We start from the raw sequence: 57,671 nt of genomic DNA, 5'->3' as shown, positions 1-57,671 counted from the left end.
CTGCGCGATCGTATTCAGGCACCACAGATACCGAGTCCACATCGGTCTGCTCGTAACGCAGCCCCGTGTTGATCTCGTAAGGCATTCCGCGCATTTCGGAGGTGAAGTTGTACTGTGCATACACGGAGGTGGACGTCTCGGTGGTGGCACGATCGGTGTCAGACGCGTAGTCGGTGGAGGCGCAGAAGGCAGTTCCACAATCGCCTACACGGTTGGCCGTGCCCGCGTCGGTAGCGTTGTTCGCGTACAGGTCTTCGGCGATCGCACGCACCGCGTCAAAATCCCAGTCGTAATAGATATCCAGGGGCTCCAGCCCGCCGATCTCGGAAAAATCTCCCCAGGACTCATCAAACTTGTCGGAGATACTTTTGGCCGTAAACAGTTCGTCCGGCAGATCCGATGCGGGGCCCGCACCACCCCAGTTATTGCGCTGTACAAATACGGACTGGGAGCGATTGCTCACTTCCTGACGGGCGATACCGAAGTCGATATCACTGGATTCGCTGATTTCGAAGTTACCACCAAAGCGGAACTGGTCCACCTCGGAATAATCTTTGGAATTGGTGAATACTGAACCGGTAACAATGATATCGGAGGCATTCAAACCGTTGGCGGAGTCCACATAGATCGCCGGGATCTCGCCGGTAAAGTCCACGCTGCTGGCCTCGCGCACCATGGCGGCGACGGTCAGCACATTGCTGGTACCCCAGGGGCTGTCCGGAGTGCGCTCGGCTTCCGAGTGCTGGCCGTCGAAGAACAGGTTCAGCCGGTCACCAACCTGCCATTCCAGGTTGATCCCGAGCATATTCCCTTCGTGGATCTCGGCGGTGCTGCCGCCACCCATGGCCACATCACTGGGCGCCCCGTAGTATTCGGAGTAGATGATCGGCGTGGAGATGGGGCCGTCACTCCATACACCCCGCTGATCGCCCTGCCAGGCGTGATATACGGAAATATCATTGAACTGCTTGGCGATCTTGTTCTGGTAGTAGTTGTAATCCAGGGTTGCGGTCACATCGTCAGTGGGCGCCCACTGCAGCACCAGCTGACCATTGGTGCGCTTGCGCTGCTGCTCTTCAAACTTGAAGGCCGCGTTCTGCGCAACAGAATAGATGTCGCCCTCACCGGGACGGTTTACCTGATTCTCCAGCGGGACCGCGCCCCAGGCATCATTCACGCCGTCCCAGTTGTTGTCCATCTGGCCTTCAACACTGATCCAGCCACCGGGAACCAGCGCCTGTTGGCTGCCGCTCTCGCGCTCCTGCACGGAACCGGAAATGGCCACACCGAATTTGCCATCGGCAAAGGTGTCGGAATAGAAACCGCTGTATTCAGGCGTCATGCTGGCATCGTCGGAGGACTCATCCAGCACCCCTTTTACCCCAAAACGTAGGGTGCGCTCCGGGGTATTGAAAGGACGCGCGGTCAGCAGGTTGATGGTGGCGCCCATGCCACCGGAGGGCAGTGTTGCGTCGCTGGTCTTTGAGACCTCGACACCGGTCACCATATCGGAGGCGATATTCTGGAAATCAAAGGAGCGGCCACCGGTGGTGCGCGCCACCTGACGGCCATTCAGGGTTACCAGGTTGAAATCCGGCCCCAGGCCACGCACCGTAACCTTGCTGCCTTCACCATTCACCCGGTCGATAGAGACACCGGAAATCCGCTGCATGGATTCCGCCAGATTGGTATCGGGGAACTTGCCGATATCCTCTGCGGAAATCGCATCGACGATACCTTTGGCATCGCGCTTCACGTCCATGGATTTTTCAAGGCTGCCGCGGATGCCCAGCACCACCACCTCTTCCAGGGCGGATTCCGCTTCGGTTTGAGCCAGGGCGCCGCCGCTTACGCCCGCGAGGGTGGCGATGGCCACCGCAATGGAATTCTTCTTGAATCCGGTCATTCTGTTCATGGAGTTGTCTCCCCCATCGTCACGTCATTTTATTTATTGGTTTCGCCAGAGTAGGGACCGCGTGAGACCGCAACAGGATAACCCGATCTGGCGTGAGGCTATACTCCTGCGCCGCGCCAGAATGCGTCGTCCCACCTTGGGGATTTGGCCAAAAATGGACTTTCCCACCTTGGTTTCGGCAAAGCGGGAACGAAAAAACACATATAAATCAACAGCTTAAATGGAAAGCGCCAGGCCGCACCGGATTGGGACATTTTCCGGACCATTACGGGGCGAGACGGCTCAAAGCAGGGGCCTGGGGAGCCCGCAAGCCACTGACCGGTTGTGTGATCACGGATAAGGGTGCATCTGCAGCGTCAGCCTTTCACCGCCCCGGCGGCGAGCCCGGAAACCAGAAAGCGCTGCAGGGAAAGAAACAGCAACATGACCGGCAGCGAAACCACAATGGAACCCGCCGCAAAGTACCCCCACTCCGAGGCGTAGTCACTCACGAAGAAGCGCAGGCCCACGGGTACCGTATACAGGGATTCATCGTCCATGAAAATGGAGGCCAGGATAAATTCGTTCCAGGCAGTCATGAACGCGAATAGCCCGGTAACCGCTATGGCCGGTCGCGCCAGCGGCAGGATAATACGAGTGAAGATGGTCCAGTGGCTGGCCCCGTCGAGCAGTGCCGACTCTTCAATCTCGTAGGGCAGAGTGTCGAAGTAGCCCTTTAACATCCACACGCAGAACGGCAGCGCGGTGATGGAGTACACCAGTATCAATCCCAGCCAGGAGTTCCCGAGCCCCAACCACTGCACCACGATCACGTACAGAGGAATCAGCATCAGCACTGCGGGAAACATCTGCGAGATCAAAAACAGCAACATGCCCCGCTGGCGGCCGGCAAACCGGAAGCGGGAAAACGCATAGGCGGCCGTACAGCTCAGGGAAAGACCGACAACGGTGGTGGCAATGGCGACCACCAGGCTATTGCCGAGCCATTGCAGAAACGGCTGCTCGGAAAGCACCGCGCGAAAATTCGCCAGGGACCACTGTTCCGGTAATGGAACCAGAGCCATTAACTGCCGGGCGATGCCGGCATCCTCCGGCAGGCGGACCAGGGTCAGAGACTGCTGGCCGGAGAAGGCGAGGCTGACAACCCACAACATGGGATAGAGAACGATCAGCGAAGCCAGTGTCAGCAAGACGAAACGCCAGCTAAAAATATCCTGTGCAATCCTTTTCGGCACCCGCCTGCAAGCCAACCAAGCCCGGTGCCAAACCGGTTCGCCTGCAAGCAGGCTCCTGCGGGGGGGAGTCCCACCGGGAAAAGTCATCGGGCCACCTCCAGGGTGCGACTGACACGGGTCTGCCACAGGGTATAACCGAACAGCAACGCCAGAATTACCATGGAATAGGCGGCGGCGTAGGCATACTGGTACTTCTCGAACCCGATACGAAACGCCTTGGTGATCAGAATATCGTTGGCGCCGGCGGGCGCACCGTCACTGACCAGGTAGATGACGTTAAACATATTAAAGGTCCACACCACCGACAGAATCACCGCCGGGATCAGCACAGGTTTCAGCAGCGGCAGGGTAATCCGGCGGAACTGAAACCAGCGCCCGGCCCCTTCCACCCGGGCCACCTCGTACAGCTCCCGCGGAATCGACTGCAACCCGCCGAGGATCACCACCATCATGAACGGGATACTCAACCATACATTGGTTATCAGGCCGGTCACAAAGCTGGTACCGATAGAGTCAAACCAGGCCACCGGCGCCAGCCCGAGGATCTGCAACCCCTGGTTGAACACCCCAAACTGCGGATGGAACATGCCTTTCCACACCAGCGCGGTAATGTAATTGGGAATGGCCCAGGGCAGGATAAGGATCAGGCGGAACCAACTGCGCCCGACGATTGGCCGGTCGAGCGCCAGTGCCAGTACCATCGCCAGCCCCACCGCCAGAATCACGTTGCTGGCAGTCCAGATAATGGTCACCAGCAGGGTCCAATAGAAGTTGTCGAAATCCAGGCTGCGCTCGGCCCCCTGACCTCGCCACAGGTGAAAATCCCCAAGGATTGCCGCGTAGTTATCCAGCCCCACAAACCGCGACCACAGAGGCGCATGCTCGTTGAAGACGGTGGTATCGGTAAACGACAACAACAGCCCATAGCCAAGTGGAAACAACACCAGTAGCAGCATGCCCAACATGGCCGGCAGGATATACAGATACGCGGTGCGGTTGGCCTGCCAACCCACCATCAGCCGACGTCGACAACGGTGCCAGCCCCAGGCCGCGAGCACCACCAGCACAACGGGAATCACCCACAACCAGAGCGGCATCTGTGCCGGGGTTTCCCCTCGCCGGCGGGATCGCTCCAGGCGCGTCAGGTCCGCACTCAGTTGCCGCTGAAGCTGCTGCATCTCCGCTTCCGGCTGCGCCACGCCCTTGACGACTTTTTTCAGCGCATTTTCCAGAGGCACCCACAGCAGCGTCATCGCCGGCAGATTGGGAATAGGCACCGCGTGTTCCAATTGCTGGCGAAATGCCATGGCTACATGATTTGTCGCGACACTAGGGTGTTCAAACGCACTGATATTTGCCGGCAGCTGGCCACCTTCCGTGGCCATGATTTCCGCGGAGGCGCGGCTGGTGAGAAATTCCATCAGCGCCACGGCCTGTTCCGGGTGTTGTGACCAGGGTGACAGGAACAGTCCCTCCACCGCCACCCAGGGTGACAGGGGTTTACCGCTCTCGCTGTTGACCGGCAACGGCGCTACCCGGTAATTCACCTGCGGCGCGATTTCTCCGAGCATCCAGGGGCCACTGATCACCATCGCCGCACGCCCCTGATTGAACAGGTCTGTCACCAGAGTACTGCTGGGATCCTCCGGCAATATCCGGTCCTGGCGCGCCCAGCGCGCGAGCATCTGCAGAGAAGCAACATTCGCCGGACTATCCAGATCCAGATTGCCACCGCGATCGAATGGACCCTGCCCGAAGCTGTTCATCAGGGCGCCGTGAAAAAAGGGTTCGGTATAGCTGTACGCGAGACCGAAGCGCCCGGCAGCGCGGTCGGTGTGCCGCAATGCCTCCGCCACCATGCCGTTGGTGGTCGCGGGCGGTGACTGCACCAGGTCGGTATTCATGATCAGCGCCGGGCTCTTGAACGCAAACGGGAGGCCGTAGAGATCGCCGGTAAAAGTCATCGCATCCAGCAGGTTTGCCGGGAAGCGCCGCAGTAACCGCTCGCTCACGTAGCGATCGATGGGCGCAATGGTGTGCCCGGAGCTGGCCCACCCGCCGAGACGATCGTGGGCAAAGACAAACAGGTCCGGGCCCTGCCCCCGGGGCAGGGCCGCGGACAGCTTATCCGCGAAGCCGCCAAAGGGGACCGCCAGGGCTTTCACCTGCACCGCGCTCTGGCTGCGGTTGTAGTCGCGAATGCGCTGCTCAAACGCAGTGCGCTCGGCACCGCGGTAGCTGTGCCAGAGAGTCAGGCTATCCGCAGCCCTGGCGCTACCGGAAAGGCAAATCAGCAGGCACAACACTGCCTGCACGAGCCTGCCCAGCAGCCCCACCAGCCCGGTAGCTGTGCGCCTGCGCAACGGGCTCCCGCAGGATATTGAGGCCATGATCACATCCGCACTCCGGCGCGGGCAGTATCACTGCGAATGCGCTGTTGCGTCTGTGCATCGAACAGATACACCGCCGCGGGATCAAACGCGAGTTCCAGTGCGTCACCGAGAGTGAATGCCCGCAAACCCGGCAGCCGTGCTATGACCTGGTCCCCGCCCTTGCGCAGGTGTACCAACATCTCCGCCCCCAGGCTCTCAACCAGCTCGATCTCGCCGGAAAGCCGTGGCCAGTGGGCCGGCGCGCTGGCGGCGTAGACCAGCTTTTCCGGGCGCAGGCCGAGCAGCAGCGCGCGGCCCACTCCCTGCAGGTGCGGGCGCGGCAGTGTGAGCAGGTCGCAACACAGCTGGACACCGTCGTTGGCAACCGCAACCAGGTTCATCGGCGGCGAACCCATAAAACCCGCCACAAAGGTGTTGTCCGGGTCGTTATACAGTTCCAGCGGCGTCCCCACCTGCATCAGCTCCCCTTTATCGAGAATCGCGATGCGGGTGCCCAGGGTCATGGCCTCCACCTGGTCGTGGGTGACGTAGACCGACGTAGTGCCCAACTGGCGGTGCAGACGGTGAATGACTCCGCGCATTTGCACTCTCAGCTCCGCATCGAGATTGGACAGTGGCTCATCGAACAGAAATACCTGGGGGTCGCGCACCATGGCACGCCCCAGGGCCACCCGCTGATTCTGCCCCCCGGACAACTGGCCGGGCTTGCGCGCGAGCAGATCCGACAGCCCCAGTGTCTCGGCGGCATCCCGCACCCGACGATCAATGCCCAGCTTGGGGAAATTGCGCACCCGCAGACCAAATGCCATGTTTTCATACACGGACATATGCGGGTAAAGGGCGTAATTCTGGAACACCATGGCGATGTCCCGGTCCTTGGGGGGCAGGTCGTTAACCCGGTGCCCCCCAATATACAGATCGCCGCCACTGATGGATTCGAGCCCCGCAATCATCCGCAGGGTAGTGGATTTGCCACAGCCGGACGGGCCTACCAGTACCATAAATTCGCCATCGCGGATCTCCAGATCCAGGCCGGGCACGGTCGCGGGACCATCGTCGTAGTACTTGCTGACGCCTCTGAACTCAATATTGGCCAAGGGGACGGGTCTCTCTTATCGTCGATATTCAGTTTTTATTATTGTCGTTCTGCGGTTGGCAGGATTCTCAACCACAGGCCGGATTGTGCCCCAGAATTGTTACCGCCGCCTCCCCCCGCCCCATTTAGATTGGCCTAACCAACCCTGATCGCCTGCAGATCCACACACAAAAACAAGAACCCGCCGCTATACCCGGCCGTCTTGCTGCGGTGCTCCCTGACGCCACTCCCGACCGCCAAGGTGTAATGCGGCGACGAAACCCGGAGATCCCGTCCTCTCCACACAGCGAGCTGAAACATTTGTACTAAATTGATCTGGCGCAGATGTACCGCGTAGTAGTCGATAAGTATTTATAAGGACTCAGAGATATGCGCCAGGCCTCGCTTGCGGCTTTTATTGCAACCTTTGGCGTCACCCTCGTGACTTTGTCCGCCTGCTCGGTAAAACCGACCGCCATGGACGACGCCACCATTGATCAACGCGCCAGTGGTGACTGGCAAACCGCCTTCGGCAATCAGCAGCCCGTCACCGGCCCCATCGATCTGAATGAAGCCATTGCGCGGGCCATCGCCTACAACATGGACAATCGTCTCAAGCTGATGGAGGCGGTGGTCGCCAACCGCAACCTGCGCCTGTCGCGCTGGGACATGCTGCCGGAAATTGCCGCCAGTGCCGGTTACAACCACCGCAACAAACAGCACTTCGCCAGCAGTGAAGACGTAAACGGCAACCAGTCGCTCGCCCAGTCCACCTCTCTGGATAAGACCTACAGCACAGCCGGACTTGAATTGTCGTGGAACGTGCTCGACTTCGGTATCAACTACCTCTCCGCCAAGCAGGCCGCCGATGGGGTGATGATTGCGATCGAGCGCCAGCGCAAGCTGATGCACAACGTGATCATGGACGTGGAATACGCCTTCTGGATGGCCGCCGCCGCCCAGCGTGCCCAGGCACAACTGCCCGGGCTGATCGAACAGACCCGGCGCGCGCTGGAAAAATCCCGCGAGAGCGCCGAGCGCGGATTGCGCCAGACCGAGGCCAGCCTGGCCTACCGTCGCGACCTGCTGGACCTGATGCAACAGCTGCTGGCGCTGGAAGGGGATATGCACAACGCGAAGATGGAACTCGCCTCGCTGATGGGGCTGCCCCCCGGCACTCAGTTTCAGGTCAGCGCCAAATCCATCGATGTGCTGCGCAGCCCCTTTGCGGAAATGAGTGTGTTGGAGCTGGAGCAGTACAGCCTGCGCAACCGCCCGGAGCTGCTGGAAGAGGATTACCGCGAGCGCATCGCCGCAACGGAAATCCGCAAAGCCTGCCTACAGTTATTGCCCGGCCTTGAACTGCGCACCGGCTATTTCTACGACGACAACAGTTACCTGCTGTACAACGACTGGGCCGAAAGCAGCCTGCGCCTGACCTGGGATTTACTCGGCACCGTGGTCGCCGGGCGCGACCTGATCGGATACGCCCGCGATAACGAACGCCTCGGTGATGTACGCCGCGCCGCATTGACCGTTGCGGTGCTCACTCAGGTGGACCTCGCCTACAGCCATGTAAAACGCGCACAACTCAATCACGGCTATGCGGTGGAACTGGCGGATATCGACCGCCAGATGGCGAGTCAGTCCCGCGCGCGCTGGCAGTCCAGCCAGGGCACCGAACTGGAAAGTATCCACGCCTCTACCCAGGCTCTGCTTTCCAGCGTACAGAAAGATGTGAGCTACGCCGACTGGCGCAGTGCCAATGGGCGGCTCAGTAACGCGGTGGGCTTCCAGCCCGAGTTCTATATCGACTACCGCCAGCCGCTGGAAGTGATCGAACAACAGGTCGCGGACATGCGCACCCAGAGCGCCAGCATGGAACTGCTGCCGATCGGGGGCTACAACCCGGAAGGTGTCGAGAGACGCGAGACAGAAATCCGTGCAGACGGGCAAGCCGCAGCGCACTGGTAAACGCCGCAAGACTTTTCCAGGACACATTCATTAGTCCGACCTTCAGAAACTGGAAGCCACTCACATCGCTGATGTGGCTGCGAACGATGTACAGGTGGTACCCGTCATGCAAATCCGAAGCGCTTTTTCCGCGGTGCTGCTGGCAGCCTGTGTAGCAATGACAAGCACAGCGGGTGTTGCACTGGCCGCCGGCGAACCGAGTAGCAGTGGAGAGCAGAACTCCGCCCCTGCCAAACTCAACGCACTCAGTCGGGTGCAGCTATCCAGCGAACTGGCCGCGCGCATCATCGAAGTCCATGTGCGCGCGGGCGACCGCTTCAACAGAAATGATCTGCTTGCACGTTTCGACTGCACAGAATTGAGAGCCGAACTCGAAGGTGCCGAATCCCAGCGCACACTTGCGCGCCGCCAGCTGGATGCGAATATTTCACTGCGCCAGCTGGGCGGCAATATCAGCGAACTGGAAATGCTGCAGAGCGAGGCGCAGCTGGCAGAGACCACCGCCAATGCCAAGGTGCTCACTCACCGCAACAGCCTTTGCGAAGTGCGCGCGCCTTTTGATGGTTATGTGGTAAGCCGCTCCGTGGAACCGCACCAGCGCACCGAAGTCGGCGCGCCACTGTTCGAGCTGGTGGACAACCGCGGGCTCGAAGTCGAAGCCATCATTCCCTCTGTATGGCTCGCCCACCTCTCCATCGGTGACAACTTCCAGGTCTTGATCAATGAAACCGGTCTGACCTACTCCGCCACCTTGCAGCGCATTGTCCCTGTGGTTGACCCGGTAACCCGCACCGTAAGGGTCATCGGTGTTATTGATTCCGGCGAAGAGTCGATAACTACATCCCGGCTGCTGATTTCCGGTATGAGCGGAGAAGCCAGGTTCCAGCGGGCGAAAAGCACCAGCGACCTCCTCGCCGGCGGCTCCGATAAAAGCGATCATCGCGGAGCCAACTGAGATGGATGCAAAACTGCTGGAGAAACTCAACGGTTTTCTGTCCCTGCAAAAGAAACTCCGTGATGCAGCCGATGAACAACAGATTGGCCGTATCGTCTGTACCGATAGCCAATGCCTGCTCGCGTTTGATGCCTGCCTGTATTTCAGCGGCCCTCAACTGAATCTTGCTGCGGCATCCAATGTCACCAGTGTTGACCCGACCAGCAGTGAAGCACAGCACTGGCGCGGTGAAGTCAGGAATTACCTTGATGAGGCGCGCAAGCAAGCGTCTCCACAAACACCGGTTCAGGTGCAGATACATACCGCGGGTGGCGCAACGCCGGAGGCTTCCGCCACCGTCGACACCCGAACCCTTGCGCTGCTACCCATCGAAAAAAACAATGGGGATCTACTGGGCTGCCTGGTCCTGTTGCGCGCGCGCAAACTCTCACCTCAGGAACAGGAGATTTTTCGGGAAATCGGTGGGGCACTGTGTCATGGGCTGCTGGCCCTGCGGGGGCAACAACATGGACGGTGGAAAAACTGGCTGAGCCGCCGTCCGCTGATCGCCGCGGCAGCAATCGCAGCGATCTGTGCAATCCCGGTGCGCCAGAGTGTTCTGGCCCCGGCCACACTGGCGGCTATAGAACCGCGCATCGTGTCCGCGCGCACCGATGGCGTGATACGCGATATCAATATTCCACCCAATGCGCCGGTACACAGCGGCGATCTGCTATTTACCCTGGAAGATGCTGAGGTCAACGCGGAAATCGATCGTGTACAGCAGGAAATTTCCCTGTATAGCGAACGCCTGCGCATGACGCGCCAGTATAATTTTCAGCAGACCTCCGCCGGCCACAAGCTTGCGGAAGCGGAAACCGATTTATCCATCCGCACCCTGGACCTGGAATTCCAACAGGCACAGCTGGACAAAACCCGCATACGGGCGCAGGCCTCCGGTGTGGCCATATACACCGACCGGGCGGAATGGATCGGCCGGCGGGTGCGCGCCGGTGAAAAGGTAATGGAGATCGTGCAGCCGGAGGCGCGCCAGATCCAGATAGACCTGCCAACCCGCGACGCGATCCATCTTCCACCCAATGCGCGAGTGGTGTTTTATGCCGAGTCCGACCCACTCGCTCCCATCGAAGGTGAACTGCACTACCACAGCCTGCTGACCAGTGAGGGCGAGAACCTGCCCGCGAGCTACCGACTGCTGGCGACCATTGGGCAGGATCATCCCCAGATCCACATCAACACCCGCGGCCATGCGCGGGTATACGGTGCACGGGTGCCACTGATCTATTATCTGCTGCGCCGTCCGCTGGCCTCCGCCCGTCGCTGGGCCGGAGTCTGACACCCGCCATGAGGTAACCGCGCCGGTGCAGTCACAATTATTCGACGATCCAGCCTCCACCACCGCTAACGGAAGTTCTCCGGGGAGCACGCCGTGCGGTCCCTGGGCGCCGCTACGCACCGACCTGCAAATTCACCGCAGCAACGAACAGGGCGACCAGCGTCACGGGAATTCCGCGCACCATCGCTTTCATACCTGGCTACTGTTCGATCCCTTGCGGGGCCAGTACCTGGAACTTGGCGAGCTGGAAGTGCTGGTGCTGCAGCTCTGGCACCTGGGGAGTACCGAGAAGGTTGCGGCAGAAATTGCCGCTCAGCAAGGCTGCGAAATCGATCCACGGCAAATTGAATCCGTGGTGCGTTTTGTCAAAGACAATGAGCTTCTGCAGACCAGTAGTGATGCGCTGTCCGCAAAGCTCGCCTCGGTGAGCAGGGCACAGCAGCGGCTGGTAAAACTGCAAAAAAGCCTGTTCTGGCGACGTCCGCTGTTTGTCCCCGAGCTGAGCTGCCGGCTACTGTTGCCCCTCGCCCGCGCCACCGCCGCCGGCGGGTTTTACGCGCTGCTGGTATGCACGGCACTTTTCTGTGCCGTTTCTGTTGGTCAGCACTGGTCTGAATTTATTGCCTACTTCGACGCGGGCTGGAATCCGGTGGGCGCGGTCATTTTCTTTTTCTGCTATCTGCTACTCAGCCTGGTGCACGAGTTGGGTCACGCCAGCGTAGCGCGCCTGTACGGCATCCGCGCCAACAGTATCGGCGTCGGGCTGATCGCGCTGATGCCAATCATGTTCAGCGAAATCACCGATGCCTGGCGCCTGCCTCGCAAAGCGCGCCTGCATATTTCCGCCGCCGGGGTAACCTTTGAGTGCGCCCTCGGTGTCGCCGCGGCAATGGCCTGGTGCCTGCTGGACGACGGCCCGCTGCGCGCGCTGATGTTTTATCTGTTTACCGCTTCGCTGTTAACCACGTTGATGATCAACGCCAATCCACTGATGAAATTCGACGGCTACTACCTGTTGAGTGATTACACCGGCGAAAAGAATCTTCAACAAATCGCAAACACCAGCCTGCGTCACTGGATCTGGTCACGGCTGCTGCGCCACTACCCAGCCCCCACCGGTCGCCGGCAACGACTGCTGATTCTGTTTGGACTGGCCAGTCTTGTCTATCGGCTCATGGTGTTCGCGTTTATCAGTTACGCCGCTTACCAGTTGCTATTCAAGGCCGCCGGCATACTGGTGTTCCTGTTGTGTATTGGCCTTCTGCTTTGCGTGCCCGCCTTCCGGGAGATTTCCGGTTTTCTGGGTTACCTGAAGGAGCAGAATTCCCGGCGCGATGGCGACCAGCCGGCATCACAATCGGGAGAGGATCCGATGCAGAGTTCACAGGGCAAGACACCGCTGATTCCGGCTCTTTGTCGATGGTTACGTCTATTCCGGCCTGGGGCGCTGCTCACCATCATCACACTTCTCGCCCTGCTGCTGATACCGCTACCCTGGCCGGTGCAGATTCCCGCGGCCACTTACTTCTCCGCAGAGCAGAAGGCCATGGCCCCCGCTGGCGCGACACTGCGCCGCTTCGTCAGGCGCGGAGAAGCGGTGACCGAGGGGCAGATCATCGCCGAGTTTCATAACGACGAGCTGGCCTACCGTATTGCCCGCACTCGCACCGAATTGAACCTGCTACAACGCCGCCAGCACAGCGATGGGTTTGCCGAAACCCTGGACGCCCTCGACGGGGTCTACCTGCAGGACCTGTTGAGCAAGCGCCAGTTGCTGCGCGCACTGGAAACCGAGCAGCGACAACTTCAAGTTTCGGCGCAAGTTTCCGGCGTCGTGGACTGGGTACTACCAGGGCTCGGTACAGATCAGTTTCTGGATCTCAATCAGCCGTTTTTGACCATCGCCGATCGTCGCAGCCTCGCGGGCCGCGCCTATGCGCAAGCACAACAGACCATGCGTCTGAATGTTGCTGACACCGCAGAGCGGAAAGGCAGGCTGTTTCTCTCTGGTCAATGGCAACCGGTTCCGGTGACGGTAATTGCGGTGGAACGGATTGCATCGCGGCGTATCCAGGATCCGGCGCTCGCCTCCGTCAACGGCGGCCCACTGCAGTCACTGGCCGAAGACCCGCGCCGCTCTGCCGAGGCCCTGCATTTGATTCTTTTTGATGTGCCCCAAACGTCACGTGGCGACGCCAGTTCGGGGCCATCCGTTCCGATGAGTGCCCAGCGTACCGGCCACCTGGTACTGCTTGGCGAGCCGGTAAGTCTTCTGCAATTACTGACGCAGCGGGTTGCAGGTGTACTGATTCGCGAGAGCGGTGTCTGACCGCGCGCAGTAAACACGATATTTTGAAGCAATTTTCCCGGCCATCAGGACGATGACCGACAGCTACCGCAAGGAAAGAGGTATTCCATGGAATTCAATGAGTTTTCCAGATCATCCCTGGCCAATGCCATTAATCAGCACGGCCGCCGGCTCAGCAGCCTGCACCGCAACCTGGAAAAACGTGTATTACTGGATGCCTCGGTAGCTGCGGATGTCAGTCAGGCTGTAAGTCCTGCCGATACCGATACGGCGGACGGGAATGAGATAACCCTGCGCAGCGACACACAAAAAGACAAGCAGGAAAACCGCCAGCAGAGTTTTGCCGGGCAAATGTCTGCCGGACTATTAAATGCATCGTACCAAGCGAAAGCCGAGCTGGTCGTCATCGACCTGCAACTCGATGATGCGCAGGCGCTGGTCGACGACCTGGTGCAGCAGTCTTCTGCGGTGAACAACCACGGCGACGCGATGCAGCTTACCATTGGCGAACGCAGTGTGACATTACTGACGCTGGGTGCCAGCGACACCCTGCAGACGGTCTCCGACCTGATCCAGCAAAGCGGCCAGACATTTGATGCCATTCACCTGATCTCCCATGGCGGTGCCGGCGGCATTGATATCGGCGCGGACACCCTATCCCTCGCCTCGCTGTCTGGTACCGGCTCCGAGACCACTTACGAGAGCACGCCTGAACAAGCAGGCAACAACCACCGCGCGCAATTACAGAGCTGGTCCAGCAGCTTGAATAGCGGTGCCGATATCCTGCTGTACGGATGTAATACCGGCTACAGCCTGACCGGGGAAAAATTTATCGCGCGGATCGCGGATCTCACCGGTGCCGATGTCGCCGCCTCGGACGATGCCACCGGCAGTGCATTGCGTGGCGGTGACTGGGAACTGGAGCAGAACCGGGGAGATGTGGAAACCGATATTATTTTTTCCAAGCTGCTTCAAGGTTCCTGGGAAGGGCTGATGGTTGCCACCCCCACCGCCACGGTAGACGGGCCCAGTGAGGACTTTATCAACGAGTCCACTGATATGACATTCACCTTCGACAATGCCGGTGATACCACCGGTTACGGTCCGTTTATGGACATTGTCCTAGGACCCGGCCTCGAGGTTGATAATGTCAGTGGGCTGCTCGGTGCCAAGGTAGAAACCTACACCTATGAAAACGGCCAGTGGGTAGACAGTGGCGGTAATCCGGTGGACTACCACCCCTACGATTTCAATCAGACCGGAGATATTTCACTGCCGCCCGGTGAGGAGGGCGCAACCTGGTATGCGATCCAGCTGCCCTTCGGTTCCTTTACCCCGGACCAGCCCGCCTACGAACTCGATGTTTCCCTGCTGATTGATGAGGTCGCCGGCGCCATGGTGGGCGTGCCGATTCCGATTTATGTGCGCCCGGGATTTGCCTACGGCAACGACCCGCTCAATAACCCGGACACGGATCCGGCCATTGTGGCTCCGCCCATCGAAACCCAGATTACTCCCACGGTAATGCTGGTGGACAAAGTGGCGGTGGATGGTGACGGGGACAACGCGTCAATCGGCGACGATGGCGAAACCGTTACCGGCCCCAGTGAGCCTGTCACCTGGCAGGTGAATGTGGACATCGCCAATATGTCCCCGGTGCAGAACCTCGTCGTCACCGAACAGATTCCGGAAAATTTCTACTACCAACCAGGCACCGTTAGCGTCGGTGGCGCAGTCGGCAGCACCCTGGTCGAAGGTACCGACTATACAATCTCGGAACCGCCGGAAGGGGCGCAGGTGGGCTCGGAACTGATTGTCACATTTCTGACGCCCGTTGAGGGCACCCTGGCGGACAACGATATTGTTATCACCTATTCCGGTTATGTGCCGGAGGTAGATGCCAACGGCGATCCGATCGTGGTCGGTGATGCGGCGGACGATGCGGTACTCAATACCGCGTCCGCCACCGGGGTTTACGACAGCATGGATATCAGCGGCAGCGACGATGCACAGATCGTTGCCACCGCCAGCGCTCTGCAAAAAAATGTTTCTCTGGTGAACGACACAGGCTCCCCGGGCTACACGCCGGGGGACACGATCGAATATACCCTGACCATGCAGGTCTCCGACTATATGTCGCTGGACAATCTGTCGGTAAGTGACCTGGTTGGCGACGGTATCGAAGTGGACCCCGCCTCAATCTCCATGAGCCTGTCACTCAATGGCAGTAATTTTGGTCCGTCGCCGGTGGCTGCGGGCAACTCCTCGGTCGTAGTCAATGGTGATGGATCCACCACCGTGGATGTAAACATTTCCCAGCAGCTGATCGACCTGGGCCTCACCGATGGCAGCCTCGACGGCGATCTGTTTTCCGATGGCATCACCCAGGGCACTACCACCATTACCATCACCTATGAAGCCATTATCCGCGAGCAGTATGTGGGTCCCGGCGGTTCGGTGGATGCGCTGGATGTGATCGGCAACCAGGCGACGCTCACCGCCGCTGCAGTTTCCGCCAATGGTGAGACGGTGGAAAACAGCAGTAGCGAAGAAATCGTTATCCAGAGCGCAAACTCCAGTAAATCGGTCTTCGCGGTCAATGATAGTACTGACCCGGCAGATCTGAATGACATCAGTGTGGGCGATACCGTTACTTTTGCCCTGGAAATCGACCTTGGTACCATCGACTTTGAAGGCATCAGTGTAACCGACTACCTGCCGCTGCCCGTGTTCCTGGCACAGGCACCAACCTTCACCGATACCGGTAACGGCGCCAGTATTCCCGGGGTCAACGAGTGGGGGTTTGGCCCCAACACCGACTTCGGAAATTGGCCACCCGGCTATCTCGATGGCTCCCGCACCACCACCAGCGCCGACACCGGCAACAATGCCATTACCTGGGATTTTGACCCCTCCAGCCTGAACAACTCCAATGGCGGCACCGTCCAGCTGCTATTTACTGTGCAAGTACAGGATCAGCCCTTCACCGACGGTCTGTCACTGACCAATGTTTCCTCCATTGCCATCACCAATACCAACGGCACCACGGTACTGGATCCGGATGCGGTGCAGCTGGAGGTCTTGTCGCCGGAGCTGAGCCTTACCAAAGGCGTTGTCTCCACCAACAACAGCAATGGTGTGTTTGATCCGGACCCAAACGCGCCGGTGGATTTCGCCGAGCCCGGTACCGCTACAGCACCACCCTGGACTGGAGGGCTGATCACCAGTGACAACCTTGGCGCGATTCCTATCGACTCCAACCTCAGCGAGGTGGATGCCGGCGACCTGGTGCGCTTTGCCATCACCGTGGAAAACACCGGCGGCTCCGATGCGTTCAATATCGCAATCAGCGACATTCTTCCTCCCGGTTTCGACTACCCCGGTGGCAACGCGGCCGACCTTAATCTGCAGGTGTACACCGGCAGTGGGACTGCCCTCACGTTTAGCGGGGATCTGTTTGGCAGTGGCATTGTCATCGACGACCCTTCATCGACCGAGGGCGCACTAAACCAGGGCCGGGACCCGGACGCGGGCAACACCATCGACGGCAGTAATATTATTGTTATTACTTATGACTTACAGGCCATCGGTGATGTCCAGCCTAATCAGGAAATCATCAATACCGCTACCCTTGAAGCTTACGGTGGCGTGGATGAGGGCAACGATTACACCGAGGGTAATTCAAACTCCAACTGGCAGGACGATGCTGCGGTTACTATCCGTGCAAATACGGTGAGCAAATCACTGGATGGCACCAGTATTAATTCAGCGAACAATCTTGACGATGAGGCGGTTATCGGTGAAACCGCCGAATATACCCTCACCCTGACAATCGCCGAAGGGGAAACACCCAGCGCCTCGATTCTCGATACCCTGGATCTGGGGCTGGAGTATCTCGATATCGTTTCGGTAACCGCGTCAGCGGATATCCAGAATGCCAGCGGCAACCCCTGGAGCCAGAGTGATCTTACCATTACTGAAAATGGCCAGCAGATCACTTTTGATCTCGGCGACCTTACCAACGTCAACCGCGACAATAGCAGTACAGAAACAATCACCATCACCTACCGGGTACTGGTGCAGAATATTATTGAAAATCAGAGCGGCGATACCCTGAATAACCAGGCGGAATTCTCCTGGGACAGCACCGCCGACGGCGTGGACAATCCCACCGTACAGGCTACTGCTGCCGCAGAAAATATTACGGTGATCGAACCACAACTGCAGGTGGAAAAAACGCTCTCTTCCGCATCTTCGCGTATCGATGCCAATGATCAGATTGATTACACCGTGGTCATCTCCCACGCCAGCACCTCTGAAACCGATGCCTGGGACGCGACCTTTACCGATACGCTGCCATCCGAGCTTGGCGGCGTGACCCTGGTCAGCGCGACACTGGATGGGGTGGATGTACTTAACCGGTTCGTGGTGAACGGAAATACCATCTCCATGGCGACGAACCAGACCTTTGACCTGCTAATGGGGCAAACCCTGACCCTGCAATTCTCCGCAACGGTGGACGCGTTTATTGTTCCCGGCACCACCATCACCAACGTCGCATTTGCCGAGTGGACCAGTATCGAGGGGGAGGATCCGAATGAGCGTACTGGCGTTGACGGCTTGGGCAACCTCAATGACTACCGCGCAATCGGCTCAAACTCCTTTACAACAACATCCATTCTGGCCGAGGGGAAGCAGATCACCAGCAGCTCCATAGAGGATCCGTTTAACGGCCTCACCGAAGTGGTCATCGGGGAGACCGCAAGCTATGCATCCTATTTCATCATTCCAGAAGGCGAGGTGCCACTGGCCACCATTACCGACCTGTTGCCACCGGGGCTGGCCTTTGTCAGTCTCGATGAAGTGATCGTCGGTAGCAACATCACCTCCAGCCTTGGAGACCTGACGGATCCGGGCATTCTGAACCCTCCTGCTGAAGGTACCACCGGAGAAATTGTTTTTTCACTGGGAACCCTGACCAATAGCAATGCCAGCAACGATGCAGGGGCCAACACCATCGCGCTCCTGTATACGGTCAAAGTACTCAATGTGGAAAGCAATCAGGCCGGCGAGGTACTCACCAATACCGCCACCTTTATCTGGGACTCCAATAACAACGGCGAGATTGATCCGGACGATCAGGCGGTATCCCAGACTGCCGACATCACCGTCATAGAACCACAGCTACTGATCGAAAAATCGGTGGTTCCTGGCACCGGCGATAACGGCGATCAGGTTACCTACACCATCGTCGCAGAGAATCCGGGTGATGGCAGCAGTACCACAGCTTATGACATTATCTTCACTGACCAGCTGCCGGACGAATTCGAGATTACCGACTTCAGCGCAACGATTGAATTGGCGGGCGAAAGCGGCAATGTCACCAATTTTTTTATTTATGACGAGGTAAACAATCGGCTGGTAATTGATCCGCAGGCTGAATTGGATATGCTCCCCGGTACCACCATAACCCTGACCATTACCGGTACACTCGCCAACACCATAGCGGGCGGAGAAATTTTCAATGACACCGACCTCCGCTGGAGCAGCCTGGATGCGGACGGCCCGGATGGGGACGCCGGCGAGCGCGATGGGAGTGACGGCGAGGGCAATGGGCTCAACAATTACGCGGTCAGTGATGATGCCGTTATCACGGTAAATTCTCCCACCGTGGAAAAAGTACTGGTTTCCACCTCGCAGAATGACGACCTCAATAGTGATAGCGAGGCCACCATCGGCGAAGTGGTTACCTTTTCGGTGACCGTTGCACTGCCCGAAGCATCCATTACCGGGCGCATTACCGATGTATACGGCCCCGGCTTCGAGTTTGTGGATCTGGTCAGTATTGTGGCCAGCGACCCGGATGCCGTGCCAATCGACTCTAGTCAGATCACCATGACCAATGATGCCGCCAACAATGCGCTGATTGTGGATTTCGGCACCCTGGAGAATTCTGATTCGGATAACAGCACGATAGAAACCGTTACATTTACCTACCGTCTACGCGTCACTGATATCCCAAGCAATGTTCAGGGCACCACTCTCAATAATGATGTGGAACTACAGTTCGATACTGACAACGACGGCACTCTTGACGGCAGCGCCACTGCCAGTGCATCCGTCGATGTGGTCGAACCGCTGCTGATGATCGACAAGCAACTGCTAACCAGTACCCCCCTGACACTGGGAGGGCCGGCACAGTACCAGATCACCGTGGAACTGGACCCGAATAGCGGTGCCGATGCCTACGACGTGGTCATTCGCGATACGCTTCCGCCCTTTATCGCTTCGGTAGACAATGTACAGATTGATGTGACCGGTGGCGGCTCGCCGGAGATTGTAGATAACTCCGCGGCGAACCTGCTGTCGATCAGTATCAGTGAAATCGACAGCACTACCACCGTCACCATCACCATCGATGCCCGGGTAACCACCGATCCCGCAGCCATAGGTCAGACTACCACCAATACCACCGTTGCTGATTACACGTCGCTGGATACACCGGAAGGCGGTGACGATGGTGATATCGAGCGGGAGTATGAGGTCAGTGACCAGGTCGCCGCCGATATCGAAGCAGTCGATCTGTTTATCTCGAAAGACGACGGCGGAATCGATGCCGATGACCCCGCCGCACCCGGTGACACCGTTACCTACACCATCAATTACGGCAACCGCGGCAATCTCCCGGCCACGGGAGTGGTGATCACCGAAAGCCTGCCGGAATATGTCAACTTCGATCCATCCGAAAACCCGAACTGGATGTTGAACGGCGACACGCTGACCTTTGACGTTGGGAATCTTGCCGCCGGTGAAAATGGCTCCGTCAACCTGGTGGTTACCATCATCGATCCGGTGCCGGCCGGTGTTGAACAGACGAGCAATAGTGTCTCCATCGACGGCGACGAAAGCAACGGATCCGACCCAACACCCGGAGACAATGCCGATTCGGATATCACCCCCATCGAGGCAGCGCCGGACTACGTCGCGGAAAAAACCAACGACTTCACCAGCCCGGTGCAACCTGGTGATCCGGTCAGCTGGACAATCGAGATCAGCAACCAGGGCAATCAGGATGGTACCGGTGTAGTGGTTACCGATAACCTGCCCGATACCAGCCTGTTTACCAACTTCACCGCCAGCAACGGCGGTGTGATTGATCTGAACGCCGGCACCGTCACCTGGGATATCGGTGACCTCGCCGCCGGCGATTCCATCACTCTGACACTCAGCGCCGATGTGGCGGACTCGGTGCCGGTTACCATTCCCACGCAGACCAATACGGTGACTGTGGACGACGATGGCAACAACGGTCCGGATCCAACACCGGACAACAACACCGATAATACCGAGTTCGATATCACCTATGTGGAGCTGTCCATCGACAAAGACGACGGCGGTGTTTCTGTAGAACCGGGTGATACGCTGATATACACCCTGACTTACGCCAATGACGGCACCCAGGAAGCGACCGGTGTCGTCATTACCGAAACACTTCCCGACTACACCACATTCGATGCCGCAAGTTCGGACCCACGCTGGGTACAGAATGGCAATACCCTGACTCTGGATCTGGGTACCCTCGCTGCGGGAGAAACGGGCAGTGTAGATTTCGCGGTGGTGTTTGATAATCCGATGCCATCGGGTGTTGAGGAGACCAGCAACAGCACCCGCATAGAAGATGACGGCGGTAACGGACCCGACCAGGACCCTGACAACAACACCGATGACGAAACGACACCCATCGAGGCCGCTCCGGATTATGTACTCGACAAAATCGAGAATTTTGTCGATCCCGCCAACCCCGGGGACACACTTGAGTGGACCATCGTTATCACTAACGAGGGTAACCAGGACGGAACCGGTGTTGTGATTACCGATGACCTGCCGAGCTCTACCGTTCTTTCCAATGTGACAGCGAGTGATGGCGGTGTGATCGATCAGGATCGGGGAATCGTCACCTGGGACATTGGCGACCTCGCCGCAGGGGAAAGTGTCAGCGTCACCTTGTCTGCGGTAATACCGGACCTGGTTCCCGTCAGCTTTCCGCTGTTGGCAAACACCGCAGTGGTAACCGATGATGGTGCGAACGGGCCGGACCCGACGCCGAAAAATAATGGCGATACCGAGCAGTTCAATATCATTTTCGTTGACCTGGTGATCGACAAGGTAGTCAATGACGAAGACAACATTGCCTTCCCCGGCGAGGTGGTCACCTATACCCTGAGCTATGCGAACGTCGGCACCGCTTCCGCACCGGAAACCCGGGTCTTTGAACTTTTGCCGGCAAACACGACCTTTGACCCCACCAATTCGACGCCCGGCTGGCAGCTCGAAGACGGCCGCTATGTTATCGATATCGGGGAAGTAGCCCCCGGCGAAACCGGCCAGGTCCAGTTCGCGGTTATTATTGACGATCCCCTGCCCGCCGATTTTCAGGTATTCACCAATGTCGCGTTGATCGATTACAACGACAGCAATGGTCCCGACCAGGACCCCGCCAACAACACCACCGCCGACCGCGACAGTCCGGCGATTGTGGTCGTCGCGGCACCGGACTATCAAATCGACAAGATCGAGAATTTTGAAGATCCGGCAAACCCTGGCGATACCATCAGCTGGACCATCGTCGCGAGCAATGTAGGGAATCAAAACGGCACCGGCGTGGTGGTTACGGACCAGTTGCCAGATCAGTCGCTATTCACCGACTTCGTGGCCAGTGACGGTGGTATCGTCGATACGCAAGCGGGCACCGTGACCTGGAATATTGGCAATCTCGCTGCCGGTGACAGTGTCAGTCTTACACTGACCACAACGGTTCAGGATCAGGTTCCCGCAAATGTCGGCGCACAGACCAATATCGTGACCATCACCGACGATGGCAGAAACGGAGCAGACCCCGACCCATTGAACAACTCCGACAGCGAGATATTTGAAATCGAGTTTGTCGACCTGTTTATCGATAAGGACGACAAAGATGTGGAACCCCGCCCGACGGAATCCATCGTCTATACGCTCACTTACGGCAACCGCGGCAACGCCACTTCGACCGGCGTGGTGATCACGGAAACCCTGCCACCCAACACTACCTTTGATGCGGCCAACTCAACCCCGGGCTGGGTCCGTTCCGGTGATACCTACACCTTTGATGTAGGAACGCTCGCACCCGGCGAGCAGGGCAGTATCACCTTTGCCGTCACCGTAAATTACCCGCTGGATGCCACAATCCAGCAGACCGAAAACACGGCCACCATCGGCGATGATGGCAACCACGGCCGGGATCAGAATCCGGACGACAATATCGATACCGACCAGACCGAAATCGAGAACGACACCAACGTCGACAACATCACCCTTTCTCAGCTGTATCCGGAATATATCTACCCGCCGCGGGAGTGGGAGCGACAGGCACCAGAGCTGCACGGCCGCCTGATCTCCAAAGAAACGGAAAATGTTTCGAGCAACCTGCAGGGGGGACGCAGTGGCGATCACTACGACCCGGTATTTGGCTCGGTCGATGGGCGCTACTACCCCAACGACTGGTCGAGGGTATTTGGCAATGATCTGAGTATCGATACCAGCGCCCCGGAGGATTCCCACAAATCCAGCCCGCTACAAATGCACAGGGATTTCGCGGGCTTCCGGGACAACTCCATTTTTGGTGATTTCCAGCGGCCTGCCGCCAGTCCGGAACTGCCGGCAGGCGCGCCGCACTGGACGCCGGAAGTGGAGCCTCTGCCATCTCCGTTGCAGTCCTCGCCCTCTGGGGACGAACCCCTGAACCTGAACGGGGAGCGCAGTCAGTTGCAAGAACAACTGGATGAGATCGGCCGGGAAATGCGTGAATCCCGCGTTTCACCACTGCTCGCGGCGCTGGCGCAACAGGTCGCCGAAGAGTCTGGTGAGCCACAACGTAGCGAATAGCAGTTGTAAACTGCGCAGGCGCTATTTATCGCAATATTGGGAGCAGGTTGGGTATCATGCCTCGAGATCCAGGATTCGAGAGGCCCCCCTTGCTCCCAATGGTCCGCGCCAGCGCGCTCACCGGTTACAAGTCTCTGCTTGGCAGTTTCGGCGTCGATGCCGGGGCACTGCTGCAACGCCTTGCCCTGCCTGCGGATTATCTGGATCGTCCGGACCTGATGATCCCGATGGAGAGCAAGGTTGAACTGCTGGAACTGGGGGCTCAATTGAGTGGCTGCCCGCACTTCGGCCTTAAGCTGGCCCAACAGCAGAGTATTGCCGCCCTCGGTACCATCGGCCTGCTGCTGCAACAGTGCCCGACCCTGCGCGATGCCATGGAGACGATCACCTCCTCCATTGGACAGACGGCCCAGGGGCTGAAGGTATGGCTGGAGGAGTCGGCCGATACCGCCTACCTGTGCTCACGCTACGAGTTTGCCGGTCCTTCCGCCGCTTCGCGCCAGCACAGTGACAATCTGGTGGCCAGCGGATTTAATCTGATCCGTTTTCTTCTCGCCGAGCCCGTCGCCCTGCGCTCGGTCCAATTGTGCGGTACGGCACCGACAGGGAGCGCAGGTCTCGCTCCCTACCGTGAACTGTTCCAGTGCCCGGTGCAGTTCGGGCAGGACCACAACGGGATCGCGTTTGCCAGGGAACTGCTGCAGCGCCCCGTCGCCGGTGCAAACCCGGAAATGCTCGGCCTGATCAATGATTTTCTGAAGAAAAAGCAACTGGATGACTTCCAGGAACAGTTACTCTGGACCATTACCAACCTGTTGCCACGAGGGCCGGTGACTCTGGAAAAGGTCGCCGATAGCGCGAACATGGCACCGCGCACACTCCAGCTGCGTCTCAACCAGCAGGGCACCAGTTTTCAGCAACTACTGGACCGCACCCGCGTGGAGCAGGTGTGTACCTACTTACTGGAAGGCAGCCGGTCACTGACCGAGATCGCGGAACTGGTGGGCTACAGCCAGCTCAGTGCACTGACCCGTGCGTTCAAACGCATCATGGGCGCCAGCCCCAGAGCCTGGCTGCACCAAAGGTCCGACTAAACAGTCAGCGGGACTCAAGGTTGCGCGATCTGTCAATTTGCCGACGCCTTCGGTCAACTCTCTACAGGGAAAAACCCGTATCCTGTGCAAATCAGACTCGTATCTAATCCGGAACACCGCCCCAGGTATCACCGGAAACACAGCTAGGTAAGCGATCATGAATACCCAGACCTTGACCAGTGAAACAACCCAAACCACAAACCTGGTAAACCTGCTGGCCAACCAGCGCCAGGCTTACCTGGCCAGCCCCACCCCCAGCTACCAGCAGCGGGTTGAAGATCTGAAATCCCTGGCCCGGATGATCCGCGACCATCAGGACGAACTTGTACAGGCGGTAAGCAAGGATTACGGCAACCGCTCTCATCACGAGACCCTGTTCGCGGAAATCTTTCCCGCGCTGGATGGTATCAAGGACACGATCAAGCGCCTGAAAAAGTGGATGAAGCCCCAGCGACGCCATATCGACATCACCGCGTTTCCGACCTCATCGACCAAGGTCATTCCACAGCCACTGGGTGTGGTAGGTGTGATCGTGCCGTGGAATTTTCCGATCAACCTGTCCTTCGGGCCACTGATCAATATCTTTGCCGCCGGCAACCGCGCCATGGTGAAAATGTCGGAAAACTCCCGCAACCTCACCGCATTGCTGCAACGTATCAGCAGCGACTACTTCCCCCAGGATAAACTGGTGTTTCTCGAGGAGACCGGCGGCGTCGGTATAGAGTTCTCCGCCCTCAAATTCGACCACCTGATTTTTACTGGTTCTGGAACAACCGGGCGCAAGGTTATGGCCGCAGCGGCAGCGAATCTGACCCCGGTTACCCTGGAGCTTGGCGGTAAATCCCCGGCGATAGTCGGCCCCGACTACGACACCGATACCGCGGTGGAACGGGTTCTGTTCTGGAAGCTGTTCAACGCCGGCCAGATCTGCACGACGGTAGACTACCTGTTACTGCCGGAAGACAAGGTCGATGCGTTTGTGGAAAAAGCGAAACGCGTTTTCAAAAAACGCTACCCGGATATTCAGCACCCGGACTACACCTCGGTAATCGACGATCGATCCTTCCAGCGTATCTGGAGCACCCTTGACGATGCGCTGGCGAAAGGCGCGACCGCAATCGACCTGACCGATGGACAGGGTGACCGCAACGACACACTGAAAAAATTCCCCGCGCACCTTCTGGTCAATGTCAGTGAAGACATGGAAGTAATGCAGCGGGAAATTTTCGGGCCTTTATTGCCGATCAAGACTTACAAAAACCGAGAAGAAGTGGCCAACTACATCAATAGCGGCGACCGTCCGCTGGCGATCTACCCATTCACCAAAGACAAGGAGCTGCGGGACTATTACATTGATCACGTGATGTCCGGCGGAGTCAGCGTGAATAACGCCGTACTGCACGTAGGGCAACACGATATTCCTTTCGGTGGTGTTGGCGAAAGTGGCATGGGCCACTACCACGGCTACGAAGGTTTCCTGACCTTTTCCAAATTGCGCCCGGTGTTCTACCAGGGCCCGTTGGACCCGCTGAAATTAATGATGCCACCTTACGGCAATCTGGCGAATAAAATGATGAAACTGATGCTGCGTTTGACCAAGTAACGCAAGCTCCTGATTTTCCACGTATTGCGAAGGGAATAAACTTCGCCTTCGCAATACGGTTCCAACACCACTCTCCTCAAGCCGACCCCATCAAGCCCGCCCCATCAAACTCGAAACAAAATTGCGATAAAACCGTAATTTTTGCTAGGGTATTTCCAGAGCTTAGCCAGTCTGGCGCTCTTTTTTCTGGATTTCATTTAAGAAAACTTCCAGCACCATCGCGGCGATGCAATATCACCGTGCACTCTGGGCAATGACGCCCGCTATTCAATCGCGCAATCCAGCTCGGATTCTTACGGAACGCGTGCGATTACAAGGAGAAAAAAAATGCCTGCACCAAACAGCAGCAAGCCTCACCATTCTGATACACAAACATTCAAGCCTCTACTACCCGGCCGCAGACTACTGGCTACCGCCATTGCACTCGCCGGCACGCTTACCACCACCACTGCCCTCGCCCAGCAATCTGTCCTTGAAGAAGTCACCGTTACCGCACAAAAGCGCGAGCAGTCCCTGCAGGACGTCTCCGTCGCGGTCAGTGCATTCTCCGGCGATGCCATCGAAAAAATGGGCTTTGAAGAAGGGCTGGATATTACCCAGCAAGTACCGAATATGAATTTCTTCGCCATTTTCGGCGAAGCCTCCAGTCCCTCCGTCAGCCTGCGCGGCATCAGCCTGGTGAATTTCTCCGATTCCTGGGAATCCCCCGTCTCCATCTATGTGGACGACGTATATCGCGGCAACCCGGCGGGCTCGGCCATTCAATTGTTCGACCTGGAGCGGGTAGAGGTACTGCGCGGCCCACAGGGCACACTCTACGGCCGCAATACCACCGGAGGTCTCGTACACTACGTTTCCCGCAAGCCCACAGAATCACTGGAAGCCACCGCCAGCGCCAGCTATGGCAGTTATTCCGAGCGCATTCTTGAGGGTACGCTCAGCGGCCCCATCAATCGCAATATGCGCGGCCGTGTAGCGGTAAAAAGCACCCACAATGACGGATGGCAGACCAACGCCGTTACCGAGGAAAAGCTCAATGACACCAACAGTTTCGGCTATCGCACCCAGCTGGAAATCGACCTCGCGGACCACAGCAGTCTTTTGCTGAACGTGCATGGAAGTCGCGCCGATCAGCAATCTGTGGGCTTTGCACATCTCGGGTATTTGGAATCGCCAGAGGAAGGCGCTGCGACCTGCTCCATCGCACGGATTCAGAACGGCAAGTGTTACAGTGCGAATCCCGGCTTGGGAGGCATTTCAGGTGAGGAAGCGGTAAACGGTAACTTCGGCCCCGAACATGTAGCCAGCGGTGCGACCGATGGGCTGGCCACTGAAATCGATACCTTCGGCACATCCGCCACATTCATACGGGATTTCGAGGGCTTCACCCTGACTTCGATTACCGCCTACGAGGAACTGGACAAATTCCTTCAGGATGACGGGGATGGCCTGCCCGCTGTGTGGTTTGACGAGCAATACAGCGTGGATGCAGAACAATATACCCAGGAAGTACGCCTGAACGGCGTGACTCAAAACAGTAATTGGGTAACCGGTTTCTACTATTACAAAGACGACCGCGGTCTGAACACCCAGGCACCGACCACCGCAGACGGCTTGTGGCACCAGGAAATTGTTACTCTCGACAGTACATCCTGGGCACTGTTCGGGCAGGTGGAATACGATCTTAGCAGCACGCTTACCCTGGTCAGTGGTTTACGCTACACCGAAGAAGAACGGGATTTCTCTCAGGATGCTGGCCCCAGTTTTTATCCAGATGCCGTCGACACCCAAAAAGACCTGAGCGATCAGGCTACCACCGGCCGCATCGGCATCGACTGGCGCCCGAGTGATAGAACACTGGCCTACGCCAGCTATTCCACCGGTTTTAAAAGCGGTGGCTTTTCCGGCAGCTACAACCGCAATGATCTCGCCACCGATCCCGTCGGCGCAGAGACCATCGATAATTTCGAACTGGGCCTGAAAACCACCATTGCCGATGTCTACCGATTGAACGCCGCCGCCTTCCACTATTCAGTACAGGATTTTCAGGCGCAGGTATTTATCAGCGTCGCCGAGGGCAGTGTTATCACCAACGCCGGTGACGTAACCGGAACCGGTGCGGAACTGGAGCTGACCGCTCCGATTACCGACAATTTTGAAGTGATCGCCGGCGCGGGTTGGCTCAGTACCGAGTTTGATTCCGAGCAGTCCTTCGTTGTTGCCGCTGACACTTACACCCTCGATGGCAATGAACTGCCCTCAGCGCCAGGGTTTACTTACAACCTGGTCGCACGCTATTACCAGAGTCTGGGTAGCAATGGTGATCTCGTATTCCAGGGCGATTATGCATGGCAGGATGATCACTACCTGCAGGTAGAAAACGACCCCTATTCAATGCAGTCCGCCTACGGTCTCGCGAACGCCAAGGTCAGTTGGCACTCCCCTTCCGATGCATATAGCGTGGAAGCCTTCGCCCGCAATCTCACCAACGAAGAGTATTTTACTTACCAGAATACACTCGGGGCCGATTGGGGTTACGGTGTATGGGGACAACCCCGTACCGCGGGTCTGCGGTTTAACTGGAAAATGTAAAGCAGAGCCCGAAGGCCGCTCGAATGCGAGCGGCCCACCCCTCACAGATACCGCTGACTGGTACGCTCAAACTCCGAATTTCGCTTCAACAACGATTATATTGACGGTAGAATTTTCAGCCTTCCTGTTTCGCACATTTTCAAAGGATCTGAAAGTGAGTACCGTATTCCTCTGTAACAGAAGCCTCAGCTCGCCCGCCCTTCAACAGGCATGTCGCGTTAACATCCAGCAGCTCACCGAACTGCATTGCCCCACTCCCAAATTTGCCAAAGCCAACACCCCATACTTGTTAAATGGCCACAGCGACGCTCAGGGCAAGCGAATCCAAACGCTACTGGCACCAAAGCACATATCCCAGCCCGTGACCGAGCTGTCGCTTACCTTTGGTGAAGATAATACACTGGCGATTGCGGTCATGATGGAGCAACTCAAGGATTACAACATCGCCCTGACTGGCGCTTCGACTAGTGTCTACGGCGAGCGAATCAGTGCTTTCGCCAAATCGGTAAAGGAGTACCAGGTAGCGCTACTCACCTATCGGGATGCCAAACTGAGCAAGGCAGGGAATCAGGCCCAGTTAAAGCAAAAGGCGCATACGGCCTTTAATCGTATGCAGGCACAGTTTCGCGCAGAATTGCACGTGGTAACCAGCCATATTCGCTCACGGCGTGGCACACCGCTGACCAGTGCCGAGCGCGGTACTAATATTGCTCGCAGCAGCCGGAATGTAGTGAAATTGCAACTCAGCAGTGAAATTGAGGCGCACAGGCTGGTAAAGTTGAGCCAATACACGAAAGTGCTGGGCAATGGCTTGGCGGTGATAGATTTCGGGTCCCGCATTGGCAAAGTCCATAACAGTTACCAAGCTGACGGCTATTGGGAGCGAGATCTGTTTAGAGAATCACTGAGCTTCGGCCTAAGTGTCGGCACTGGGGCGGCAACCGCAAAAATCGGAGCAGTGGCTTTAGGGATTCTGGTCGCCGCTACACCGATTGGCTGGGTTGGGCTACTTGTTGGGGGACTGACAGTGGCTGGGGCGTCAGCGGGCGCTGCGATGACGATGAATGAAGTTACCCAATCGCATGCCGATGGTTGGTATGACGGAATAATGGGAACATTAAACGGAAAATAGCAATGAGCACATTTTCATTCCTCCTCGGTTGCTGCGCTGCAGTTATGTTTTTCAGTTTATTTTTGTACGTAGTTTTCGGGCAAGTCACTGTTCGGAAGCTACGGAAAAACCCTGAAACAAAACGCGAACTAGGCCTCGCGTTCGCGAGCGGCTGGGATATTTTGAATGTAGCTCAAGCTTTGGCTACGCCGAGAAAAGTTCACAAGTTTCTGGAATCTGGCCAACTATCGTTCTTGCACGCGAATTCAGAGCTCATCGCAAAAAACACAAATTCTTTTGATAAAGTTATCGCCATTATATTTTTCTGGTCACTCATCGGGTCTGCCATGAGCATGCTAGCGTTGATTGGGCTCAACAAATTGGGGCTCTTGTCCTAACTGCCCACCATGATATAAAGAAGCCCACCAATTCGCCGGCCGTGTAAACCTAACGCATATCCAACGCATCAAGAGCTTCAGACAACGATTTCACCGGAATTACCTGCATACCCTCTATATCGGTTTTAAGCCGATTTGCGGCCGGCACAATCGCCTTGCGGAAGCCATGTTTTGCCGCTTCTCTCAGCCGTTCCTGACCAGAAGGTACCGGGCGAATTTCACCAGCCAGACCTACCTCACCAAAAATCATCAGATCCCGGTCCAGGGTCCGATTGCGGAAACTCGAAACCACGGCCATCAGCAGCGTCAGATCAGCGCTGGTTTCCATAACCTTCACACCGCCCACCACATTGATAAACACATCCTGATCGCCCACCAGCACACCGCCGTGGCGGTGCAGCACTGCGAGCAGCATGTTCAGGCGGTTTTGATCCAGCCCCACCGCAACCCTACGCGGGTTGCCGAGGCTGCTATCGTCCACCAACGCCTGCAGTTCGACCAGTAGCGGGCGAGTACCTTCCCACACGGAAGTCACCACCGAACCCGCAGCGATTTCATCGGCGCGCTGCAGGAAAATGGCGGAGGGGTTGGAGACTTCCTTGAGGCCCTGTTCGGTCATCGCAAACACCCCCAGTTCATTGACCGCGCCAAAGCGGTTTTTGTGTGCGCGCAGAGTACGGAAGCGGGAGTCGTGGGTACCTTCGAGCATGATGGAGCAGTCGATGATGTGCTCGAGCACTTTTGGCCCTGCGAGGGTGCCGTCTTTGGTGACATGGCCCACCAGGATCAATGCGGTTCCTGTCTGCTTGGCGAAGCGCGTCAGATACGCCGCGCTCTCGCGCACCTGCGCTACGGAGCCGGGCGCGGACTGTACTTCGGCCATATGCATGACCTGAATGGAATCCACCACCATCACCTTGGGCTTCACCTCACCGGCGGTGAGACAGATCTGCTCGACGTTGGTTTCCGAAAGCATCTGCAGATGATCTGCGGGCAGCCCCAATCGCTTAGCGCGCATGGCTACCTGCTGTAGGGACTCCTCCCCTGTTACATACAGAGCGGGTAGCTTCTGCGAGAGGTGACACAGGGTCTGCAACAGTACGGTGGACTTACCCGCACCGGGATGACCACCAATCAGCACCACCGAACCCGGCACCAGCCCACCACCCAGCACCCGATCCAGTTCACTGGCATTGGTGGGAATTCGGGGCAGCTCACTGAGATCAATCTCGGAAAGCTTCTGAACCTTGCCCTGCCCCGCCGCGCCCGCGTAGCCCGCCTGTGCGTCGGTAAAATTTGCCGCGCGGCTATCGGTATGCGCAGGCCCCAGCCGCACTTCACTCAGGCTGTTCCAGGCCCCACAGGCATTACACTGCCCCGCCCATTTTGTGTAGTCGGCTCCGCACTCATTGCAGACAAACGCGGTTTTGGATTTTTTGGCCAAGGTTTTCTCTCTGTTCAGGGTGCGGTGGTATTAGCTCTTTTTTAGTGCTGTGGCGATGCCCCTATCGGGTGTGAACTTCTGAGACACGCCGTGAACCCATCCATGGGGGCTCTTCCGCGAGGTCCCTCTCGCGGAAGGTCTCAGAAGTTCACACCCGATATCGACACCTTCTCGAAAAATTTAGGGCTTCGTAAGCGAGGCTACCTCGCAGTATCCGGTAGCACTGCGGCACGAAGCTAAGCCTTGGCCCTCAGACAAGGGGCCCCAGAAAGTCGACAATTCTACCCTTCCACTGCCGCAGGGGAAAATTTACGGGATCTCTCATGCACCCATCGGTACAACACAGGCAGTACAACCAGGGTGAGCAGTGTGGAGGAAATAATTCCTCCAATCACCACTGTCGCCAGCGGACGCTGTACCTCCGCACCGGTTCCGGTATTGAGCGCCATCGGCACAAAACCCAGGCTCGCCACCAGCGCCGTCATCAACACCGGGCGCAGCCGCAGCATGGCACCATCCACTATGGAGGTGTACAGCTCACCACTCTCTCGCCAGCGCTCACGAATAAACGACAGCATTACCAGACCGTTCAACACCGCCACGCCTGAGAGCGCGATAAAGCCGACCCCGGCAGAAATCGATAGCGGCATATCCCGCAGCCACAACGCCAGCACACCACCGGTGAGTGCCAGGGGTACCCCGGTAAAGATAATCAATGCATCGCGCAGAGAGCTGAACGCCATCATCAATAGCAGCAGAATCATCAACAGCGTCACCGGTACCACAATGGAAAGCCGGTCCCCGGCGGAACGCAGCTGTTCAAAGGTGCCACCGTAATCCAGCCAGTAGCCAGCGGGCAGCGCCACTTCCGACTCGATACGCTCACGCACCGCCTGCACAAATGACCCCAGATCGCGTCCGCGTACATTGGCGGTAACCACGATGCGCCGCTTGCCGTTTTCCCGGCTCACCTGGGCAGGTAATTCCGTCCATGTCAGCTCGGCAACTTCTTCCAGAGGAACGAAGCCACCATTGGGAAGGGGAACCGGTAGCGAGGAAAAATCGTCGATATTCTGTCGAATGTCTTCCGGCAACCGCACCATCAATTCGAAACGGCGATCACCGAAATACATGAGTCCCGCGCTGGTGCCACCGATAGCAGCGGCCACGTAGCCCTGTAGAGATTCCACATCCAAACCGTACTGGGCGAGCGCCATACGTCGCGGAGTTATGGAAAGCACTGGCAGACCATCCACCTGCTCCAGGCGGGCGTCTGCCGCACCCTCGACCTGTTGCACCTGCGCAAGAATCTCTCCGGCGGAGCGTCGCAGCTGGGCGAGATCGTCACCGTAGAGTTTCACCGCCAGATCTGCGCGCACCCCGGAAATCAGTTCGTTGAAACGCATCTGGATGGGCTGGGTGAATTCGTAATTGTTTCCTGGCACCGCCTCAATCGCGGCCTTCAAGCGCTCGATCAACTCCTCGCGGGGTAGCTTCGGGTCGGGCCATTCCGATTGCGGTTTCAGGGTAATGAACGTATCCGCCACATTGGGTGGCATCGGATCTGTTGCGACTTCCGCAGTGCCTATACGGGAAAATACCCGTGCGACTTCAGGCACTGCGCCCAGTGACACATCCAGTTCTTTCTGCATTTTCACCGCCTGCTCCAAACCCGTGCCGGGAATGCGTAGGGCGTGGGTGGCGATATCACCTTCGTTCAGTTGTGGCACAAACTCCGAACCCAGAGTGGTAGCAAGCCAGCCACAAAACAGCACCAGTAGCAGCGCCACAGAAACTACCAGCCAGCGCAGTTGCAGGGCGGCGATCAGTATCGGCTTGTACAGAGATTTCAGACTGCGCACCGCGACATTTTCCCGCTCGCGAATATTCCCACGCAGGAATACCGCCACCGCCGCCGGCACCAGGGTAAAACAGAACACCATGGCCGCGAGTAGCGCCATCACCACCGTGGCCGCCATCGGGTGGAACATCTTGCCCTCCACGCCGGTGAGCGAAAACAGGGGTATATACACCAGAGTAATAATCAGCACTCCCAACACACTGGGCCGGATAACTTCATTGGTGGCGGTATACACTATGTCCAGACGCTGCCTGAGCGGAAGCTCCGAATCGCGGCCGTGACTGGCCTGCGCCAGACGCCGGGTAGCGTTTTCCACGATGATTACCGCACCGTCGACTATCAACCCGAAATCCAACGCACCGAGGCTCATCAGATTTGCGGAGATACCGGCACCCAGCATTCCGGTGAGTGTGGCGAGCATCGCCAGAGGGATCACCGCGGCAGTGATCAATGCGGCACGGAGATTTCCCAACATCAGAAATAACACCGCGATCACCAGAAGTGCACCTTCCAGAAGATTTTTCTGAACGGTATTGATGGCGCGGTCTACCAGACGCGTGCGGTCGTAGACGGCCTCGACCTTCACACCCTCAGGTAGCGAGTGCTGTACTTTCTGCAGCGCTTCCCCGAGATCGGCCGCTACGGTGCGCGAATTTTCGCCCAGCAACATCATCACCGTTCCCAGTACGGTTTCGCGACCGTTTTCCATGGCAGCGCCAGTTCTCAATTCCCGGCCAATCGCAACGCTACCAATATCGGCAACGGTGATCGGAGCCAGGAATTCATCGCGCTCGCGACCTCCGGCCGATTTCACGACGACACTTTCAATATCGGTAATCGACTTCAATTGGCCAGGGGAGCGCACCAGTAACTGATTTCCTCCAACTTCTACAAAACCGGCCCCGCGGCTCTGGTTACTGCGCTGCAGTGCCGCAATCACATCCGCCATAGTGACGCCAAACGTCAGCAACTTTTGCGGATCCGGTGTGACATGAAATTGTTTGCGGAACCCGCCGATGGCATTTACCTCGGTCACCCCTGGCACCAGCGCCAGCTGCGGTTTGATGATCCAGTCCTGGATTTCCCGCAATGCGGTACTGTCGTAGGGCGCTCCATCCGGCTGTCGTGCATCCTCCGCCGCGCTGACCGTGTACAGAAAAATTTCCCCGAGGCCGGTAGCGATAGGGCCCATGGTGGGTTCCAGCCCTGCGGGCAGCTGGCTGCGAATGGAGGTGAGGCGGTTGGCGATCAGGTTGCGAGCAAAGTAGATGTCGGTGCCTTCGCGAAACACCGCGGTGACCTGGGACAGGCCGTAGCGTGATAGGCTGCGGGTATATTCAAGTTGTGGCAGCCCCGCCAGTGCGGTTTCCACCGGATAGGTGACCCGTTGCTCCGATTCAAGAGGTGAATAACCCGGCGCTTCGGTAAGGATCTGCACCTGGACATTGGTAATGTCCGGCACCGCGTCGATAGGCAGTCGCTGATAACTCCACAATCCCAGGGCAACGATAATCAGACTGCTGAAAAGCACCAGCACGCGGCGCTCGATGGCAAAGCGCAATATGGATTCAATCATGCGAAATTCCCTCAATGCGCGTGGCCGGCGGCCGACTTTTTCAATTCGGCCTTGATCAGATAGCTATTTTCCGCCACGTAGCGCTCACCCGCCTGGATGCCGCCCAGCACTTCACTGAATTCGCTTCCGCGCAACCCAAGGCGCACCGGGCGCGCTTCAAAGTGGTTAGGTCTGGTTTCGACAAAAATTACTGGTTCACCTTCCAGAGTCTGCAATGCGCGATTGTCGATAGCGATCGCTACAGGTTTTTCATCGACGGTTACTCGGCCGCGGACGAAAATCCCTGACGACCAACTGCCATTATGGTTATCCAGCGGTACCCGCACACGCCGAAAAGGCGCACCGTTTGCAGCGGGCACCAAATTTCCAATCGCACCCCGGTACGACTGCTCACCGGCAATGATTTCTACCGGTTGCCCACGTTGCACACGGCCAAGGCGTTCGGGAAATACCTGCAGGTCGGCCCACAGTTTGCTGTAATCCGCGACCGTAAACAGCACCTGTTCACTGACAAACTCCCCGGGACCCGCGTGCTTTTCAATCACGACTCCGTCAAAGGGGGCGCGCAGTGTGTACTCCTGCAGACTTTCATTGGAATTGATGGATGCGAGTAGCTGGCCTTTCTTGACCGGGTCGCCAATGCTGACGGCTATTCTGGAGACCAGGCCGGGATAGCGCGCGCGAATATGGCTGATCGCGGTGGGCTCCGGTTGCAGTTTTCCGTAGAGAGTAACGGTGGACTCGATTGCCCTGGCTCCAGCCGTAGCAACGGCAACACCGGCGCGGGCAAGTGTGGTGTCGGAAAGCTCTACCACGCTTTCGTCATGATGGCCTTCTTCGTGATGATCTTCATGATGATGGTCATCGCTGGCCCAGCCCGCAGCAGAAAGTGCGAGTAAAAATACGGCAATATTTACTGTCTTGAACATGGTGTTACCTGAAATCATTTTTCATTCACTGTCGCTGGTGCAGCCGAGGACACAGGGTTATTGGCGAGAAGCGGTGCCGCGGTAAGCTGTTCCATTTCAGCCCCCGCCAGCAGCGCTTGCGTGGCACTGTCGATCAGTGCGCTGCGGGCATCGAGTAATTCTTCCCTCGCCGCCACCCAGTCCTGATAGGTGTAGCGACCGGCGCGATACAGGGTCTCGGTTTCCCCCATGGCGCGGGTCAGCGTGGGAATAATCTCCTCGCGCAGGCGTCGCACGGACTGCACCCCCTGGGCGCGATCCGCATAAGCGCGATACAGCTGGGTATGCAACTGCAAACGCGCGGTATCCTCACGCGCGGCGGTACCCTGCAGGGCGGCGCGGGCACTGGCAATTTCCCCCCGGGCGCGACGGCCACTGAACAGCGGCACACTGAGCCCCGCTACCAGGGAGGTACTGTCGGTCTCATTGCTCTGGCGCACCCCCAAACCCCAACTCACATCGGCGTGGGCGGCGCTGCTTGCCAGTCGCAGCTGCGCCTGCTGCACGCGCGCCTCGGAAGCGAAGCGCATCAGCAGGGGATTCTGCTCGGCGCGGGCGAGATAATTCTGGAAATCGTCGGCCTGCGGCATCCGGTACAACTGCCCTCCAGCTACAGAGAAGTCCCCATTGGCCTCCCCCCACATGGCCGCCAGCGCGATCCGCTCCGCATGCAATTGCTTTTCCAGACGCTGCTGCTGTAGCTGTGCACGGGAAAGCGCCGCCGATGCGCGCAGCTTCTCTGCGGTGGGTGCGGCCCCGGCGCGGACCCGCGCCGTCACCGAAGCCAGAGCGCCCTCCGCCAGTTGCACGGTGTCTTTTGCCAGCGCCACACGTTCGGAGACCGAGAGCACCTGAACGTAGCGCCGGGTCACCTCGCCGAGCAGATCCAGCGCCTGGATTTCACGCTCCAGATTCAACAGCCGCCGCTCACTGGCGACCATCTCTCCGCGGGCATTGCGTTTACCACCCAGCTCGATCACCGAAGACAGGCCGACGGTAATCTCCGTATTTTCGCTGCCGTCGGTGCCGGCGAAATTCTCAAGCTCCATATCCAGGTTGAGCGCGGGGCGCAGATCCGCCGTTTGTGCGCGGCCATCCAGGGACTGCTGGCGGTACTCAAAGACCGCGAGCGAGGGGTGGTGATTCAGCGTTCTGGCGATGGCCTCCGACAGGGTGATCGACGGCCGCGCATCGCGGTTCTGGGCAAAAGCGGTCTGTACGGGGACGCATAACAGTGGAATGCATGCTGCGAATACAAACAGCATACGTGCAGTAGCATACAGACACCGGTAACCGGGTGTCGCAAGAAAAGACATAAAACAATTCCCGAGTGAGGGTTGAAGTTCGGTGCGCGGATGCGCGTCGAATCCGCGGAATTTTCAGTTCACTCAGGCAATGGGAGGTCGGTAGAGGGCGGAGATAATCTCGTGAGGAAAGGTGCTGTCTATAGTAGCGAGCCAGCGTATACCGGGAATGGGCCACTGCGCATAGTGCCCTGCGGGCAGGCACAGGCTGGTGCCGGCATGACAGTGGCAGCAGTGATTGCACTCCTGATCCAGCCCGGCCAGCTCCGCTGCATCACAGGGACTGCCGCTGTCTGAATCACTACAGTCCACCAGCGATTGCGCCACGACCGCGTTTGCAACTGGCTCTGCCAAATCTCCATGGCCCTCATAGCACGCCGTCGCCTGCTGGATCACCAGCAGCGTCAGCAGCAGATAGCCAAACAGGGCATTAATGGAGAGTGTTGGCATGTGGCAAAAACCGTCATAAAAGAGGGGCTTGATCAGAGGCTCCCTAGAGCCGCCAAAACTATCAAATAACACCAGAATACTCAAAGCACTGGCAGCCCTCCCGGTCAGGGATTAGCATGACTTCACAATTTCTGATTTTTTTAGCGCAATGACCTTACCGGCAGTCTGGCTTTTACATATCAATGATATTCCCTCGGGCAGTGACGATGCCCGAGCCCTTGAAACTCTGCTGAGCAACGACGAGCGCACGCGGCGGGAACGCTACAGGAGTGAGGAAGCCCGTTATCGCTTCCTGTTGAGTCGCGCACTGATGCGCCGGGTACTCGGGAGCATCAGTGGGAAGTCGCCAGAGAGCCTGCAGTTTGAGATTGCGGAGTCCGGCAAGCCGCAACTTCTTGATGTGCCCGAACTCCGCTTCAGTCTCAGCCACAGCGGCCAGTGGATTGCGCTCACAGTAAGTTGTGAGGCGGATATCGGTGTGGATATCGAACAACCGGTACGAAAGCGCGACTTCCTGGGTATCGCCAATCACTATTTTCACCCGGACGAACGGTCGCTGCTAACAGCCTCACCACCTGAACTGTTACCCGTGCACTTTTACCGCCTGTGGACGATGAAAGAGGCGTTCTTCAAAGGTCGCGGTACCGGTATCTCGGAAGGGCTCTCCCGCATTAATCTGGCGGGTTTCCATCTGGGGCAGGGTATCCAGTTCGCCGACGACCTCCCGGGCGCTGCCGAGCCCTGGCAGTTTCACTACGCCATGCTGCCGCTGCCGGACGCAAGCCACCTGCACCTGGCGGTCGCAGGCATCGATGGCGGAATTGGCGAGATCACTCAGGAGCGTATCCTGCGCGGCCTTCCCGGCTGAGTCACCAAGGGCGTCGACTTGCACGCGCGGGTATTCCCACCTAAGATTCCCGTCGGATAAATTTCACTCAACCAGCACAATGACCAACGTCTTCCGCACATTCCTGCTGCTCGCACTGCTTGCCCTTGGTGGCGAAGCGCTGGCGCAGCCGTGCCATGAGGGCGAAGAGGCCGAAACGACGGTTGCCGAAGTCAGCCACAGTATTTCCTCCCCCAAGCATCACCAGCCCGCGGAAGTTGCTCACTGCAGCAATGGCGCCTGCGAGGATGCCTCTGCCACGGGCTCGCCACACGACTGTGACCAGGCTTGCAGCTGCTGCCCTGGCCACTGTGCCAGCGCCTTGCCTACCACGGTGGCAGACACCGAATTCCTTATCCGCAATTTATCCTCTACTGCCTACCGGCCGCTGGACTCTTCGCCTGCGCCGGAATCCGATATTCGCCCACCCATACCTGCCTGACACAGGACAGGTGCGCCCACCGCTGGCGCATGCTGCCTCTCTGTTGATTTTCTGACAATCCGATCCCTCGCCGGAAATCCGGCAATCGATCGCATTCCAACTTTTTGAGAGACCAGTACCGTGAAATTTTTTACTGCATTACTGCTGGGCGCTGCCCTGCTCAGTGCCGGCTGCGACCGCGCGCAACAACCCCAGAACGCCGCATCAAACCGGGTAGCCGAAACGACTTCCACTCAACCGGCCATCGCGCTCACCACATACAAATCCGCCACCTGTGGTTGCTGCAAACTGTGGGTGGAGCACGCCAGCGAGCAGGGCTTTGCGGTGGACGCAAAGGATGTGGATGACCTGAACGGCGTGAAGAACCGCTTCAACATCGCCCCGGAATTCCAGTCCTGCCACACCAGCGTTTCCGACAATGACTATGTTTTTGAGGGGCACGTACCGGCCAAATTTATCCGCCAGTTTTTACAGAACCCACCCGCCAATGCCCGCGGTCTGGCGGTCCCGGCGATGCCCCTGGGCAGTCCGGGCATGGAAGTGGGCGACCGCTTTACCCCCTATGACGTGGTGCTGCTGCACAAGGACGGTGGACACAGCGTCTACGCCCGCATCGAAAACGCCGAGCAACAGTTCTGAGTCGCGTAATGAAGAAGTTATTTGATCAGCGCGTTACTACGCTGCCGGTTTCCCGACGGCGCTTTGTCACCGGCATGGCCGCCGGTGCCGCGCTCGCGGGACTGCCCGCGAGCCGGGAGTCCGCGGCACAGACGGTCAACCCTCTACCCGAAGTTTTGCGCGGCAATCGCTTTGATCTGCACGTGAACTATCTGCCGGTCAATTTCACCGGCCGTGAGCGCACCGCAGTGGCGGTCAATGGTGGTGTACCGGCGCCGGTGCTGCGCTGGAAGGAAGGGGACACCGTCACCATCAATGTCACCAACCACCTGGCTCACGACACCTCCATCCACTGGCACGGTCTGATCCTGCCGAGCAATATGGACGGCGTACCCGGGCTCAGTTTCAACGGTATTCGTCCCGGGGAAACCTTCACCTACGAGTTTCCGATCACCCAGTCCGGTACCTACTGGTACCACAGCCACTCGGATTTCCAGGAGCAACAGGGTCACTACGGCGCCATTGTGATTGACCCGGCCGAACCGGACCCGGTGACCTATGATCGCGACCACGTGATCCTGCTCACCGACTGGAGCGACGAGTCGCCTCACGACATTTACACCAAGCTCAAAAAGGAAGGCCACTACTACAACCGCCGCCGTCGCACCGCCGGCGACCTGTGGGAGGAAGTCCGCCAGAAGGGCGTGGCCCAGACCTGGCGCGACCGCAAGATGTGGAACGAGATGCGCATGTCCGACCGCGACATCTCCGACGTCACCGGTTACACCTACACCTACCTGATGAACGGTCAGACGCCGGACGCCAACTTTATGGCACAGTTCAAGCGGGGCGAGAAGGTGCGCCTGCGTTTTATCAACGGCTCCGCCATGTCCATTTTCGATATTCGTATTCCGGGACTGAAAATGACCGTGGTGGCGAGCGACGGACAGAACATCGAACCGGTGAGCGTGGACGAATTCCGCATCGGCGTTGCGGAAACCTATGACGTGGTGGTGGAACCCGCCGACGACCGCGCCTACACCCTGTTCGCCCAGACCATCGACCGTAGTGGTTACGCCCGCGGCACCTTGACGCCGCACCCGGAGTTGCGCGCCGAAGTACCGGCGATGGATTACGCCCCGGTGCTGACCCATCGCGATATGGGCATGGATCATTCCGGCCATGATATGGGCGGTATGAGTGGCATGGACCACAGCGGCCACGACATGGGCAGCATGAACGGCATGGATCACTCTGGCCACGATATGAGCGCCATGGATCACAGCCAGCACATGGGCCAGCACGCCGGCCACCAGATGCCGGGAAAAACCAGCGGCCTCGGCCGTGCCGGCTTCGGCAGCAACGCGCCGGTGCGACACCACGCCAGCGAGTACGGCCCCGGTGTCGATATGCGCGCGGATATGCCGGCGAATGGTCTGCATGACCCGGGCATCGGCCTGCGCGATCACCAGAGCCGCTACGGCCGCCGCGTGCTCACCTACGCGGATATCCGCAACCTCACCCCCACCATCGACCGGCGCGAACCGCAGCGGGAAATCCAGCTGCATCTCACCGGCAATATGGAGCGCTATATGTGGTCCATGGACGGGATCAAGTTCGCCAATGCCGAACCGCTGATACTGAAATACGGCGAGCGTCTGCGGATCACCCTGGTGAACGACACCATGATGACCCACCCCATTCACCTACACGGTATGTGGAGCGAACTGGAAACCGGTGATGCGGAATTTATTCCCCGCAAACACACGGTACTCGTGCAGCCCGGTTCCACCATCAGCTACCTGGTAACGGCAGATGCCTACGGGCGCTGGGCCTACCACTGCCATCTGCTGTATCACATGCCGGGCATGTTCCGCGAAGTGAGGGTGGTTTAACGATGAGGTCAATGAAAAACTTTTTGTTACTGGGCGCGATTGTTCCCGCCTTTACTCTCGCCGAGCAGGGAGTGCATCAGCACGATCACGACCATATGCAACACGGTCAACACGACCACTCGCCGTCACCAGCCATGTCGAACCTGGAACACGCGCCGAACCAGCCGGATCACGTGATGGATCACGAGGTGTTGCTGACCAAGGTCACCATCGACCAGCTGGAGGCACGCGAGCACGATGGCAGCGCGCTGGAGGGCAGCCTTTGGTTTGGCGATGACTTCAATAAACTGTGGCTGAAAACTGAGTTTGAACGGGAAGGAGGAGAGACGGAGAAAGCACTGTCCAGAACGACCAAAAAAGAGCTACAGGCACTGTACAGCCGCGCCATCGCTCCCTACTGGGATCTGCAGTTTGGTGCGCGCCACGACTTCGAGCTGGAAACCGACAGCCGCAACTGGGGCGTTGTTGCCCTGAACGGTCTGGCGCCCTACTTTTTCGAGGTGGACACGTCACTGTTTATCGGTGAAGACGGAGATACCGCGTTTCGCGTTGAAGCCGAGTACGAACTGTTGTTCACCCAGCAATGGATCCTGAGCCCGGAAATCGAAGTGAATTTCTTCGGCCAGAATTCTCCCGAGCACCACACCGGCTCCGGCCTTTCCGATATCGAAGCCGGCCTGCGCCTGCGCTACGAATTTACCCCGCAGTTCGCACCCTATATCGGCGTGAACTACGAAAAGAAATTCGGCAATACCGCAGACTTCGCACGGCAGGACGGGGAGTCAGTCAGTGAAACCCTATGGGTGATCGGGCTGCACGCCTGGTTCTGATCCGTTTTCAGGTGGCATCGGGGACGACTCTGCTGCCATAACTTCCTGCCACCAATAATCCATCACCTGAGGATTTTTGATTGCAACCGGGGCCCCAATCACCGGAGTAATCATCCGCACGCTCTTCTCCCACGCGGCGGCAGCGGCGCGCTCCATCGGCTCGAACCAGTCATGGAGGGCCAGGTCAAAGGTGCTGTTGTGGATGGGAATCATCGCCCTGCCTCGCAGGTCCAGATGGGCCTGCACACTCTGCTCTGGCAGCATATGGATCTTGCTCCACAGATCATTGTAGGCACCGGTTTCGATCAGGGTCAGATCAAAGGGCCCCAGCCGTTCGCCAATTTCCCGAAAACCGTCGAAATAACCGCTATCGCCACTGAAGAAAATATTGCTATCCCGCCCGGCGATCGCCCAACCGGCCCAGAGGGTTTCATCGCGGTCCCCCAGACTGCGCCCGGAAAAATGCTGTGCCGGGGTGGCGGTAAATTTCAGTGTGCCGACGGTGTGTGACTGCCACCAGTCGAGCTCGACAATTTTGTCTTCAGCAATTCCCCAGCGGCGCAGGTGATCACCCACTTTCAACGGCACCAGGTACTGCCCGACCTTTTCATCCAGCGCCAGAATGCTGCCCTTGTCCAGGTGGTCGTAGTGATCGTGACTGATCACCACCGCCGCGATCTGCGGCAGTGAAGACAGCTCGAACGGCAGCGGGTGAAAACGCTTGGGGCCCGCCCACTGCACCGGCGACGCGCGCTCACTGAACACCGGATCGGCAAGCACCGTTTCTCCGTCCATACGGATCAATACACTGGAATGCCCCAATCGATAAACCCTGGCCTCAGATTCCGGCTCGGCCAGTTCAGCCGCGGAAATATCGCGCATGGGGAGCGGCGCAGTGGGTGTGGGCGCTTTGCGCTCTGCGCGCAGATACATCTTGGTGATTTCCCACAGGTTGCTCGCCCCGGCGCTGGCGTCCATGCCCGTGTTGTAAAACTTCTGCGGTGCCGAGGAACAGCCTTTGAACAGACTGACAGCCATAACGATTACCCCTGTAATTACCAACCAGCGCGCTTTCATGATGAAACGAGGATTGACCCAAAAAGTAAACTATACAGTGTAGTGTAATCTCGAATCACAAAAAGTAAACTGCCTAGTGTAAAATTCCTCTCAAGCCGATTTGAGCGATGTGAGACCAGAGGGTCAGATGACCGAGAAGAAACCCACAAGAAGTGAACTGAAGCGCCAGGCGATTCTACAGGCTGCCAAGCGAGCGTTTCAGGAGCGCGGGGTGCACAATACCAGCATGGATGAACTGGCCGCGCTGGCGGAAGTCTCCAAGCGCACCGTGTACAACCACTTCGCCAGCAAAGAAGCGCTGATCATTACGCTGATGGGCGAACTCTGGCAGCAAGCCACCCAATGTGCCGGCGGGGTTTACGAGGCCGATACCGATTTAAAACGGCAACTGTGCAAGCTGATCGAGGCGGAGATCGAGGTAATCTGTAGCCGCGAATATATCGAACTGAACCGGGTGGCCTTCGACCACTTTTTTCACCAGCCGGAAGCGCTGCGTCAGCAGATGGAAAAGTTCTCGGCCATTGAGACCGGTATCACCCGCTGGCTCAAGGCAGCCACCGCCGACGGGCGCCTGCAAAACCTGGATATTGAAATCGGCAGCAAGCAGATTCACAGCCTGATCAAGGGCAGCTGTTTCTGGCCGCAGCTGATGCAGGTCAGCCCACTGCTCACACCAAAAGAGCGCGCCGCACTGGCGGAGCGCACGGCGGCGTTATTTCTGAGCCACTACACAGCCTGATCCCGCGCCCTACTCCACAACCAGCGTGCCGCGATACATCTGCATCTGGCAGTGAAATGGATACTTTCCCGCGTCCGCCGCGGGGATTTTTACTTCGGTAACTTTATCCACCGCCAGCTGCGCGCTTACTTCAAGGTCGGGAAACAGTACCCACTCGGCGCAGGGCGATGCGTCTTCCCGACGGAAATGCAGCATCGTTTCTTTGCCCGCGGTCACGCGCACCCGCTCTGGTTCGTAAACACCGTCCTTGACCAGAATTTCCAGTTTTTCACTGGCTTCAGTGGCCTGCGATTTTTGCTGCTTGGGCGCCAACCAGAACCACCACAGGGTAAACGCGATTGCGGCGAGCCCCAGTGAATTAATCAGCACGGATTCCATCAGGCATCACCTCCGTTGGATTTTGCCGAGTCGTGAGACGGTTTGAACAACCGCAGCCGATTGGCATTACTCACCACGGTCACCGAGGAAAATGCCATGGCGGCACCGGCAATCACCGGGCTCAACAGTGTGCCGGTGACTGGATAAAGTACACCGGCGGCGATGGGGATCCCCAGGGTGTTGTAAATGAATGCGCCGAACAGGTTCTGCTTGATATTGCGCAGGGTCGCGCGGGATAACTCCACCGCATCGGCAACACCGTGCAGGGACGAGCGCATCAGGGTGACATCCGCGGACTCGATCGCCACATCAGTGCCGGCGCCGATGGCAAAGCCGACATCGGCGCGTGCCAGTGCTGGCGCATCGTTAATACCATCACCGGCCATTCCCACTTTGGCGCCGCCCTTTTGCAGGTCGGCCACGATCTTTTCTTTGTCCTCCGGCAGCAGGTCCGCGTGCACGTGCTCAATGCCCAGCTGTCTGGCGACCGCCTCTGCCGTTGCCTGGTTGTCACCGGTCAGCATTTCGATGCGCAGGCCGAGTTCCTGCAAACGTTGTACCGCGGCCTGTGCGTCTTTGCGAATGGGATCGGCCACCGCGATCACACCGGCCATGGCCCCATCCACGGCCGCATACATGGCGGTGCGCCCCTGTGCGGCAAGCGTTTCTGCTTTCTCCGGCCACTGTCCGGTTTCAATGCCCTCGCGCTGCATCAGTTTGCGATTGCCCAGCAGAACTTTTTTACCATCGACCTCGCCACTGACGCCGTGGGCGGTAATCGCTTCGAAATTGTTTACCTCACCCAATGGCAGGTTTTTCTCTTTTGCTGCAGCGACAATCGCTTCCGCCAGTGGATGTTCGGAGCGGCTTTCCAGGCTCGCCAGCTGCTGCAGCAACGCGTCCCCGTCACCTTCGCTTTCGATATCCGTCAGCTTCGGTGCGCCTTCGGTAAGGGTGCCGGTCTTATCCACCACTAAAGTGTCGAGATCGGTAGCCTGCTGTAGAGCCTTGCCGTTGCGCACCAGCACGCCGTTTTCCGCCCCTTTGCCCACCCCGACCATCACCGACATGGGTGTGGCCAGGCCCAGCGCGCAAGGGCAGGCAATAATCAGCACCGAGGTCAGCACCACCAGCATATGTGCGATCTTGGGATCGGGCCCCCAGTTGTACCAGACCAGAGCGGCAATCACTGCGATGATCATGACGCTGGGTACAAAGACGGCAGAGATGGTGTCCGCCAGCCGCGCGATGGGCACCCGCGAGCTCTGGGCGTTTTTGACCATCTGGATAATCTGCGAAAGGCGGGTATCCGCACCCACTTTTTCCGCGGTGAATACCAGGCTGCCATTTTTATTCAGGGTGCCCGCACTGAGCCCATCGCCCGCCGCTTTCTTTACCGGCACCGGTTCGCCGGTCAGCATGGATTCATCGACAAGGCTCTCGCCTTCGACCACGCTGCCATCCACCGGAATTTTTTCCCCCGGGCGTACCCGCAGTTTATCGCCGGCCTGCACCTGCTCGATAGGGATATCCACTTCCTCCCCATCGCGGATTACCCGTGCGCTGGTGTCCTGCAGCTCCAATAGTTTTTCCACCGCCGCGCTGGTCTTGCCGCGGGCACGCACCTCCAGTGCCTGGCCGAGATTGATCAGGCCGATGATCATGGCACTGGCCTCGAAATAGACGTGGCGAGCAGATTCAGGCAGGACTTGTGGCAGCAAGACCACCAGCATGGAAAACAGCCAGGCGGTGCCGGTGCCGAGCGCGACCAGTGTATCCATGGTGGCACTGTGATGGCGGAAGGCCCGCCAGGCGCCCGTATAGAAATGGCCGCCGCAGAAAATAAGTATGGCAAGCGTCACCAGCCCTACCGCACCCCACGCGAGTTGCTGGAAGCTGTTGTGCACACTCATTTCGCCGGTCACCAGCCCCCAGATCATCAAGGGAAGACCCACCCCCAGTGCGATACCCGCGCGCCAGAGCAGATGCCGGTAGTGATTCTCCTCATCTTGCCGCTGCTGTTCTCGCAGCTCGCGCGCGCTCGACCGCACAGGTTCGGCACCATACCCGGCAGACTCCACCGCCTGAATACACGCCTGGGGGTCCGCATCCCCCCGAACCACCAGGGTTTTATCCCCTAGATTCACCCGTGCGTCGTCGACCCCGGCCACCCCAGACAGTGCGGACTCGATCTTTTTCACACACCCGGCGCAACTCACGCCCTGGAGCTGAAAGGTCCTGGTTGGCGAAGAAGGAATATCTGACATGGGGTTCCTCATGCTCGTGTACGGCCTCAGATAGGGTAGCGGAATGCGATAGCTGGCACAGCCATTGCGCGGCGCTATGACCACAATAAATAAGCATTTACTTTCTTTATGTGTATCACATGCTAACTTAATATAAAAAGCAAATACTTATTTTAAACCCCATGCCCATCGCCCGCCCCCACACGACCCTGCTCGCGGTAATGCTAGTCACCCTGATCGGCACCGCCGGCATCGCACTGCCCTACCCAGTGCTAGCGCCACTGTTCCTGGAAGGACCGACAAGTGAACTGACAGGGTTTATGGGGCTGCCCCCGAAACTGCTACTGGGTATTTTACTGGCCCTGTTTCCATTGGGGCTGCTACTGGGCAGCAGCGTCGTAGGCGCGCTATCCGATCAATTCGGTCGCCGGCGCACTCTGGTATGTACGTTGCTGCTGGCGGCAGCAGGGTATGGGTTTTCGGCGCTGGCGCTGAGCCGGGAGAACTACTTGCTGTTTGCTGTTGCCCGCTTTGTCACCGGGCTTTGCGAGGGTAATATCGCCATCGCACGAGCCATGGCGGCAGATCTGCACCCCGCCATCGAGCGAACTCGCGCACTATCGCTGGCTATGGCCTGTTCCTACGCGGGGTGGCTGCTCGGGCCACTCGGTGGCGGCTATCTCGCTGCGAGCGGCGCGGATTTTGTGTTCTGGGCTGGAGGCCTGGCGTCGACCACTTGCGCATTGCTCGCACAGCTCTTGATGCCTGCCGATAAGCCCGCTGTATCTTCCGGCGGCAGTCTTATACGGCTGGTACACGCACAGAATTCCCTCGCCCTATGGCGGGAGCCCGCAGTGTGCGCCCTGGCGCTGTTTAATCTGCTGTTTACCCTTGGAGTAAATGCTTTTTATGAATTCTATCCATTCTGGCTGGTGGAAAAATTTGGCTTTCAAGCACACCAGATCGCCTGGAACACGGTGATCGTGACCGGCGTCATGATAGCCACCAGCGTGTTGGCAGTGCCGGCAATCAAGCGGCGATTGGGCGCTGAGCCTGCAGTATTCAAGGGAGCTGTAGGGCTCGGTATTTTGCTGCTGTTACTGCCCTGGACAGATGTTGCTGGCGCCTACGCCATGTTCGCTCTCATCGGTGTCGGTATCGCCACGGTGAATGGCATCTTTCCGGCGATTATGTCGGAGCGCTTCGCTGAATTCGGCCAGGGACGGGTAATGGGCCTGCTTACCGCGAACTTCTGTCTGACCAGTACACTGATCGCCCTGCTGGGCAGTGGCGTCGCCCTGCTGGGAAGCCAGTGGACACTTATGCTCGGCGGGCTGCTGTGTATTGCCGGAGCAGTATGGTTTGCCCACCTCGAGCACGCCCCTGCCAAGTGGTCAGAAAAGGTAGAAGCGCAATGAAGGCACGTCACACTCAAGGCGCCCCGGTTGCCACCAGCGACTCCCGTGAACAGATCCTCTATCTGCTGAAAACACACGGTCCGTTCTCAGCCGGTGCCATTGCTGATCACCTCGGCATCACCGCGGTCGGTGCCCGCCAACATTTGCACCAATTGGCGGAACAGGGGTTACTTCAGCGCTTCGACCGCGCGGAAAAAGTCGGGCGCCCAGCGAGTTACTGGGCGCTGACGGAGAAGGCGCAACAGCGCTTTCCCGACCGCCACGGTGACCTTACGGTGAAGCTGATCGAGAGCGTTCGCGAGGTCTTCGGCCCACAGGGCCTGGATACTCTGATTGCCAGGCGGGAACAGGAGTCTCTAGCCGAGTATATGGATGCACTGAGGAACTGTGCGACCCTGGGGGCACGCGTGCGCAAGCTTGCTCAGTTACGCGACCGGGAAGGATATATGGCCCAGGCGGTGCAGGAGCAGCGCGGGATATGGCTGCTACTGGAAAACCACTGTCCGATCTGCGCCGCAGCTCGGCATTGCCACAATTTCTGCCGCTCGGAACTCGAGATTTTCCGCCAATGCCTGCCCGAGGCGCGGGTAGAACGCTGTGAGTACCTGCTCGACGGGGCACGCCGCTGCGCTTACCGGATATCCGCCCAGCAGACTTAAAAGGACTCATCATTCATGCCGCAGCGTCGCAAGCCGCTCAGACCAGGTAGTCAGTAGCTCCTGCTATTCACACACAACAACTGTGCCAATTCCCCCTCACGATGCCCTCCTCCCGGGTGGTATCATCGCCCCCATGAATCACCCCCTGCTCCCCGAACGTCCCCTCGTTATTTCGCCCTCTCTGGCCGCCACCCTCGGCCTAGAGGAGGCCGTGTTGCTTGCGGCACTGGGTGACCTGTTACCCTTCCTACCGGTAGAACCACATCCCGGCCGCGACTGGTACACCGCGGATGGGGCTCAGCTGCAACAGCTGCTGCCATTCTGGGAGCCCTCGGACATTCAACGGGTCTCAACCAGCTTGCGCAATCAGGGTGCGCTTCTGCTGGGTGCCGCGCCCTACGGCAGCAGTGCGATGCTCAAATTTTCACTGCCCGCTGCACAGTCGGCTAACCGGCCATCATCGGTATCGGCCCCCACACCTCGCGCGGCCAATACCATTTCCCCCAATTGGCAGCCGGACGGTGAGACCATGGCACGCATCGCGCAGCTGGGCGTGCCGGAACATTTTGTGCGGGAGCAACTGCCGGAGTTTGTCACTTACTGGCGTGACCGTGGTGAAAGTCGACATTCTTTCGGCTCCCTGTTTCTCAAGCAGGTCAAGAACAAGTGGGAAGCCTTCCGTGCCACCCAGGGCCGGAAACAGCCGCTGCCTGACCACTGGCGCCCCGGAGAGGAAACCCTGCGCAAACTTTCCGATGAAGGAGTACCCAGTACTTTTGTGCAGCGCTGTCTGCAGCGATTTGTGGAATACCACCGCAACAGCGCCAAGCAGTCAGTTTCATGGGATCTTGAATTCAACGACTGGGTGATCGAAGACTGGGAAAAACAGGACACCCCGTTTATCGAAAAGCGCAAACCGGAACCCATGACCCGAGACTGGCAGCCCAGCGAGAATACCTGGGAGCAGCTGCGCCGATTAGCCATCAACCCCAACTTTGCTGCAGAATTATTGCCCGAGTTTATTTACAAATGGCTGGAACGGGGCGGCCATAGCGCCCGCTGGGGCGAGCAGTTTATCGAGTATGCGCGCACGGAATGGGCTTATTACTGCCAGGGTATTGAGAAAAACCCGGTGGCCAAAGCCATTTCCCGTAACTGGCAACCCTCCAGCGACTGCCTCGGGCACCTACTGAATCAGTGTGAAATTGATCGGGACTTTGCCCTTTCGCTGGTTCCGGAATTCATTCTCTACTGGCGCAGCCAGAATACCGCCCGCAAAAGCTGGGATGCGGTATTTGTGCGCCATGCGCGGCACAAGTGGGCCGAGCGCAACAAGTTCGCGATAGGACAACAACATGGCAAGCCACAAGAATCCGGGCACTCAGGTAACCAACGCACAAGAGACACATCAGTCTGGGACATCGTCACAGACACAAACTGGTAACCCTGAGCTGGAAGCGCGTAAACGCGCGTTAAACGAAGTCTTCGGGCTGCTGAAACTGAGTTACCACAACCAGTTCAATTCCGCCTTTCAGGATGTGCAGACACTGAATCACGCCAAGCGTCTTTGGCTGGAGTCCCTTGCCGGCTTTTCGCCCGAAGAAATGGTTGCCGGAGCCAAGCGCGCCATCAAACAGTCCGAGTACTTGCCAACGGTTCACAAGATGTTGCAGTTTTGCGCCGAGGGTGAAAACGGCCTGCCCGATCCTCGCGCCGCGTACCGCGAAGCCTGTAATGCTCCGAGCCCAAAGGCCAATCATAAGTGGAGCCATCCCGCGGTCTACCACGCAGGCCGTGCCGCCGACTGGTTTTTCTTGGCGAACAACCCGGAGTCTTCCGCCTACCCCGTGTTCGCCAGTCACTATAAAAAGATTTGCGAGCGCCTGATGGCCGGGGAGAGCCTGCCCGCGCCGCAGCAGGTCCGGCTGGAACACCAGACGTCTAAGCCGCTGTCGAAGGCTGAAAATGCCAAGAAGTTGGCGGAATTGCGCGCGCACCTCAAAATATGATGTGATGTATGGGCTGCACCTCAGCTTATAGGGCCGTGCCACGGATTTACGGACCGGCCCGCCAGATACGTTTCATCCGACTCCAGAGCAGGTATCGCCATGGCCAGGCCCCTCCTTCTGCTTGTGGTACCCCTCGCACTGCTCGGCAGCAGCCTTGCCAGTGCCGATTTCTATTCCCATCGCTACGGTGGCCTCGCGCTACAGGCGACAGCTCTTGACGATACCTGTCGTGACACACGTGACTTTGTTGGCCTGCTCAATAGCACCAACCAGGTCGCAGCACTTTCAGACTGCAGTGACACCGGTGAAGGAGCCAAACTCTACGCTGGTTGGCGCTGGAGCCCCCATTTCGCGGTTGAGGCCGATCTCAGGCAGACAGCGACCTCGACATCGAACTTCGTGGTCCATAATCCGCAGTTTACCTACCTAGCGGTCAAAGACCGTATAACCAACCGTATGGGCAACGCCTTTTTGGTCGGCCACCTGCCAGTGGGCCGCTCGGGGTTCAGCGTATTTGGTAAGTTGGGTGGGGGCTTCTGGTTTAACGAGCTGCGCTCGCTTCAGCGCGGTGAAGCAGTGGCCGTGTTCCAGTTTGAAGACGGCTCCGTACAGCCAGTTGCCATTCCAGTGGAAGGTGTGTTTACGGAAACCAGTAGCGGGTTTCACTGGGGGTACGGAGCCGGTGTCAGTTATCAACTGCGGGACCGATGGACCATTCGCGCGGAATGGGAGTTGTTCCCTGAAATCGGCAGTGAGGACCTTCGCGGTGAGTATCAGGTTGAATCCGCATCTGTGGGCTGGAGCATTCATTTTTAACACACCGGTCCTTCGCGCTATTCACAGCCCGCCCTGCTGCTGCGATTCACGAGCCTCACCCCCGCAGATAGCGCTCACCGCGGTGATCGGACAAGTTGATTTCCTAAGAGTTTTTCCAATTATGCACAACTCGGTTACTCACAGAAACACTGGACAGAGCTGGGGATAAGTTTGGGATATATAACCTGAATGGCGCGGCTATTACGCTACAGGCAGCGCTTAAAATTTCAACGGAAGTGAGTGGCGGATTTTTCTGTGGTGCTTCGACACCAGTCCAATATAGAGCGCTTTCAGTGATGGGAATCAATGTCGCACTATTGACAAAATTCCATGACACACTTCTCAAACCGCCTTTATTTTTATTTGCGGATGTAGTTAGATGTAAAAGTGATCAAAATGAACACAATATTTTCAATAACGATTCCGGGGTAGCACATCATGTCGCGCTTACTTACATATATTCTCGGATGTACCTTGAGCCTGCCATCTCTGGCAGCCATTACCGAAACGGAAATTTCGGATAACAGTGCGCAATTCACCATCTCCGAAGGAAGTAAATCCGTTGAACTCACCCTCAGTTTTGACTCAGTAAAAAATCTGGATGCAACGAGTGCAGGTGTGGACTCCTACACCTTTTCCCTGAGCGACCCGAATGTCGTCGCCAGGTTACCGGAGGGCGTCGAGCCACTTGCGGATTTCCCGGTCATGATTGTTATCGAGCCACCTGCCAGTGAAGAACTTTCATTCCGCGGGGCGGCAGATGTAATGGTTTATACCCGTGATATCCACTTTGACAATAATTATCGAGTGTTCAAATCACACGAGGGTGAGACCTTTCAGGATCTGACCGCTGAGCACAGCGAAGGCTCCTATCGCGCCCGCCTCAGAACGGGAAATTTCTCCGAGTGGATGGTGGTCCGGGACAACAGAGACCCCAAAGACGTAATTGCACTGAAATACCAGAGGCTAAGCGACGCTATCAGCTCCAGTAAACTGGGCTGGCTAACCACAAACCGACTGCTGGACCAGCTGAACCTTTCCCGACTGTTCTGGGAACAGGGCAATACTCTGCTGGCAATCACGACATTGGACGTGGTGATTGGCCTGATCGATAGCCTCGCGGGCTCATTAATCAGCAATGTCTGGCATGCCACCTCGCCGCTGACCAATACCGCTGGTGATTTGCTCGGCGCGAGCGCAACCCTGCGCTTCAGTCTTTCGCAAGGGTAATTCTGTGCCGGCTCAGTTCAGTATTTACTATCCTCGCCGTCCGGTGAAAGAAATTTGCCTGGAGGATAACAGGACTTACAGACTGGGCCGCAGTACAGACAGTGATTTACATATAGATAATCCCTCCGTGTCCAGGAGTCACGCAGAGCTGAAACAGGTGAACAATGTCTGGACGCTCCGTGATCTGGGATCTAAAAATGGCACAAGAATTCACGGTGCGAACGTCAGTTTCGCCAATTTAACCAATGACTGCTGGCTATCAATCGGTGAGATTCAGGCGCGTTTCCAACTCCTGGGAAGACACCAGCTGGATCACCTCGAAGGCCAGGCAGATAAGCGTTGGCAGCACTGTGAGGAAATCGGCAAGCAACTGTCCAACAGCGGTGACCTGGAGCAGATGCTCGCCCGAGTACTGGAAGGTGTCATCCAACTGGCCGGCACCGATCGCGCCTTTATTCTGCTTAAAAGCACCACCGGTAATCTATCGGTCAGTGCAATGCATGGCGTAACACCCGAAGTTTTCCAACGCGCTGATTTTGCCGGGTCGCGCAGTGCGGTGGGCGAAGTGCTCAGCTCCGGCCGCCCGCTGGTAACCTCCGACAGTCTTGACCATCAGTTTCTTTCCAGCCAACCAAGTATCCAGCTCAATGCCATTCGAGCCCTTGCCTGCCTGCCCCTGTCGATGGACGATAGACAACTTGGCGTCCTCTATACGGATAGCCTGTTAATGGGAAAAGGGATTACTGAGCTTGATTTAAGTATTCTCGAGGCCATGGCAGACAATGCATCCATGGCAATTGCGGCAACATTGCTTAAAGCGGATCTTGATCAACTGAACCGGAGCACTGCTGAAACGCATTTCCCCAGTCTTTCAGCCTGGTAATGAGGTTTTTCCACTCGTGGAAACAGATCCTGATACAACAAAAACAATAAGCAATCTTTTCCATCCCCTACAAAGCGGAGAGCGTCTTGCAAATCGCTTTGTCATCCAGCGCCTGATCGGCCGTGGAGGTTACGGCTCGGTATATCTGGCAACGGATGAGCAACTTGGGATTGAAGTGGCTTTAAAACTTCTTGATCGGCAAGCAGGAGTAAGCTTGCGCAGAGAAGTTTTGCTTGCGCGCAAAATCAGCCACCCGAATGTGGTTCGCCTGCACGATATTTTCGAGTCCGAGCATGGTTACTTTTACACCATGGACTATATTCCTGGCGAAAGCCTGGCAACCAAGCTCGACCGTGAAAAGCGACTTAAACCTCAGGTCGTAGTCTCACTCGCACACTGCCTGCTGGACGCGCTGGATCAAGCGCACCAGAACAATGTCGTACACCTCGATCTGAAGCCAGAAAACATTTTGATCAACCCGGAAGGGGAGGCTTTTATCACCGACTTTGGCGTCGCTCGCGCTCTGGGTGAAAAAGCCGATGCCCCGTCCGGCACGCCAGATTATGCATCTCCGGAACAAATTCAGGGAAAAGCCCTCGATGGCCGCAGTGATCTCTACAGCCTCGGGGTAATTCTGTACGAGTCCGCTACCGGATTTCTTCCGTTTGAAGGTGAAGACAGTTGCGCTCGGATGATCGCCCGGTTAAACGTCCGCCCACTGGCACCTTGTGAAAGGTGCAAAGAGGTACCCAGACGACTCAGTCAATTTATCCTCCAACTGCTCAGTAAACGTCCCAGCCGGCGCCCCACAAGCGCCCGTATCGCTCGCTTGCGCATTGCGCAGGCGCCCCGCAATTATCGCTGGGCCTGGGCACTTCCGCTGGTCGTGATTTTGGGGTTGTCACTCTGGAAGTATCAACCTGCATCGTCGGATACAGGTAAACACACTTCGCCCACATTGCTGGTGTTGCCCGCGGAATACACACCACCGGTACCAGCCTGGCTTTCCCGCACGGCGGCGGAACAATTACACAGTCAACTAGCGGTTTCCCCGAATGTGCGGCTGGCAGATCAGCAACCGGTTTTAAACTACATCAACCAGGTCAGCTGGCCAATCCCGCTCTCAACAAGCCAGCAGGAAGAGTTATTACAGGCCTTTGGCGCCATGTGGGTGGTGACATCTGAAATCAGACCTATAGGGGATCAGTGGAGCCTCACCCTCAGCTACGGTCCACCCGGGCAAAAAAAGGCGCACTCCATACATCAGATGATCGAGCCAGAGAATGTGCTCTCCGCGCTCGACCTGGCAGGAAGCAGACTACTTGCGCAATTGGACCAGCGCGCGCCCGAGGCCATCGCCATTCCAGACCAGTTTCGTGCCGAGGTAGTACAGGTACGACGCCACCTCGACATGGGAGAATTTGAACTCGCCGCGAACCGCTCACAGCGTCTAACACAGGCGTGGCCCCACGCTTTGAGCTCGTACCTGCACTTCAGGGCAAACGATGGACTCGGTGATATCCGAGAGGCGAGAAAAGCCATTGATGAAGCTCACAGCTTGCTCGACAACCCGAGTTCAACACTTGCCTTACAAATCCAGTTTGAGCGACAGAGGCTCGCGGGTAACAGTAAAAAAGCGCTTAGCTCTCTGGAAATTCTTAGTGAGCGGTTACCTTTCAACAGTCGTTTAGCACACTTACACTCGGATCTTCTAGCGGACCAAAAGGGTTTGGAAGCGAGCATTGACTATTTACGGAACTGGCTCGCCAACAGTCCCACAGATGCGCGAGGCTGGTACTTACTCGGGCGCGAGCTGATTCAAAGTGGCGCGGCACAAAAGGCAATCGAAGACCCACTTTCCCGTGCACTTGTGCTTTCTCGCAGCCAGCGACAGTTAAAACTTGAGGCCGACACCCTCGCAGCGATTGGCGTTGCCCAGGAACGGCTAGGTGAACTCGGGCACGCCGATAAGTATTATCAGGAGGCGCTGGATAAGAGACGGTCACTTGGGGATAAGATTGGGCAGGCAGGACTGCTGGCAAATATTTCCTACCTCAATGCCATCGCAGGCTCACCGGATAAAGCACAACAGCACCTTGACGACGCACTTTCTTTACTCGCCTTGGAGAATGCGCCAAGACTTCAAGCCAGTATTCACAACGATAAAGGTGTGTTGCTCGAAGAATCCGGCAACTACAGCGCAGCAAAACAGGAATATATGAAGGCGCTGGGGCTGCGCCGTGAACTGGACGATCCGGGCCTGATTGCGGAAAGTCAGGCTAATGTAGGCTATATCGCCATGTTGGCCGGTGACAACGAAAGTGCGAGGGTCTACTTTCAGCAGTCTCTGTTGGGGCACCAGAATATCGGCGATCGTCGAGGCATGCTTTATGTCGGCCAATACCTTGCCAGCCTGGATACCCGGGAAGGCAGCTGGCCTCAGGCTACCAGAGCATGGCTTCAGAGCCGACGTGAAGCGGAAAGAATTGGAGACCAGCAGGCAAAACTTGCAATATCAATTCACCTCGCACAACTGAGTCTATGGCGAGGCCAGCCGGCCAAGGCCGAAGCGGAGCTTGTAAGAGCAAGCTCGTTGGCGTCGGAACTCCAGGATTCCCGAGCCGAACACGAAATCACTTTGCTACGCGCAGAGCTGACTCTGCGCTATGGCGGCGAGCTTAAATTTGATCTGTTAACAGGTAGCGCAACTCCTGACCAACTCGCCCGTCAACAACTTATTAAAGCGGAGTGGCTCCTTGAAAATGGGCGCGCGGCAGAAAGTGAACCGGTCATCAGGGAGCTGCTCAGTCAACCATTACCTGCTTGGGAATCTAGTTGGCGACAGTATCTCGTAAACAGCCTGCAGCTCGAGCGGGATGCCATAGATCCTGCAAACCAGATCTGGCGCTGGGCTCAGGGGCTGGAACCTGAAACGATTCCGGGTGAATCCTGGTTCGCGATCCGGCAGAGTGCGCGAGAGTGTAATTCCGAGTCTTGCTCAGAGCTTCCTCACTGGTTTCTCCGCACAATCGAACAGGAACAGCTCAAAGAGTTTTTAAAACTTCCCTGGATTCCAGAAGCATGGAGATCACTCGATGGATAAGCTTGAAGTAATGGACCGGCTGCAACGCCTGTCCATCGAGCAGGACAAATTAACACGCAAGCTGATTGATGGGGAGCAGCGCTTTCGCGCTTTGGCCCGCAGTGTCTGGTCTGTGCAGGAAGAGGAGCGCAAACGGCTCGCACGCGAGCTTCACGACGGCATCGGGCAGACACTGACGGCTTTAAAACTTCGGCTCGCGACTATGGAAGCCTCTCCCGAAAAAACCGAAGTCCTGGAAATTACCGAAATTGCATTGAGTGAAGCCCGCCAGCTTGCGCGATTGTTACGTCCAGCTGTGCTGGATGACCTGGGTTTGGCCCACGCGCTCGAATGGCTTTGCCAGCTTATTGAGGATCAGACGGAAATCCAGGTAGCACTGCGAATTTCCGGATTGGAAAACCGGCTTCCACCAGATATGGAAACCCTGCTTTTCCGACTTGCGCAGGAAGCGTTGACTAATGCGCAGAAGCACAGCAAAGCGAGCATTATCGATATCCGACTCACCTGCACGGACCAGCGTGTCACTCTGTGTATCGCAGACAACGGTGTTGGTTTTGATGTGGATAAAGCCTGTGCCGCAGAGCGAGACGGCTTTGGGCTCCGCAGCATGCGTGATCGGGTGGAGTTATTCAGCGGAGACTTTTCGATCAAAAGTTCCCGCAACAGCGGGACGGATATTTTTGTGAGTCTTGGGCGGTAGCCCTTGCCACTTCTTTCGAGAATTTCGGCTGGCTGTAAGGGTTGGTTTGCGGGGAGTAAATAAACGCACGAAGCTGCCCGTAGGGCTGGGTACAAAAAAGAGTCCAATGAAAAAAGCCCTGACCGCGTTTGCGATCAGGGCTTTTGGAATGAAAGCCTGACGATGACCTACTCTCACATGGGGAATCCCCACACTACCATCGGCGATGTTGCGTTTCACTTCTGAGTTC

General features: G+C 57.6%; 37 protein-coding genes and 1 other annotated feature (2 of these 38 cut by a window edge). Of the genes, 25 read left to right on the top strand and 12 right to left on the bottom strand.

The genetic code is table 11. The features are described from left to right. The 4 genes from AAFH99_RS04950 to AAFH99_RS04935 form a co-directional block, all read right to left on the bottom strand. Positions 1 to 1,915: the 5' portion of a TonB-dependent receptor gene (locus tag AAFH99_RS04950; protein ID WP_406828826.1), read on the bottom strand. It extends 1,079 nt beyond the left edge of the window; 1,915 of the gene's 2,994 nt are visible here — the first part of the coding sequence; the start codon lies at positions 1,913 to 1,915; the stop codon falls past the left edge of the window. A gap of 356 nt (positions 1,916 to 2,271) precedes the next feature. After that, on the bottom strand, positions 2,272 to 3,105 hold the full coding sequence (locus AAFH99_RS04945) for a sugar ABC transporter permease (protein ID WP_406828825.1): 834 nt from the start codon (positions 3,103 to 3,105) through the stop codon (positions 2,272 to 2,274). 128 nt (positions 3,106 to 3,233) lie between these two features. Then, complete coding sequence (locus AAFH99_RS04940) at positions 3,234 to 5,540, bottom strand: extracellular solute-binding protein (RefSeq protein ID WP_406828824.1); 2,307 nt, start codon at positions 5,538 to 5,540, stop codon at positions 3,234 to 3,236. A 2-nt stretch (positions 5,541 to 5,542) separates the two neighbouring features. After that, positions 5,543 to 6,640, bottom strand: a complete 1,098-nt coding sequence (locus tag AAFH99_RS04935; RefSeq protein ID WP_406828823.1) for an ABC transporter ATP-binding protein — start codon at positions 6,638 to 6,640, stop codon at positions 5,543 to 5,545. 368 nt (positions 6,641 to 7,008) lie between these two features. Here AAFH99_RS04935 and AAFH99_RS04930 point away from each other — a divergent pair, with 368 nt between their 5' ends. The 10 genes from AAFH99_RS04930 to AAFH99_RS04885 all read left to right on the top strand — a co-directional run bounded on the left by AAFH99_RS04930 (position 7,009) and on the right by AAFH99_RS04885 (position 29,910). After that, the gene (locus AAFH99_RS04930) at positions 7,009 to 8,592 is read left to right on the top strand and encodes a TolC family protein (RefSeq protein ID WP_406828822.1); all 1,584 of its coding nucleotides are present in this window, start codon (positions 7,009 to 7,011) and stop codon (positions 8,590 to 8,592) included. 106 nt (positions 8,593 to 8,698) lie between these two features. Then, a complete protein-coding gene (locus AAFH99_RS04925; RefSeq protein WP_156035405.1) occupies positions 8,699 to 9,547 on the top strand; it encodes an efflux RND transporter periplasmic adaptor subunit in 849 nt (282 codons plus the stop codon). A gap of 1 nt (position 9,548) precedes the next feature. Beyond that, a complete protein-coding gene (locus tag AAFH99_RS04920; RefSeq protein WP_406828821.1) occupies positions 9,549 to 10,883 on the top strand; it encodes an efflux RND transporter periplasmic adaptor subunit in 1,335 nt (444 codons plus the stop codon). A 25-nt stretch (positions 10,884 to 10,908) separates the two neighbouring features. Continuing rightward, positions 10,909 to 13,212, top strand: a complete 2,304-nt coding sequence (locus AAFH99_RS04915; RefSeq protein ID WP_406828820.1) for a M50 family metallopeptidase — start codon at positions 10,909 to 10,911, stop codon at positions 13,210 to 13,212. A gap of 87 nt (positions 13,213 to 13,299) precedes the next feature. Then, positions 13,300 to 23,112: an isopeptide-forming domain-containing fimbrial protein gene (locus tag AAFH99_RS04910; protein ID WP_406828819.1), complete on the top strand. Its 9,813-nt coding sequence runs from the start codon at positions 13,300 to 13,302 to the stop codon at positions 23,110 to 23,112. Between the two features lie 98 nt (positions 23,113 to 23,210). Further along, positions 23,211 to 24,206, top strand: coding sequence for an AraC family transcriptional regulator (locus AAFH99_RS04905; protein ID WP_043320658.1), 996 nt, complete (start codon positions 23,211 to 23,213; stop codon positions 24,204 to 24,206). Positions 24,207 to 24,363: 157 nt separating this feature from the next. Then, positions 24,364 to 25,809: a coniferyl aldehyde dehydrogenase gene (locus AAFH99_RS04900; protein WP_406828818.1), complete on the top strand. Its 1,446-nt coding sequence runs from the start codon at positions 24,364 to 24,366 to the stop codon at positions 25,807 to 25,809. Between the two features lie 327 nt (positions 25,810 to 26,136). Continuing rightward, a complete protein-coding gene (locus AAFH99_RS04895; RefSeq protein WP_406828817.1) occupies positions 26,137 to 28,401 on the top strand; it encodes a TonB-dependent receptor in 2,265 nt (754 codons plus the stop codon). Positions 28,402 to 28,555: 154 nt separating this feature from the next. Next, positions 28,556 to 29,533, top strand: a complete 978-nt coding sequence (locus AAFH99_RS04890; protein ID WP_406828816.1) for a hypothetical protein — start codon at positions 28,556 to 28,558, stop codon at positions 29,531 to 29,533. A 2-nt stretch (positions 29,534 to 29,535) separates the two neighbouring features. Further along, positions 29,536 to 29,910: a hypothetical protein gene (locus AAFH99_RS04885; RefSeq protein WP_406828815.1), complete on the top strand. Its 375-nt coding sequence runs from the start codon at positions 29,536 to 29,538 to the stop codon at positions 29,908 to 29,910. A 49-nt stretch (positions 29,911 to 29,959) separates the two neighbouring features. On the opposite strand, the gene radA is transcribed toward AAFH99_RS04885, so the two are convergent. The 5 genes from radA to AAFH99_RS04860 all read right to left on the bottom strand — a co-directional run bounded on the left by radA (position 29,960) and on the right by AAFH99_RS04860 (position 37,513). Further along, a complete protein-coding gene (radA, locus tag AAFH99_RS04880) occupies positions 29,960 to 31,354 on the bottom strand; it encodes a DNA repair protein RadA (RefSeq protein ID WP_406828814.1) in 1,395 nt (464 codons plus the stop codon). Positions 31,355 to 31,635: 281 nt separating this feature from the next. After that, positions 31,636 to 34,791 carry an efflux RND transporter permease subunit gene (locus AAFH99_RS04875; RefSeq protein ID WP_406828813.1) on the bottom strand — a complete coding sequence of 1,052 codons (3,156 nt, stop codon included), beginning with the start codon at positions 34,789 to 34,791 and terminating at the stop codon, positions 31,636 to 31,638. A gap of 11 nt (positions 34,792 to 34,802) precedes the next feature. Beyond that, positions 34,803 to 35,720: an efflux RND transporter periplasmic adaptor subunit gene (locus AAFH99_RS04870; RefSeq protein WP_197023879.1), complete on the bottom strand. Its 918-nt coding sequence runs from the start codon at positions 35,718 to 35,720 to the stop codon at positions 34,803 to 34,805. Between the two features lie 14 nt (positions 35,721 to 35,734). Next, entirely contained in the window at positions 35,735 to 37,075 is a 1,341-nt protein-coding gene (locus AAFH99_RS04865) for a TolC family protein (protein ID WP_406828812.1), read from the bottom strand. A 72-nt stretch (positions 37,076 to 37,147) separates the two neighbouring features. Further along, a complete protein-coding gene (locus AAFH99_RS04860) occupies positions 37,148 to 37,513 on the bottom strand; it encodes a hypothetical protein (RefSeq protein ID WP_156035403.1) in 366 nt (121 codons plus the stop codon). A 148-nt stretch (positions 37,514 to 37,661) separates the two neighbouring features. Between AAFH99_RS04860 and AAFH99_RS04855 the strand changes: the two genes are divergently transcribed. The 5 genes from AAFH99_RS04855 (at position 37,662) to AAFH99_RS04835 (ending at position 42,184) form a co-directional block, all read left to right on the top strand. Beyond that, a complete protein-coding gene (locus tag AAFH99_RS04855) occupies positions 37,662 to 38,381 on the top strand; it encodes a 4'-phosphopantetheinyl transferase superfamily protein (RefSeq protein WP_043320651.1) in 720 nt (239 codons plus the stop codon). Positions 38,382 to 38,460: 79 nt separating this feature from the next. After that, positions 38,461 to 38,841, top strand: a complete 381-nt coding sequence (locus tag AAFH99_RS04850; RefSeq protein WP_406828811.1) for a hypothetical protein — start codon at positions 38,461 to 38,463, stop codon at positions 38,839 to 38,841. A 120-nt stretch (positions 38,842 to 38,961) separates the two neighbouring features. Further along, complete coding sequence (locus tag AAFH99_RS04845) at positions 38,962 to 39,480, top strand: DUF411 domain-containing protein (protein WP_043320649.1); 519 nt, start codon at positions 38,962 to 38,964, stop codon at positions 39,478 to 39,480. Between the two features lie 8 nt (positions 39,481 to 39,488). Continuing rightward, a complete protein-coding gene (locus AAFH99_RS04840; RefSeq protein ID WP_406828810.1) occupies positions 39,489 to 41,354 on the top strand; it encodes a copper resistance system multicopper oxidase in 1,866 nt (621 codons plus the stop codon). 11 nt (positions 41,355 to 41,365) lie between these two features. Beyond that, positions 41,366 to 42,184, top strand: a complete 819-nt coding sequence (locus tag AAFH99_RS04835; RefSeq protein ID WP_043320648.1) for a copper resistance protein B — start codon at positions 41,366 to 41,368, stop codon at positions 42,182 to 42,184. Here the strand turns inward: AAFH99_RS04835 and AAFH99_RS04830 are convergent. Further along, a complete protein-coding gene (locus tag AAFH99_RS04830; protein WP_406828808.1) occupies positions 42,152 to 43,222 on the bottom strand; it encodes an MBL fold metallo-hydrolase in 1,071 nt (356 codons plus the stop codon). The genes AAFH99_RS04835 and AAFH99_RS04830 overlap by 33 nt on opposite strands. Positions 43,223 to 43,388: 166 nt before the next feature. Here AAFH99_RS04830 and AAFH99_RS04825 point away from each other — a divergent pair, with 166 nt between their 5' ends. After that, positions 43,389 to 44,000: a TetR/AcrR family transcriptional regulator gene (locus AAFH99_RS04825; RefSeq protein ID WP_406828807.1), complete on the top strand. Its 612-nt coding sequence runs from the start codon at positions 43,389 to 43,391 to the stop codon at positions 43,998 to 44,000. A 9-nt stretch (positions 44,001 to 44,009) separates the two neighbouring features. Here the strand turns inward: AAFH99_RS04825 and AAFH99_RS04820 are convergent, their stop codons facing one another. Beyond that, complete coding sequence (locus AAFH99_RS04820) at positions 44,010 to 44,378, bottom strand: cupredoxin domain-containing protein (protein WP_043320646.1); 369 nt, start codon at positions 44,376 to 44,378, stop codon at positions 44,010 to 44,012. Then, positions 44,378 to 46,645, bottom strand: coding sequence for a heavy metal translocating P-type ATPase (locus tag AAFH99_RS04815; protein WP_406828806.1), 2,268 nt, complete (start codon positions 46,643 to 46,645; stop codon positions 44,378 to 44,380). The genes AAFH99_RS04820 and AAFH99_RS04815 overlap by 1 nt, the downstream gene beginning before the upstream one ends. A gap of 161 nt (positions 46,646 to 46,806) precedes the next feature. On the opposite strand from AAFH99_RS04815, the gene AAFH99_RS04810 reads away from it, so the two are divergent. The 9 genes from AAFH99_RS04810 to AAFH99_RS04770 all read left to right on the top strand — a co-directional run bounded on the left by AAFH99_RS04810 (position 46,807) and on the right by AAFH99_RS04770 (position 57,442). Further along, on the top strand, positions 46,807 to 48,042 hold the full coding sequence (locus tag AAFH99_RS04810) for an MFS transporter (RefSeq protein WP_406828805.1): 1,236 nt from the start codon (positions 46,807 to 46,809) through the stop codon (positions 48,040 to 48,042). Next, positions 48,039 to 48,701 (top strand): helix-turn-helix transcriptional regulator, encoded by a 663-nt coding sequence (locus AAFH99_RS04805; protein WP_406828804.1) that lies wholly within the window; start codon positions 48,039 to 48,041, stop codon positions 48,699 to 48,701. The genes AAFH99_RS04810 and AAFH99_RS04805 overlap by 4 nt, the downstream gene beginning before the upstream one ends. Before the next feature lie 133 nt (positions 48,702 to 48,834). Next, positions 48,835 to 50,145 carry a DnaT-like ssDNA-binding domain-containing protein gene (locus AAFH99_RS04800; RefSeq protein WP_043320645.1) on the top strand — a complete coding sequence of 437 codons (1,311 nt, stop codon included), beginning with the start codon at positions 48,835 to 48,837 and terminating at the stop codon, positions 50,143 to 50,145. Next, the gene (locus AAFH99_RS04795; protein ID WP_231492068.1) at positions 50,057 to 50,710 is read left to right on the top strand and encodes a replication protein P; all 654 of its coding nucleotides are present in this window, start codon (positions 50,057 to 50,059) and stop codon (positions 50,708 to 50,710) included. Before AAFH99_RS04800 ends, AAFH99_RS04795 begins: the two co-directional genes overlap by 89 nt. Before the next feature lie 99 nt (positions 50,711 to 50,809). Further along, complete coding sequence (locus AAFH99_RS04790; RefSeq protein ID WP_043320644.1) at positions 50,810 to 51,526, top strand: outer membrane beta-barrel protein; 717 nt, start codon at positions 50,810 to 50,812, stop codon at positions 51,524 to 51,526. Between the two features lie 438 nt (positions 51,527 to 51,964). Continuing rightward, positions 51,965 to 52,756 carry a DUF6689 family protein gene (locus AAFH99_RS04785; RefSeq protein WP_043320643.1) on the top strand — a complete coding sequence of 264 codons (792 nt, stop codon included), beginning with the start codon at positions 51,965 to 51,967 and terminating at the stop codon, positions 52,754 to 52,756. Positions 52,757 to 52,760: 4 nt separating this feature from the next. Further along, entirely contained in the window at positions 52,761 to 53,639 is an 879-nt protein-coding gene (locus AAFH99_RS04780) for an FHA domain-containing protein (protein ID WP_406828803.1), read from the top strand. A gap of 16 nt (positions 53,640 to 53,655) precedes the next feature. Next, positions 53,656 to 56,742, top strand: coding sequence for a protein kinase domain-containing protein (locus AAFH99_RS04775; protein ID WP_406828802.1), 3,087 nt, complete (start codon positions 53,656 to 53,658; stop codon positions 56,740 to 56,742). Continuing rightward, positions 56,735 to 57,442 carry a sensor histidine kinase gene (locus AAFH99_RS04770; protein WP_043320640.1) on the top strand — a complete coding sequence of 236 codons (708 nt, stop codon included), beginning with the start codon at positions 56,735 to 56,737 and terminating at the stop codon, positions 57,440 to 57,442. The genes AAFH99_RS04775 and AAFH99_RS04770 overlap by 8 nt, the downstream gene beginning before the upstream one ends. Positions 57,443 to 57,640: 198 nt before the next feature. After that, positions 57,641 to 57,671 (bottom strand) — a sequence feature (16S ribosomal RNA rRNA prediction is too short) (it continues 908 nt past the right edge of the window).

Origin of the sequence: Microbulbifer sp. ARAS458-1 (genome assembly GCF_045348205.1) — a bacterium.
Taxonomy (GTDB): domain Bacteria; phylum Pseudomonadota; class Gammaproteobacteria; order Pseudomonadales; family Cellvibrionaceae; genus Microbulbifer.
The sequence above is the reverse complement of the archived record's forward strand: the minus strand, read 5'-3'. Positions and strand labels throughout refer to the sequence as shown.

Excerpts from the sequence above, each read along its gene's own strand:
- AAFH99_RS04940 (WP_406828824.1), bottom strand. The coding sequence starts at position 5,540 with ATGGCCTCAATATCCTGCGGGAGCCCGTTGCGCAGGCGCACAGCTACC.
- AAFH99_RS04930 (WP_406828822.1), top strand. The coding sequence starts at position 7,009 with ATGCGCCAGGCCTCGCTTGCGGCTTTTATTGCAACCTTTGGCGTCACC.
- AAFH99_RS04925 (WP_156035405.1), top strand. The coding sequence starts at position 8,699 with ATGCAAATCCGAAGCGCTTTTTCCGCGGTGCTGCTGGCAGCCTGTGTA.
- AAFH99_RS04920 (WP_406828821.1), top strand. The coding sequence starts at position 9,549 with ATGGATGCAAAACTGCTGGAGAAACTCAACGGTTTTCTGTCCCTGCAA.
- AAFH99_RS04910 (WP_406828819.1), top strand. The coding sequence starts at position 13,300 with ATGGAATTCAATGAGTTTTCCAGATCATCCCTGGCCAATGCCATTAAT.
- AAFH99_RS04905 (WP_043320658.1), top strand. The coding sequence starts at position 23,211 with ATGGTCCGCGCCAGCGCGCTCACCGGTTACAAGTCTCTGCTTGGCAGT.
- AAFH99_RS04900 (WP_406828818.1), top strand. The coding sequence starts at position 24,364 with ATGAATACCCAGACCTTGACCAGTGAAACAACCCAAACCACAAACCTG.
- AAFH99_RS04895 (WP_406828817.1), top strand. The coding sequence starts at position 26,137 with ATGCCTGCACCAAACAGCAGCAAGCCTCACCATTCTGATACACAAACA.
- AAFH99_RS04885 (WP_406828815.1), top strand. The coding sequence starts at position 29,536 with ATGAGCACATTTTCATTCCTCCTCGGTTGCTGCGCTGCAGTTATGTTT.
- AAFH99_RS04875 (WP_406828813.1), bottom strand. The coding sequence starts at position 34,791 with ATGATTGAATCCATATTGCGCTTTGCCATCGAGCGCCGCGTGCTGGTG.
- AAFH99_RS04870 (WP_197023879.1), bottom strand. The coding sequence starts at position 35,720 with ATGTTCAAGACAGTAAATATTGCCGTATTTTTACTCGCACTTTCTGCT.
- AAFH99_RS04865 (WP_406828812.1), bottom strand. The coding sequence starts at position 37,075 with ATGTCTTTTCTTGCGACACCCGGTTACCGGTGTCTGTATGCTACTGCA.
- AAFH99_RS04860 (WP_156035403.1), bottom strand. The coding sequence starts at position 37,513 with ATGCCAACACTCTCCATTAATGCCCTGTTTGGCTATCTGCTGCTGACG.
- AAFH99_RS04855 (WP_043320651.1), top strand. The coding sequence starts at position 37,662 with ATGACCTTACCGGCAGTCTGGCTTTTACATATCAATGATATTCCCTCG.
- AAFH99_RS04850 (WP_406828811.1), top strand. The coding sequence starts at position 38,461 with ATGACCAACGTCTTCCGCACATTCCTGCTGCTCGCACTGCTTGCCCTT.
- AAFH99_RS04840 (WP_406828810.1), top strand. The coding sequence starts at position 39,489 with ATGAAGAAGTTATTTGATCAGCGCGTTACTACGCTGCCGGTTTCCCGA.
- AAFH99_RS04835 (WP_043320648.1), top strand. The coding sequence starts at position 41,366 with ATGAAAAACTTTTTGTTACTGGGCGCGATTGTTCCCGCCTTTACTCTC.
- AAFH99_RS04830 (WP_406828808.1), bottom strand. The coding sequence starts at position 43,222 with ATGGCTGTCAGTCTGTTCAAAGGCTGTTCCTCGGCACCGCAGAAGTTT.
- AAFH99_RS04825 (WP_406828807.1), top strand. The coding sequence starts at position 43,389 with ATGACCGAGAAGAAACCCACAAGAAGTGAACTGAAGCGCCAGGCGATT.
- AAFH99_RS04820 (WP_043320646.1), bottom strand. The coding sequence starts at position 44,378 with ATGGAATCCGTGCTGATTAATTCACTGGGGCTCGCCGCAATCGCGTTT.
- AAFH99_RS04815 (WP_406828806.1), bottom strand. The coding sequence starts at position 46,645 with ATGTCAGATATTCCTTCTTCGCCAACCAGGACCTTTCAGCTCCAGGGC.
- AAFH99_RS04810 (WP_406828805.1), top strand. The coding sequence starts at position 46,807 with ATGCCCATCGCCCGCCCCCACACGACCCTGCTCGCGGTAATGCTAGTC.
- AAFH99_RS04805 (WP_406828804.1), top strand. The coding sequence starts at position 48,039 with ATGAAGGCACGTCACACTCAAGGCGCCCCGGTTGCCACCAGCGACTCC.
- AAFH99_RS04800 (WP_043320645.1), top strand. The coding sequence starts at position 48,835 with ATGAATCACCCCCTGCTCCCCGAACGTCCCCTCGTTATTTCGCCCTCT.
- AAFH99_RS04795 (WP_231492068.1), top strand. The coding sequence starts at position 50,057 with ATGGCAAGCCACAAGAATCCGGGCACTCAGGTAACCAACGCACAAGAG.
- AAFH99_RS04790 (WP_043320644.1), top strand. The coding sequence starts at position 50,810 with ATGGCCAGGCCCCTCCTTCTGCTTGTGGTACCCCTCGCACTGCTCGGC.
- AAFH99_RS04785 (WP_043320643.1), top strand. The coding sequence starts at position 51,965 with ATGTCGCGCTTACTTACATATATTCTCGGATGTACCTTGAGCCTGCCA.
- AAFH99_RS04770 (WP_043320640.1), top strand. The coding sequence starts at position 56,735 with ATGGATAAGCTTGAAGTAATGGACCGGCTGCAACGCCTGTCCATCGAG.